The sequence below is a fragment of the uncultured Rothia sp. genome, from assembly GCF_963507905.1.
GTDB lineage: Bacteria > Actinomycetota > Actinomycetes > Actinomycetales > Micrococcaceae > Rothia.
The window spans coordinates 1-57,671 of sequence record NZ_CAUOUU010000008.1 but is presented as its reverse complement, the minus strand read 5'-3'; the positions used below and the strand labels follow the sequence as shown (position 1 = coordinate 57,671).

At 59.0% G+C, this 57,671-nt stretch carries 46 protein-coding genes and 1 pseudogene (1 of these 47 running past the window's edge); 29 read left to right on the top strand and 18 right to left on the bottom strand.

The annotated features are described in order from the left end of the window. Positions 1-372, bottom strand: the start of a protein-coding gene (locus RQ593_RS06330) for a PRD domain-containing protein (protein ID WP_311450125.1). Its footprint begins 501 nt before the window's first position; the window shows 372 of its 873 coding nt (coding positions 1-372); it begins with the start codon at positions 370-372; its stop codon lies beyond the left edge, outside the window. 259 nt (positions 373-631) lie between these two features. Here RQ593_RS06330 and RQ593_RS06325 point away from each other — a divergent pair, with 259 nt between their 5' ends. From RQ593_RS06325 to RQ593_RS06285, 9 genes are all read left to right on the top strand, one after another. Beyond that, positions 632-1,375: a response regulator transcription factor gene (locus RQ593_RS06325; RefSeq protein ID WP_311450124.1), complete on the top strand. Its 744-nt coding sequence runs from the start codon at positions 632-634 to the stop codon at positions 1,373-1,375. A 93-nt stretch (positions 1,376-1,468) separates the two neighbouring features. Next, the gene (locus RQ593_RS06320) at positions 1,469-3,133 is read left to right on the top strand and encodes a HAMP domain-containing sensor histidine kinase (protein ID WP_311450123.1); all 1,665 of its coding nucleotides are present in this window, start codon (positions 1,469-1,471) and stop codon (positions 3,131-3,133) included. Positions 3,134-3,414: 281 nt separating this feature from the next. Further along, entirely contained in the window at positions 3,415-4,116 is a 702-nt protein-coding gene (locus tag RQ593_RS06315; protein ID WP_311450122.1) for a TetR/AcrR family transcriptional regulator, read from the top strand. 178 nt (positions 4,117-4,294) lie between these two features. Beyond that, positions 4,295-7,081, top strand: a complete 2,787-nt coding sequence (locus RQ593_RS06310) for an MMPL family transporter (RefSeq protein WP_311450121.1) — start codon at positions 4,295-4,297, stop codon at positions 7,079-7,081. Between the two features lie 145 nt (positions 7,082-7,226). After that, positions 7,227-7,631: a CrcB family protein gene (locus RQ593_RS06305; protein ID WP_246827040.1), complete on the top strand. Its 405-nt coding sequence runs from the start codon at positions 7,227-7,229 to the stop codon at positions 7,629-7,631. Then, entirely contained in the window at positions 7,631-8,083 is a 453-nt protein-coding gene (locus RQ593_RS06300; RefSeq protein WP_070678835.1) for a CrcB family protein, read from the top strand. The genes RQ593_RS06305 and RQ593_RS06300 overlap by 1 nt, the downstream gene beginning before the upstream one ends. Before the next feature lie 225 nt (positions 8,084-8,308). Continuing rightward, positions 8,309-8,950, top strand: a complete 642-nt coding sequence (locus tag RQ593_RS06295; RefSeq protein WP_070684739.1) for a VanZ family protein — start codon at positions 8,309-8,311, stop codon at positions 8,948-8,950. A gap of 115 nt (positions 8,951-9,065) precedes the next feature. Further along, a complete protein-coding gene (locus RQ593_RS06290; RefSeq protein ID WP_311450120.1) occupies positions 9,066-9,611 on the top strand; it encodes an ArsR family transcriptional regulator in 546 nt (181 codons plus the stop codon). A gap of 40 nt (positions 9,612-9,651) precedes the next feature. Continuing rightward, a complete protein-coding gene (locus tag RQ593_RS06285) occupies positions 9,652-10,086 on the top strand; it encodes a HEPN domain-containing protein (RefSeq protein WP_070684817.1) in 435 nt (144 codons plus the stop codon). A gap of 161 nt (positions 10,087-10,247) precedes the next feature. Here RQ593_RS06285 and RQ593_RS06280 read toward each other — a convergent pair whose 3' ends face one another. The 3 genes from RQ593_RS06280 to RQ593_RS06270 all read right to left on the bottom strand — a co-directional run bounded on the left by RQ593_RS06280 (position 10,248) and on the right by RQ593_RS06270 (position 13,622). Beyond that, positions 10,248-11,255 (bottom strand): MIP/aquaporin family protein, encoded by a 1,008-nt coding sequence (locus RQ593_RS06280; protein ID WP_049345964.1) that lies wholly within the window; start codon positions 11,253-11,255, stop codon positions 10,248-10,250. A gap of 482 nt (positions 11,256-11,737) precedes the next feature. After that, the gene (gene argE, locus RQ593_RS06275) at positions 11,738-12,967 is read right to left on the bottom strand and encodes an acetylornithine deacetylase (protein WP_311450119.1); all 1,230 of its coding nucleotides are present in this window, start codon (positions 12,965-12,967) and stop codon (positions 11,738-11,740) included. 112 nt (positions 12,968-13,079) lie between these two features. Beyond that, the gene (locus RQ593_RS06270) at positions 13,080-13,622 is read right to left on the bottom strand and encodes a flavin reductase family protein (RefSeq protein ID WP_070819214.1); all 543 of its coding nucleotides are present in this window, start codon (positions 13,620-13,622) and stop codon (positions 13,080-13,082) included. 383 nt (positions 13,623-14,005) lie between these two features. On the opposite strand from RQ593_RS06270, the gene RQ593_RS06265 reads away from it, so the two are divergent. From RQ593_RS06265 to RQ593_RS06245, 5 genes are all read left to right on the top strand, one after another. Beyond that, a complete protein-coding gene (locus RQ593_RS06265; protein ID WP_070819215.1) occupies positions 14,006-16,009 on the top strand; it encodes a DUF6541 family protein in 2,004 nt (667 codons plus the stop codon). A gap of 171 nt (positions 16,010-16,180) precedes the next feature. Beyond that, a complete protein-coding gene (locus RQ593_RS06260) occupies positions 16,181-16,918 on the top strand; it encodes a glycosyltransferase family 2 protein (protein ID WP_005507977.1) in 738 nt (245 codons plus the stop codon). Beyond that, positions 16,919-17,296, top strand: coding sequence for a DUF2304 domain-containing protein (locus RQ593_RS06255; RefSeq protein ID WP_049354108.1), 378 nt, complete (start codon positions 16,919-16,921; stop codon positions 17,294-17,296). It begins immediately after the preceding gene. 51 nt (positions 17,297-17,347) lie between these two features. Then, positions 17,348-18,223 carry a glycosyltransferase family 2 protein gene (locus tag RQ593_RS06250; RefSeq protein WP_311450118.1) on the top strand — a complete coding sequence of 292 codons (876 nt, stop codon included), beginning with the start codon at positions 17,348-17,350 and terminating at the stop codon, positions 18,221-18,223. A 116-nt stretch (positions 18,224-18,339) separates the two neighbouring features. Further along, the gene (locus RQ593_RS06245) at positions 18,340-19,725 is read left to right on the top strand and encodes a hypothetical protein (RefSeq protein WP_311450117.1); all 1,386 of its coding nucleotides are present in this window, start codon (positions 18,340-18,342) and stop codon (positions 19,723-19,725) included. Between the two features lie 60 nt (positions 19,726-19,785). On the opposite strand, the gene RQ593_RS06240 is transcribed toward RQ593_RS06245, so the two are convergent. From RQ593_RS06240 to RQ593_RS06215, 6 genes are all read right to left on the bottom strand, one after another. Beyond that, complete coding sequence (locus tag RQ593_RS06240) at positions 19,786-20,928, bottom strand: acyltransferase (RefSeq protein WP_298700493.1); 1,143 nt, start codon at positions 20,926-20,928, stop codon at positions 19,786-19,788. 139 nt (positions 20,929-21,067) lie between these two features. Further along, positions 21,068-22,060, bottom strand: a complete 993-nt coding sequence (locus RQ593_RS06235) for a glycosyltransferase family 2 protein (RefSeq protein ID WP_311450116.1) — start codon at positions 22,058-22,060, stop codon at positions 21,068-21,070. A 60-nt stretch (positions 22,061-22,120) separates the two neighbouring features. Continuing rightward, positions 22,121-23,107 carry a glycosyltransferase family 2 protein gene (locus tag RQ593_RS06230; protein ID WP_311450115.1) on the bottom strand — a complete coding sequence of 329 codons (987 nt, stop codon included), beginning with the start codon at positions 23,105-23,107 and terminating at the stop codon, positions 22,121-22,123. Between the two features lie 311 nt (positions 23,108-23,418). Next, positions 23,419-23,643, bottom strand: coding sequence for a hypothetical protein (locus RQ593_RS06225; RefSeq protein WP_070846643.1), 225 nt, complete (start codon positions 23,641-23,643; stop codon positions 23,419-23,421). 196 nt (positions 23,644-23,839) lie between these two features. After that, a complete protein-coding gene (locus RQ593_RS06220; protein ID WP_311450114.1) occupies positions 23,840-24,439 on the bottom strand; it encodes a hypothetical protein in 600 nt (199 codons plus the stop codon). Between the two features lie 1,033 nt (positions 24,440-25,472). Beyond that, positions 25,473-26,123 (bottom strand): peptidoglycan amidohydrolase family protein, encoded by a 651-nt coding sequence (locus RQ593_RS06215; RefSeq protein ID WP_049354102.1) that lies wholly within the window; start codon positions 26,121-26,123, stop codon positions 25,473-25,475. A gap of 436 nt (positions 26,124-26,559) precedes the next feature. Between RQ593_RS06215 and RQ593_RS06210 the strand changes: the two genes are divergently transcribed. Next, a complete protein-coding gene (locus tag RQ593_RS06210) occupies positions 26,560-27,852 on the top strand; it encodes an MFS transporter (RefSeq protein WP_311450113.1) in 1,293 nt (430 codons plus the stop codon). Positions 27,853-27,936: 84 nt separating this feature from the next. On the opposite strand, the gene RQ593_RS06205 is transcribed toward RQ593_RS06210, so the two are convergent. Beyond that, positions 27,937-28,851 carry a shikimate dehydrogenase gene (locus RQ593_RS06205; protein ID WP_070846645.1) on the bottom strand — a complete coding sequence of 305 codons (915 nt, stop codon included), beginning with the start codon at positions 28,849-28,851 and terminating at the stop codon, positions 27,937-27,939. A 240-nt stretch (positions 28,852-29,091) separates the two neighbouring features. Between RQ593_RS06205 and RQ593_RS06200 the strand changes: the two genes are divergently transcribed. The 4 genes from RQ593_RS06200 to RQ593_RS06185 all read left to right on the top strand — a co-directional run bounded on the left by RQ593_RS06200 (position 29,092) and on the right by RQ593_RS06185 (position 38,736). Further along, a complete protein-coding gene (locus RQ593_RS06200; protein ID WP_311450112.1) occupies positions 29,092-33,981 on the top strand; it encodes an NAD-glutamate dehydrogenase in 4,890 nt (1,629 codons plus the stop codon). A 464-nt stretch (positions 33,982-34,445) separates the two neighbouring features. Beyond that, positions 34,446-35,801, top strand: coding sequence for a hypothetical protein (locus tag RQ593_RS06195; protein ID WP_311450111.1), 1,356 nt, complete (start codon positions 34,446-34,448; stop codon positions 35,799-35,801). A 33-nt stretch (positions 35,802-35,834) separates the two neighbouring features. Continuing rightward, complete coding sequence (pelF, locus tag RQ593_RS06190; RefSeq protein ID WP_311450110.1) at positions 35,835-37,550, top strand: GT4 family glycosyltransferase PelF; 1,716 nt, start codon at positions 35,835-35,837, stop codon at positions 37,548-37,550. After that, positions 37,540-38,736, top strand: coding sequence for a putative glycoside hydrolase family 15 protein (locus RQ593_RS06185; RefSeq protein ID WP_311450109.1), 1,197 nt, complete (start codon positions 37,540-37,542; stop codon positions 38,734-38,736). Before pelF ends, RQ593_RS06185 begins: the two co-directional genes overlap by 11 nt. A gap of 112 nt (positions 38,737-38,848) precedes the next feature. Here the strand turns inward: RQ593_RS06185 and RQ593_RS06180 are convergent, their stop codons facing one another. Further along, positions 38,849-40,285, bottom strand: a complete 1,437-nt coding sequence (locus RQ593_RS06180) for a glyceraldehyde-3-phosphate dehydrogenase (protein WP_070819220.1) — start codon at positions 40,283-40,285, stop codon at positions 38,849-38,851. Between the two features lie 289 nt (positions 40,286-40,574). Between RQ593_RS06180 and RQ593_RS06175 the strand changes: the two genes are divergently transcribed. The 4 genes from RQ593_RS06175 to RQ593_RS06160 all read left to right on the top strand — a co-directional run bounded on the left by RQ593_RS06175 (position 40,575) and on the right by RQ593_RS06160 (position 44,763). Next, entirely contained in the window at positions 40,575-41,510 is a 936-nt protein-coding gene (locus RQ593_RS06175) for a carbohydrate kinase (RefSeq protein ID WP_311450108.1), read from the top strand. 83 nt (positions 41,511-41,593) lie between these two features. Further along, on the top strand, positions 41,594-42,139 hold the full coding sequence (locus RQ593_RS06170) for a YbhB/YbcL family Raf kinase inhibitor-like protein (protein WP_070605219.1): 546 nt from the start codon (positions 41,594-41,596) through the stop codon (positions 42,137-42,139). 84 nt (positions 42,140-42,223) lie between these two features. Then, complete coding sequence (locus RQ593_RS06165) at positions 42,224-43,036, top strand: HAD family hydrolase (protein WP_005507952.1); 813 nt, start codon at positions 42,224-42,226, stop codon at positions 43,034-43,036. 209 nt (positions 43,037-43,245) lie between these two features. Next, entirely contained in the window at positions 43,246-44,763 is a 1,518-nt protein-coding gene (locus RQ593_RS06160; RefSeq protein ID WP_311450107.1) for an ATP-binding protein, read from the top strand. A 111-nt stretch (positions 44,764-44,874) separates the two neighbouring features. Here the strand turns inward: RQ593_RS06160 and RQ593_RS06155 are convergent, their stop codons facing one another. The 5 genes from RQ593_RS06155 to RQ593_RS06135 form a co-directional block, all read right to left on the bottom strand. Further along, positions 44,875-46,209: a uracil-xanthine permease family protein gene (locus RQ593_RS06155; protein ID WP_294629845.1), complete on the bottom strand. Its 1,335-nt coding sequence runs from the start codon at positions 46,207-46,209 to the stop codon at positions 44,875-44,877. Between the two features lie 255 nt (positions 46,210-46,464). Then, positions 46,465-47,550, bottom strand: a complete 1,086-nt coding sequence (locus RQ593_RS06150) for an acyl-CoA dehydrogenase family protein (protein ID WP_311450106.1) — start codon at positions 47,548-47,550, stop codon at positions 46,465-46,467. A 30-nt stretch (positions 47,551-47,580) separates the two neighbouring features. Continuing rightward, the gene (locus tag RQ593_RS06145; protein ID WP_012902691.1) at positions 47,581-48,105 is read right to left on the bottom strand and encodes a DUF4242 domain-containing protein; all 525 of its coding nucleotides are present in this window, start codon (positions 48,103-48,105) and stop codon (positions 47,581-47,583) included. 247 nt (positions 48,106-48,352) lie between these two features. After that, positions 48,353-49,543 (bottom strand): Fic family protein, encoded by a 1,191-nt coding sequence (locus RQ593_RS06140; protein ID WP_311450105.1) that lies wholly within the window; start codon positions 49,541-49,543, stop codon positions 48,353-48,355. 379 nt (positions 49,544-49,922) lie between these two features. Continuing rightward, positions 49,923-51,383, bottom strand: a complete 1,461-nt coding sequence (locus RQ593_RS06135) for an oligopeptide:H+ symporter (RefSeq protein ID WP_311450104.1) — start codon at positions 51,381-51,383, stop codon at positions 49,923-49,925. A gap of 327 nt (positions 51,384-51,710) precedes the next feature. On the opposite strand from RQ593_RS06135, the gene RQ593_RS06130 reads away from it, so the two are divergent. The 6 genes from RQ593_RS06130 to RQ593_RS06105 all read left to right on the top strand — a co-directional run bounded on the left by RQ593_RS06130 (position 51,711) and on the right by RQ593_RS06105 (position 57,224). Then, the gene (locus RQ593_RS06130) at positions 51,711-52,043 is read left to right on the top strand and encodes a rhodanese-like domain-containing protein (protein ID WP_049350220.1); all 333 of its coding nucleotides are present in this window, start codon (positions 51,711-51,713) and stop codon (positions 52,041-52,043) included. 27 nt (positions 52,044-52,070) lie between these two features. After that, a complete protein-coding gene (locus RQ593_RS06125) occupies positions 52,071-53,639 on the top strand; it encodes an anthranilate synthase component I family protein (protein ID WP_311450103.1) in 1,569 nt (522 codons plus the stop codon). Positions 53,640-53,704: 65 nt separating this feature from the next. Then, on the top strand, positions 53,705-54,286 hold the full coding sequence (gene pyrE / locus RQ593_RS06120; protein WP_005507935.1) for an orotate phosphoribosyltransferase: 582 nt from the start codon (positions 53,705-53,707) through the stop codon (positions 54,284-54,286). Between the two features lie 122 nt (positions 54,287-54,408). After that, positions 54,409-55,170, top strand: coding sequence for an RNA methyltransferase (locus RQ593_RS06115; RefSeq protein ID WP_012902696.1), 762 nt, complete (start codon positions 54,409-54,411; stop codon positions 55,168-55,170). 299 nt (positions 55,171-55,469) lie between these two features. Beyond that, complete coding sequence (locus RQ593_RS06110) at positions 55,470-56,297, top strand: hypothetical protein (RefSeq protein ID WP_311450102.1); 828 nt, start codon at positions 55,470-55,472, stop codon at positions 56,295-56,297. 102 nt (positions 56,298-56,399) lie between these two features. Further along, complete coding sequence (locus RQ593_RS06105; protein ID WP_311450101.1) at positions 56,400-57,224, top strand: hypothetical protein; 825 nt, start codon at positions 56,400-56,402, stop codon at positions 57,222-57,224. A gap of 190 nt (positions 57,225-57,414) precedes the next feature. Here the strand turns inward: RQ593_RS06105 and RQ593_RS06100 are convergent. Continuing rightward, a pseudogene (locus RQ593_RS06100) lies at positions 57,415-57,671 on the bottom strand (ornithine cyclodeaminase); the annotation flags it as partial.

The window sequence follows — 57,671 nt, the reverse complement described above, 5'->3', positions numbered from 1 at the left end:
AACAGTCACCTCCGGCGCCAGCGGGTACTCCACCCGCACCCCATCACGCGCACGAACCACCGCATAATGCAGGTGATCAGCCAACGGAAGAATAAAAGAATTCGACAGCTCCAGCGCACCCTCGGCGCGAACCTTAGACTCCAAAAGCGTGGCAATCGACAGAATATCCGCCGGAATCTCAGAAAGAGTCATGCTCAAACGCTCACCGGACATGCCCTTCTCAGGCACAAAGGTCTGCTCCACCGCAGACGGGTCAACCAGCTGACCCTTACGCTTACCAAAAGCAATGCCGCGACCAATCATCACGGACTCCTTGCCCACATGATCCACCGTGAGGACAACATTATTGTTATAAATACGGCTAATGCGCATGTGTCCTCCTCTGCGGGTGTCGGGGCGCCTGTGTCGGGGTGGCACACTGAAACGATAAAAGGCGATTGAGTATCACCTAAGCTACTACAAATTTTACCGAAAGAACGAACCCGTATTAAAGGGGTAACGCGCGTGAGCGAGATAATGGGCGGCACGAAACTGTGCCCCAGCTGTGACGCGGGCAAGCATTCCATAAGTTTGCGGCTGAAAACCGGATCCCGCCCCACCGTGAACCCTAAATCGCGATACTCTTAACCACATGAGCAGTAAAGCAACCGAAATCGCCAAGAACCTTCCCGCACTCGAGCACCCGGACGGCAGCCCCATCCGCGCCCTCGTCGTTGACGACGAGGAAATGCTCAAGGAACTCGTCAGCATGGGCCTGAAAATGATCGGCTGGGATGTGCAGTCCGCCGGTGACGGCCCTTCCGCGCTCGCGATTGCCCGCGAATGGCGACCCGACGTGCTCGTGCTGGACATCATGATGCCCGGCTTCGATGGCCTGGAACTGCTCACCCGTATCCGTAAGTTCTACCCCGAGGTTCCCTGCCTCTTCCTGACCGCTAAGGACTCGGTGGACAACCGTATTGAGGGTCTTGCCGCCGGTGCGGATGACTACGTGACCAAGCCCTTCTCTATGGAAGAGGTTATGATCCGACTGCACCGCCTGGTGCAGCGCTCCGGTGTCGCCGCCATTGATGATGCCGAGCTCGTTGTAGGCGACCTGGTGCTGAACCAGGACACCCGTGAGGTCACCCGCGGTGGCGAGCAGATCAACCTCACCGCAACCCAGTTCGACCTGCTGCGCTACCTCATGGAAAACGCTAAGCGCGTGGTTTCTAAGAGCCAGATTCTCGACAATGTCTGGAACTATGATTTTGGTGGCCAGGCAAATATTGTGGAGCTGTACATCTCGTACCTGCGTAAGAAGATTGACGTGGGTCGCGAACCGATGATTCACACCGTGCGCGGCGCTGGTTACGTGCTGCGTCCCGCCGTCTAAGTTTATTCTCTGCTCTTCATATGGCGCGGTATAACACCCGGTTATACCGCGCCATATCAGTTATATTCCGTATTTCGAATATAGAAAGAAAGGATGCTTGTGGGCTCCTACTCACCCGGTGAACCCGCCTCCCCGGATAACGAAGCAACCCGCCCCCTACGCGCGGGTACTTCTGCGCGAGACGGCTCCGTACCCTCCCGGGGGAACTTCTTCGTGCGCCTCCGCGCCGCCTGGAAGAGCATGAGGAACCCCGAGGCATCTCCCGAAGAGCTGGGCTACGTACCCCACCTGCGTTCGCGCCTCATCGCAATCCTCGTGGCAGCTCTCGGCATCGCCTGCCTCATTATCGGCCTGTCCACCTACGTGACCCTGCAGAACTCCCTCTACCAGCAGGCGCAAAGCGACCTCAAGGAAACCAGCCACCGCGTGGTGCAGCCCTCATCTCGAACCGGCAAAAAAGAAGAGGTGGACTGTGATGATCTGCAGAAGGGCAGCTCCCTCTTCGCACCCGGTCAGGCATCCGGAACCATCATCACCTGTGTGGAATCCGAAGGCGCCGTAGAAATCGCCAGCAAGCTCGCCAGCGACGGCACTATACAAAGCCTCTCCGCCAACGACCAGGTAACCCTCGGAACCATGGCGCTGAACGCCACCAAAGAAGAAGTCCGAGAGATCAAGCTGGAATCCGGCCTGTACCTCGTGAAAATCACCCCGAAGGCTAGTAATACCGCCGACGCGCAGGTGGTTGGTATCCCGCTCGCCAACGTGCAGCAGACCCTCACCATCTTCGTGATTGTGGTGTCCCTCGGATCCATCGCCGTAATGGTCGGCGCCGGTGTGGCTGGATCCTACATTATTCGCGGTACCATGAAGCCGCTGGAGCGAGTCTCCGCGGTGGCGACCGATGTGGCGCACTTGGACCTGGAAGAACACACCATCTCCTCGGCGGTGCGAGTGGAGCCACGTGACTCCGACCCGCGTACCGAAGTGGGTGCGGTGGGCTATGCCCTCAATCAGCTGCTTGATAACGTGAATTCCGCCCTTGAAGTGCGCGAACGCACCGAGCATCAGATTCGCGCTTTCATCGCGGACGCATCCCACGAGCTGCGCACGCCCCTCGCCGCCATTAAGGGCTACTCCGATATGCTCCGCTGGACCGAACCGCTCAGCGAGTCCGGCCAGTCCTCCCTGGCGCGCATCGACTCGCAGACTGAGCGTATGTCCCGCCTCGTGGAAGACCTGCTGACCCTCGCCCGCCTCGACGAGGGACGTGAACCCAAGCTAGAGCAGGTTGACCTGACAGAGCTGGTGCTTGAGTGCACCTCCGACATGCAGGCGGCAGCCCGCACCCACGAATGGCACCTGAACCTGCCCGATGAGCCCGTCGAAGTGGTGGCGGATCGCTCCCAGATTCAGCGCGTGATTCTGAACCTGCTCTCGAACGCCCGCAAACACACCGATGAGGGCACGCGCGTGACCGCGGGCCTGTCGGTGGACGCGGCACGCCGCGAGGCCGTGGTTACCGTGACCGATAACGGCCCGGGCATTGCACCCGAATTCCTGCCGAAGATTTTTGACCGCTTCACCCGCGCGGATAAGGCGCGCTCCGGCTCGGATGGAACCACCGGCCTGGGCTTGGCGATTGTGCAGGCAATCGTTCAGGCGCATGGTGGTTCGATTCAGGTGCAGAGCCAGCCGGGTCATACGGTCTTTACGGTGCGCCTGCCGCTGGATGCGCGTCTTCAGCCGGCTGCCTAGTCCGGCGTCTGATCAGCCGGTCTGGTTTGCTACCTGGTCCGCGTGCGTCCACTCTGTGAATGGCTGCTTGAGGGGGAGTGGAGTGTGCTGTGTGTGCACCCTGCTCCCCTTTTGTTGTGCTTTTGCGATTTTATATTGGTTTGACATGCCAAAACGCTAAATTACTTGTTGAGTAAACATTAAATCTGCACTTCAAGTTTATTACCTGGAGTGCAAATATGTGGTCAATCTAACCCCAAAATAGTTACCCTCGGTGAAACAATGCGCGTATTGTAAAAAACATGGCTAATCTTGTTGAATCCCCCGCAAACATCACGGACAAGCGTTCCGCCCGCAAGGCAGAGAACCGCATCGCAATCGTTGAGGCAGCAGAATCCCTCATCCTCGAGGGCGGCTACGGCGCCCTCAACGCAGAAGCACTCGCAGAACGCGCCGGCGTCTCCCGCCGCACCATCTTCAACCACTTCGCCTCCGTGGACGACGTGCTGGTCACCCGCATGAACCAGTACTTCAACCGCATCTTCGAAGAATGCGACTTCACCATCTCCGGCGAAAACGCAAGCATGGAAGCCGAAATGCTCTCCATCGCCCGCAACGTCTTCATGAGCAACACCCTCGAAGAGTACATCGCACCCTTCGCGCACCTGCTCTACGCCCTCGAAATGGACAGCCCCGCAAAGTTCGAAGAATACTCGCACGTCATCCTCGAGCGCACCTACGACATCTTCCTCGAACAGTACCTCGAGGCATACCCCGACCTGCCCTACCTGCGCGTGGCAGTCTTCGCCTCCAACCTCTCCGAAACCATCGGTGAAGGCGTCTACTACTACCTCACCCGCGCCGAAGAAGTAACCGCCAAGGTCGCAGCGGAAGCCCCCGAAGGCACCCACCCCGAAGCACTCGCCATCGAAGCGATGCGCCAGTGCGTACTCGAGGCACTCGACTACCTGGGCCGTCTGGTCCAGGGCGAATTCGCAAGCTAAGCCCCAAAGCGTTCACGCTCAAAAACTCTCGCTTCGGGCACCTCACCTGCAGGTGCCCGAAGCGGGGTGTTTTTTGCCCAAAAACAGGGCACAGCAATCGCAGTACAGGGCAACCACCGTATTCACACGCACCCAACGCACCAAACTCTTCACTCACTCAACTTCAAAGGAATAATTCATGGCTACATGGCTCTACCGCATCGGTGAAGCCGCCGCCCGCCGTGCCTGGGCTGTCATCCTTGCCTGGGTACTCATCATTGCCGGTGTAGCGGGTGCCTACACCGCGTTCCACGGCAAGCTCAGCAACACCTTCACCATGCCCGGAACGCAGACCCAGCAGCTCTCCGACGAGCTCGCACAGCGCTTCCCGAGCGCCAACCGCGGCTCCGGCCAGATCATTATCACCACCGGCGACGGCACCGCCCTCACCGAAGAACAGAAGCAGGCATTCTCTACCGCGCTGAACAAGCTCACCACCGAGGTGCCCGCCGTGGACGCGGTCACCGACCCGTTCACCACCACCTCCAAGCTTGCCGAAGCGAAAACCCAGCTCGACGAGGCACACACCAAGCTTGGTGCTGCACCCGCCCAGATTGAGGACGGCAAAAAGCAGCTGAACGCCGCCGCCTCTCAGATTGAAGACGGCACCAAGCAGATTGCTGACAGTGAGAAGAAGCTCGACGACTCCCAGGCGCAGATTACCGCGGGCCGAAAGCAACTGGATGAGGCGCAGAATCAGCTCGATGACGCCCAGGTACAGCTGAAGGAGGGCTATGCCCAGGCGGAGGCGGCAGGCTCACCCGCCGAGATGATGGATCAGCTCAACGCCCAGCAGACGCAGCTGACCGAACAGCAGAACGCCCTCAACCAGCAGCGCGACACCCTCGCCGAGAGCCAGAAGCAGGTCGATGCGGGCCGCGCAGAGATTGCTTCCAAGAAGGACGAACTGGCTGAAGGCAAGAAGAAGCTGGACGAGCAGCGCAACCAGCTGCAGAAGACCGAAAGTGAGCTGCCCGCACAGCGTGAGCAGCTGGAGCGTCAGCAGAAGCTGTACGACTTCACCGCAGGCTACCGTATGGTCTCTGAGGATCAGTCCACGGCGATTGCGACCGTGTCGTTCAAGAAGAAGATTTTTGAGGTTCCCTCCGCCGACCTGCAGAAGGTCATGTCCGATATCGAGTTGGCGAACCTGCACGGGGCGACCGTCCAGTTCGACGCGAACCTGAGCGAATCTGCGCTCGGCGGCGGCTCGCACACCGGTGAGGTTGCAGGTATGGTCATCGCCTTCATCGTGCTGATGGTCATGCTCGGCACCCTCGTAGCTGCCGGCCTGCCGATTCTCATGTCCCTGGTGGGCGTGGTGGTGGGTGTGCTCGGCACGCTCTCGCTGTCTTCCATCATTCAGATGAGCTCCACCGCCTACACCTTGGGCCTGATGCTCGGCTTGGCGGTCGGTATCGACTATTCGCTGTTCATCCTGAACCGCTACCGCACGAACCTGCTTGACGGCATGCCGAAGATCCAGGCGATTGCCCTGGCGAACGGTACGAGTGGTAATGCCGTGATTTTTGCGGCAAGCACCGTGATTATTGCGCTGGTTGCGCTGAACGTGACCGGTATTCCCTTCCTGGGTGTGATGGGTAACGCCGCCGCGTTCTGCGTGGTTGTTGCCGCTCTGATTGCGGTGACTCTCACCCCGGCGGTGCTGTCCCTGGCGGGCACCAAGATTATGTCGAAGAAGCTGTGGGCTTCCATCGATACTCCGAAGAAGATTGAGGAACGCCGCGCGCAGGATGCCGCCCGCACCGAGAAGCCGAATGGCTGGTTGCGCCTCGTGCTGGCTCGCCCGCTACTGACCCTGGTGATGGGTACGCTGGCGCTGCTGGCGGTTGCCGCTCCCATGTCTCAGATGCGCCTGGGCCTGCCCGACGCCTCGAACTACCCCTCCGATAGCGCCGCGTACAAGTCGTACGCGCTGGTCAAGGAGAAGTTCGGTGAGGGCATGAGTGCCCCGCTGGTTGCGGTTGCGCACACCCCCGCGAATATGAGTGAGGAGCAGGCTCAGCAGGCGCAGATTGATATCGCATCTGCGGTGAAGGAGCGCGGCGGCTCGAACGTGCAGGCTGTGGTTCCCGGCGGCATGACCGATGACCGTACCCTCATGATTTTCCAGGTGATTCCTGCCCATAGTGCAAGCTCCGTGGAGACCGAAGAGCTCGTCCACGAGCTGCGCGCCGTAACCGTTCCGGTTCAGGGCTCTGAGGTGTCTCTGGGCATCGCGGGTCAGACCAGCGGCAATATTGACGTCTCTGAGGTGCTCGCGCAGAAGCTGCCCCTGTACCTGGGCGTAGTGATGGGCCTGTCCTTCCTGGTGCTGATCCTGGTGTTCCGCTCAATCATGGTTCCGCTGGTTGCCTCGGTGGGCTTCCTCTTCTCGGTGCTGGCGAGCTTCGGTGCCGTGGTGTCCATCTACCAGCTGGGCTTCATGAGCTTCCTCTTCGGTGTGGACCACCCGGGTCCGGTGCTGTCGTTCCTGCCGACCCTGCTCATCGGTATTCTTTTTGGTCTTGCCATGGATTACCAGATGTTCCTGGTGACTGGCATGCGTGAAGCGTATGTGCACGGCAAGGACGCGGCGACCGCCATCGTAACCGGCTATAACCATGCGGTGCGTGTGGTGGTGGCTGCCGCGATCATCATGATTTCGGTGTTTGGTGGCTTCATCTTCGCTGATTCGACCATGATCCGCCCGATGGGCTTTGGTCTGGCATTCGGCGTGCTCGTGGATGCATTCATCGTGCGCATGACGCTGACCCCTGCGGTTATGGCTCTGCTGGGTGATAAGGCGTGGTGGATACCGAAGTGGCTGGACCGCCTCACCCCGAATATGGATGTTGAGGGCGCCGCACTGAGCGAGAAGATTCAGCACGAGCGTGAGTCTGCCGCCGGTTCGGGTAACAGCTAAAGCCTGGGTAACCGCTAAAGTATTAGTGTGTGTTTGTGCGCTGTTGTAGCGCACTTTGAAGACTAATACGAGACGAAAGGGCAGGTGCACGGTGATGAGGAACCGCGCGAGTATCCGGCAGAGGATAGGAGGCGTTCTAACCCGTGTGCCTGCCCCTTTTCTTGTCTTTTTGGGCGGCGGCACGGGTGCGCTGTGCCGCGTGTACACCCCCGGTGGCGTGCTGGTGGCGAACCTGCTGGGTTCGTTCACGCTGGGCCTGCTGACGATGGTGTGGAACGCCTACGCGCGCCGTGACGGCGAGGACCGGATTCACTCGTTCCGCCTGCTGTTCGGTGCGGGTATGATGGGCGGCTACACGACCTATTCGTCGATTGCTGCGGTGCTGGCGCAGACGATTTTTCTGCCGTACACGGTGCACGCTCAATATATGGTGCTGGCGGTGGCAGTGCTGCTCGTGGGTGGTTTGGTTGCCGCCGCGGCTGGCATGCTGACCGGCCGTTTTGTGGCGTCCCGCCTGGTACCCGTCCACGATGCTGAGGAGGGCCGCTAATGTTTTTCGCTCTGATGGTGTTCCTCTGCGGCGGTCTGGGTGCGATGACCCGCTTCTTCCTCGATAAGGCGATGTCGCCTCGCCTGCGCACGGAGTCGTCGATTATTAGCCCGGTGTTCGTCATTAACCTGGTGGGCTCGTTCCTGTACGGCCTGCTGATTATGCCGGTCTCTAATCCTCGCGCGCTGGGCGTGCACTATAACGCCACGGAACAGGTGGCGTTCTGGTGCACGGTGATTACGACCGGTCTGCTGGGTGGGTTTACGACCTTCTCGACCGCCATGGTGGAGGCGCTGACTGCCCGCGCTGAGGGCAAGATGGTGAAGTTCCTGATGCTGTGGCTGGTGCAGGTTGTGGGTGCGATGGCGGCTGCGATTGCGGGCGCGCTCTTGTTCGTGCTGCTGTTTGGTCGGTATATTGCGCCGGTGTTCCCGCCGGATGTTTTGTACTGACGGCACCGGCTGTGGTGGTTCTCATGGCATGTTTGGGTGCGTGTACAGCTTTTTCACAGTTTCGCCTAGGGTGAGCCATAGAGCGGTCTTTTACACTGGTGGTGAACGATATGCGGCGGGCATGAACGGTAACCCGCTATATACCATCGGAAATATATGTTAGAACAGGCATATATTCAGGTGGAAAGCATATTACTCACTCTCACGACCTAAGGAACACACGGCATGCAGGAACTGCTCAGTAAACACATGATTGGCACCTTCGCCATCGAGATTGCGGCGCTTACTGTCGCACTCTCTATCATCGGGTTCATTGGTATGCGCCTGCGTGCCAAGAGGACCGGTCGAGCGCACAGCACCCGCCAATACCTGCTGACTGCATCTTTCGCGTTGTTCCTTGCCTCGATTCTTTCGCTGACGCTGACTCCGATTGGTAGCGCGAATAGCGTCACGAACCCCGAACTGTACTACCCGCGCTTCTATGTGGGCTGGAGCTGGCAGCAGGCGTGGGACCTGACGGCCGGCATGGGTCTGCGCCGCTTCGCGACTACCGTGTACGCGCAGCTCTTCTTCAATATTGCGATGTTCATTCCCCTGGGCTTCTTTACGGCGGGCTGCCTGCGCTGGGGTCTGCGCGCTACGGCACTAAGTGGCTTCGCGCTCTCGAGCTTCATTGAGCTGAGCCAGCTGACCGGTAACTGGGGTCTGGCGGGCTTCACCTACCGTACTTTCGATGTGGATGACATTGTGAACAATACTGCCGGCGCGGTTCTGGGTGCGGTGTGCATCTGGGTGGTGCGCGCGATTCAGAAGCGCCGCCTCGCTAAGCATGATCGGGTGCTGGCAATGGCTTCCGCTGCAGCCTAATACCCCTCCAAAAAATAGCAGACGTTTTCATAACATGATTGATATAATTCATGTTATGAAAACGTCTGCTCCTAGTCTCCTTCCTATCTTGCGTAGTGACCTGCAGGGTGAAGTGATGGCATTGCTGTTCTCTCACCCTGAGCAGCAGTACACGGTGTCTCAGATTGCTGATGCGACACGTGCATCGTTGCCGACTGTCTCCCGAGAGGTGAATCGTCTGGAACAGTCCGGTCTGGTGACTGTCCAGAATGTTGGTAGGACCCGTATGGTGCAAGCCAAGGTTGATAATCCGGTGGGCCAGGCGATGCGTCAGTTGATCCTGGTAACTTATGGCCCCGTTCCGGTGCTCCGGGATACTTTGCAGGGCATTTCCAATATTGAGGGTGCCGCTATTTATGGCTCGTGGGCTAGCCGTCGTTCTGGGGTGGCTGGGCACGTGCCGAATGATATTGATGTGTTGGTTGTTGGTTCCCCTTCACGTCAGAAGCTGTATGAGGCTATTGATGATGCTGAGCAGAAGCTTGGCTATGAGGTGAACGTAAAGCGGCTATCTCATGAGGCATGGAACTCGCAGAATGGTTTCGTGCAGACTGTGCGCTCGCGCCCGATGGAGGTTCTCTTTGGGCAGCTGGAGGTGAATGATGTCGACGCTGAAGCCTAATGCCCCGACTCCTGGTCCTTGGACTGTTGGCCGGGAGCGCATGCTTGAGCTGATTAATGCCGGTGAGTTGGAACGGGTTACTGTAAATCGTGAGCATGCTCAAGGTCTGTTGTTGCGTGCTCATCGGCATCTAAAGACGGCGCATCGTCTGGTGGTTGATGATCCGGAAGGTGCCTATACGCTCCTCTATGATGCTTCGAGGTTGGCGATGACTGCTGCCTTGGCGGTGCAGGGTCTGCGGCCGACTACTCGGGGAGGTCATATTGTGGTGGGTGATGCGTTGCGTGCTCAGCGAGGCCCTCATGATGTGGTGGGTAAGCTGTATTCTCGCTTGCGTCGAACTCGCCATGAGGTTGAGTATCCCGGTTTGGATTATGAGCCTATAGCTGTGGAAGAAGCTGAAGAGGCTTTGGAAGATGCAGAGTATATCGTTCAGGAGATGACTCTTTTTATTCCTAAGCTAGGACCTTTCTAGACGATATTTCTTTTCGGCACCCCTGAATGAACCTCCTTCCGTGAGGTAGACGCAACGAACCCCTCATTTTCATAACCTGAACAACATAAGTCAGGTTATGAAAATGAGGGGTTCGCCGTTTTAGATGAAACCCTAGACAGGGAAGTTCCCAGGCGGGAAGACTACTCGTCGTCGGTCACGCGGTTCACGACGCGGGTGCTACGGTTACCCTTCACCTCTTCGGGTAGCAGAATCGGCATGGAACCGGTCGGGGTGTAGGTTGCTGCGCGTGCCGCCGCGGTAGCGTGGGTGTCCTCAAATTCGGGGACGACCTCGGAGCTGGGTGCGCGGTACAGGTGGCTATTAGCCCACCACGCGAAGAGCAGAACCACAACTGCCAGCGCGCTGGAAACGAACAGCCACGGGCTGACCTGACCCTCGTAGTAGAGCTTGAAGAACGCGCCACCCATGAAACCACCGGCAATCGGGCCGCAGATCGGAACCCACGCGTAGAACCAGCGCGAGGAGCCCTTATCGTGGATGGGCAGCAGGGCGTGCATGAGGCGCGGACCGAAGTCACGGGCGGGGTTCAACGCGTAGCCGGTCTGACCCCCCAGACCGATGACGAGCACGGCGACCATGAAGCCGAAGGCGAGGGGCTTGAGCACGTCGTTGAGGTTGAGGGAGAGTTCCACACCGCCGCTGATGGACGGCTTGAAGTTCACACCGGTGTACAGCGCCGAGAAGACCAGCATGAACGTGCCAATCATTTCGGAGAGGGCATTGGTGAAATAGTTGTGAATGGCAGGGACGGTACCGAAGATACCGAGCTTAATCTTCTTGTCGGCGGTTGCCTTCCAGTGCGGCAGGTAGTTGAGGTAGACCAGTCCGGCACCGACCATTGCGCCGAGGACCTGGGCGATGATGTAGCCGGGGACCTTCTCCCAGGGGAATTCGCCGTAGGCTGCCAGACCGATGGACACGGCGGGGTTTAGGTGGCCGCCGGAGTAGGCGTGGGAGGCGTAGACGCCGAAGGTGACGGCGAAGCCCCAGCCGAAGGCGATGGTGAAGAAGTTGTCGCCGTGGCCTTTGGATCGGCGAAGTTCGACGTTGGCGATGACGCCGCAGCCGATGGTGCACATAATGAGCGTGCCGAGGAATTCGGCGAGGTAGGGGCTGATGGTGTACACGGGGTGTCCTTCAGGTAGTGAACTGCGGGTGGTAAACCGGGGTTTGACCGGGTGTGCAGTGCCGAGCGTGAGGGAGGTGTGGTTTTGTGTGGGGTTATGCCGCCCGAGTGGCGTGTTTACCCTTTGGCATCTATGGAACCTTGAATACCCCTGGAAGACAATACTTTTGTGTTATTTCACCCTTAGACATAAGCGGTTTTTCGGGTTTTTCGTTTAAAAATAAATGTGGTGGATGAGGGGAAAAACAGGCATAGTCCACACCTTGGACTCATTCCATAAACCCATACTTAAACCCACAGTTCAACCGATCGTTAAATCCATGGCTCAACCAACACTTGAACCCCGCCAACACCACCCGCCATCAGCGCAAAAATGCCCGGGCACCTTCTTGAGGTACCCGGGCATTTTCTGTAATTTTCGTGCGGCTCTTATGAACCGCCGTGGTCTGGGTTCTACGCCGCTACACGGCTGCTATGTGGCTGCTACTTGGCGCTCGCCCAGCCGAGAATCGCCTCGAAGAAGCGCTCACATTCGCTCAGCTGTTCCAGCTCAATCCACTCGTTCGGCGTGTGCGCCTGCGCGATGTCGCCGGGGCCGCAGATGATGCTCTGCACGCCGGCGCGCTGGAACTGGCCCGCTTCGGTGCCGTAGGTGACCTTCTGCGGTGCGTCGTTGGTGCCGAGCCACTCGTGGGCGAGGCGCACGATGGGTGCGTCGTCTTCGGTACCCAAACCCGGCACGGCGGCGAGCAGTTCATGCTTCACACCCACGCGGGAGGTGAGGCTACCGGGCTCCGCGCCGGTCAGCTTCTCCGCGCGTGCGGCGCGTGCCTGCAGATCGGGCAGAATCACCTCGGAAATCTCGCGGTCAATGCGCTCCACGAAGGACTCGGTAGTCACCTGCGGCAGGGTGCGCACATCGTACTCCACGACCGCCTGCTCGGCGACGATGTTGTACTGCAGGCCGCCGTTTGCCAGGTTCACGCTACCGGTGGAGTGGGGGATGATGAACGACTCGTCGTAGGGGCCTTCTTCTTCCCACTGGTCCGCCATATCGGTGAAGAAGGTGATGAACTCGCCAGCGGCAGCAACCGCGTTCACGCCGTGGGTGGCGAGGGAACCGTGCTTGGGCACGCCGGTGAAGGTGACGCGGCCGCGGTGCGCGCCCTTGTGCGCGTCGATGATGCGCATGCTGGAGGGCTCACCCACAATCGCGTAGTCGGGGGCGAGGTCGCGCGCCACGAACTCCTCGATGAGGGAGGGTGCACCGACGCAGCCGATTTCCTCGTCGTAGGAGAACGCGAAGTGCAGGGGAGTGCGCAGCTTCGCCTCGGCAACGCGCGGCAGCAGCCAGAGGGCGACTGCGAGGAAGCCCTTCATATCGCACACGCCGCGGCCGTAGGCGCGGGTACCCTCCACGCGCAAGGTGAAGGGGTCGGCGTCCCAGTCCTGACCGGCGACGGGAACGACGTCCGTGTGGCCGGAGAGGATGAGGCCGCCGCGGGTGGTGCCGTCCGCTGCGGGGACGGTGATGAAGAGGTTGGCGCGGGTGCCGTCCTCGTTGTAGGTGCGCACGCCGCTGTAGCCGTAGCGGGCGAACTCGGCTTCGATGAGCTCAATGAGTTCGAGGTTGGAGCTACCGGAGATGGTGGGAATCGCGATGAGCTTTTCGAGCCAGGGGAGGGATGCGGGCTGGGTGGTCTGAGCCGTCATAACTATTCCTTCTGCGTTGTGGTGCTGTGCGCTGTTATGTTCAGGGTACGCCGCGGGGCGGTATTCGTCGCCTCATGGTCGTCGAATACCGCCCCGTGACCCCTGCGCGGGGTTAGATGATGTAGTTGTTCACGTTGGAGTGGTCGCCCAGCGCGTGGAAGTTGCGCGAGTGGTAGACCAGCGGGGTGCCTTCGCAGTCGTTGCGGATGAACTCTTCAACCTGCGCGGTGAAGACGAGTGCGGGGCCTGCCTCAACGCGGCTGAGCGGGGTTGCGCGCAGTACGCGGCGCACGCCGTGGACGAGGGGCTCGCCGGTGTGGACGAATTCCCAGGTGCTGGGGTCCTCAAAGCGAGGGTAGTCGTGGGTTGCGAAGTTCTTCGCGAGGGTGACATTCTCAGCGTCGAGCATGTGCACGAGGAAGGAGGAAGCAGCCGCGATCTTTGCTGCGGAGCCGCTGTTTGCCTTGAGGGAGAAGGCGATGATGGGCGGTTCTGCGGCGACGGAGGTCAGCGAGGAGGCGGTGAAGCCTGCGGGTTCGCCGTTTTCGTCGGTGGCGGTGATGATGGCAACGCCGGCGGGCTGGTGGCCGAAGGCGAGCTTGAACTGCTCGGAGGTGTCGGCGATGGGTGCCTGTGCTGCAATGGTTTCGGTCATGATCGACCCTTTCTTCTGCGGCTGCGTTTGAGGGGTCGTCCAGATGTGTATGCGTTGGGCGACCCTTTGTTAAGGGGAGATATGTTTCAGAGTAAAGCTAATGGGTGCTGAACACCTTATTTATTGCCCTATGTTTCTTAGGTGCACCTTTCATGACGTAGGGCGTGAAATATTACGTCATATTCTTCGTCATATGGGAGCTTCACACAGACAGCCCAACCAGCGCCCTGCAACACATGATTGAGGTGCTATCCCTCTCTCTTCCGCGGGGTTTCGCGGGGGTGAAGAGGGCTCTAGGGTATCCTTGCTTGGTACGCGAAAGCGCACCGACCCCCGTATTTGAGGGGTTTTCCGGTGCGTGAACTGTGGGGAGAAGAAGGTTAATGAGCTGGTTGGCAACTATTCCGCTGCTACTTTTTGCGGTCGTGTTGGCTTTTGGCCCCGGCTATGCAATGGGCTGGGCGCTGCGTGTTCCCGCACGTCTGCGCGTCTTCCTCTCTCCGCTCCTGTCCTTTGCCCTGATTGCCGTCTCGGCAATTGTGCTGGGTAAGATCGGGATTGCGTGGAACCTGATTTCCTTCGTAGTGGTCGCGGTCGTGTTGGTGGCTACGGCAGCGGGCCTGATGTGGCTAGTGGGTCGCCGTTGGCCTGCCCTGGCGTCTGCCTCGTGGCCGGGTAATGATGTTCCGGTGGCCTGGCCCGTGGTAGGTGCTGTTTTAGGCGGGTTCCTGGTGCTGCACATGACCGAGGACATGGTCTACGGGCCTGAGGCGTTCTCGCAGAGCCTGGATAACTCATTCCATATGAATGCAATCCGCTGGATTCAGGAGCACGGCGACGCCTCCAGCCTGACCCTGGGCGCGGTATCTGCGGCAGACCAGCAGCCGGCATTTTACCCGGCGGGTTGGCATGATTTTGTGTCCCTGATTTATAGCACTACGGGTACGAGCATTGCGACTGCCACCATCGTGACCGTGTTACTGGCTGCCAGCATTTTGTGGCCCTGCTCGCTGGTAGCGTTCAGCTTGAGCATTCCGAAGCTTCGCCCCCTCCAGGCGCTTGCCATCCCTGCAATAATTGGTGGTTTTGCAGCGTTTCCCGGTCTCCTCCTGCGTTGGGGTGTGCTCTTCCCGAATCTGCTGGGTTACGCTCTGGTGCCGTCATTTGTGGCACTCATGGTATGCCTGGTGCAGGTGATGATGCGCGGCGAGTACGCAGCGCTGCTTTCCCTGTGTCTTTCCGCCCTGGTGGGTGTCGCGGGTCTAGCGCTTGTGCATCCGAACGCGGTGGTGTCTGCTGTGGTCTTTGCTCTGCCGCTGGTGCTGGCTGGGGTGGCGTGGGTAGTGCGCTCGCGCGAGCTGACCTCTCGCCAGAAGTGGGTGGGATCCGCTCTGCTCGGGCTGGTAATTCTTGGGTGTGTGGGTGCCTGGTGGTTCCTGCGTCCCGGCGCATCTGCCAGCAACACGTGGGAGCCTATGCTCACCGAGGGTGAGGCGCTCTACCAGTTCCTCTTCTTGGGCCTGGAGAACGCCAATCAGTTGAGAGATACGTTCAATCCCTCGTATCTGGCCGGTTTCCTGGCTCTGTGGGGCGCGGGGTACCTGCTGTACAAGCACCGCAACCTGTGGCTGATTGCCAGCTGGGTGCTGATTGGTTACCTATGGATTGTGTCCGCCTCGGTGCCGCGCGGCGAGTTCCGCTTGTTGATGGTTGCTCCCTGGTACACGGATCATTTCCGCTTGGCGGCGCTGGTGGTATTCCCCTCGGTGATTCTGGCTGGTATCGGCTTGGGCGGCTTCGTGGAAGGTCTGCTTACCTGGGTTGCGCGCCGCGCGCCGCGCCCGGCACGATTGAAGGTTGCGACCGTCGGCATGGGCGTTGCGATGGTTCTGGTACTGGTAGTTGCTGGTCTTTCTTCGCGTGTTCCTTCGGTACAGGAGACAACTCTGGCGGTATCGCAGGAATACCGAGTGACCCCGACCTCTGTGGTGCTGAATCAGGACGAGATGAACGTCATTAACGAGATCCCGAAGATCGTGCCGAAGGGTGATGTGATCGTGAACAACCCCTGGGACGGTAGCGCCTATATTTACGCGCTGGCAGATCGTCACCTGACGGGATACCACTTCGAGTTTGAGACCTCACCCAAGTACTCGGCAATTATGCACAACCTCAAGGACGCTCGTACAAATCCGGAGGTGTGCCGCGAGGTGAACAAGTACAAGGCCCACTGGTACGTTCACCTGGAGAACCAGTTGAACTTCGGCCCAGACGCACAGAAAAACTACGACGGCCTCGTGGCTGCCATTGGCACGGACGTTCTGACCCCGGTGTACTCCTCGGGTCCGATGACTCTGTATCGCATTAGCGCTTGCGATAATAACTAGTATCTGGCACTTTTGGGCTGCCTGAAGTATTGCGGGGGTGGCATGGAGACTAGGCCACCCCCGCGGTGCTACTTCGAGCGTCGTTAAGAGAGTGCTGATAAGATGTAAAACCGGTATGCCTTTGTGCGCATACTAACTTCCGTATGCCATACACACAAGAGATAGCACCGCATGGAATCAGAGACTTTTACGCAGACCCCTCGGCCCCTCATCATTATGCCCGCGTGGAATGAAGAGGAAGTTATTGGGGGCACAATTGAAGAACTTTTCCGCATGATGCCTGAGGTCGACCTGGTAGTCGTCAATGACGGGTCCACCGACCGCACCTCTGAGATTGCGCGCGCTACCGGCGCTTTCGTGATTGATCTTCCCTACAACATGGGTATCGGTGGCGCTTTGCGCACCGGTTACAAGTATGCTCGCCAAGCCGGATATGATTGCGCGATTCAGGTTGATGCTGATGGGCAGCATGACCCGAAGGGTATCCGCACTGTGCTTGCTGGCCTGGAGGATGTCAACATCTCGATCGGTTCCCGCTTTGCTGAGGCGACGAACTATAAGGTGTCTGGTCCGCGTAAGTGGGCGATGGTGGTTCTGGCCCGTATGTTTACGATGATTTCAGGCGAGAAGTTCACCGACGCCACCTCCGGCTTCCGTGCGGCAGACCGCAAGGCGATTGAGCAGTATTGCGAGCATCTACCTGCTGAGTATCTGGGTGACTGTATCGATGCCTGCGTGATGGCGATTCGTTCTGGCTTGACTGTTAAGCAGGTGCCGGTTGAGATGCGTGAGCGTCAGGGTGGTACTCCTTCTTCAAGCCCGTGGAAGTCTGCGGTGTACCTGGTTCGTTCTTTCTTCTCGTTTGGCATGTCGATGACTCGCCAGAAAACGAATGTGGGGTCTAAGTAAATGAGTGCAAATATTTTCTTCCTTCTCATCGTGGTGGTGATGGAGGTTCTCGTTCTGGCGCAGGTACGCAACCAGAAGATGAAGGAAAAGTACGCCGCACTGTGGCTTATCGTTGGTGTCATCATGATTGTGTTGGCGCTTTTCCCGAAGCTTTTGGATTCCCTCTCGCGTCTGGTGGGTATTGAGACCCCGGTCAACCTGCTGTTCCTACTGGCGATTATTATGCTGATGGGTATTAGCTTGCACTTGACCCTGGCTATCTCGAAGATTACGGATGATATGCGTACCCTCGCTGAAGAAGTTGCGATTATGAAGGCTCTTCAGCGTCAGCCGCAGGGTGCTTCTCGTGCTGCGGAGCGAGAGCAGAAGAAGCCCTAAAGCCCCTGATTTTTATACGTTTCTACACGTTTGAGCTTGGAGTAATACCTCATGACCGTTGATATTCTGTTCCCCTACTACGGCGACGTTGCCATGATGAAGCAGGCTGTGCTGTCTGTGGTCGGTCAGACCAACCCGGACTGGCGCATGATTGTTATTGATGACGGCTACCCGGACGACTCGATTCCCGGATGGTTCGAGTCGCTGAAGGATGAGCGCATCACCTACATGCGTAATGAGAAGAACTTGGGCGCGAACGGTAATTACCGCAAGTGCCTGACCTTCGTAGAGAATGACCTGGTCACCGTCATGGGTGCTGATGATGTCATGCTCCCCAACTATGTGCAGTGGCTGGTGGATTCGGCAGCGAAGCACCCTGAGGCATCCATTTTCCAGCCCGGCGTGGTCGTGATTGATGAGCATAATGCCCTGTCGAACACTTTGGTGGAGCAGACTAAGGCGTTCTACCGCCCTAAGGGTGAGGCTGTGCTGAAGGGTGAGGAGCTGGCTACCTCCCTGCTGCGCGGCGCGTGGTTCTACTTCCCGTCCCTGGGCTGGCGTAAGGACGCTATTGTGGGCACCGGCTTCCGTGAGGGCCTGAACGTTGTGCAGGATATGGCGCTGATTCTGGACATTACGATGCGTGGCGGCTCCCTGTACTACGATCCGCAGGTTGCGTTCATGTACCGTCGTCACGGTGGTTCTGACTCGTCCTGGCGTGCCCTGGAGGGTACCCGCTTTGATGAGGAGCGCCGCTACATGAACACCATTGCTGATGAGATGATTGCCCTGGGTTGGACGAAGGCTGCCCGCGTGGCCCGTATCCGTTTCTCCTCGCGTGCTCACGCTCTGACTCTGCTGCCGAAGGCAGCCCTGGCGAAGAAGTGGCAGGGTGTTAAGAACCTTGCCGAGCATGTGGTGAAGTAAACCTATATTTGTGTGCGGTGCGTCGTACATCCTGCGGTGGATGTGCGGCGCATCTGCGTATGTAATGATGGTTTGTGTTGGCGGCTATATTGGCGGCTAGGAATGAGGAGGACGCGGTGAGCGAGTCGGTACAGCACCCCGATAAGAGCGGGGTGGAGGAACACCCCTCTCGGGAGGCCCAGTCTTCGGGTACGGTCACCCGCTACCAGTCCCTGGCGCTTTTGGGTTCGTCCCTGTTGGCGGCGGTCTCCACGCTGTTGGTGACCATGATTGCTCAGCGTGCCCTGAACGGTTCGGAGCTGACGGAGTTCCTGCTGTTCTGGGCGGCGCTTTTCACTGTGACGGGTATTATCACGGGTATTCAGCCGGAGATTACGCGCGCGGTGGGTACGGCACGCACCCGTGCTGTAGCTGACAGGGCTTTAGCTAACAGGGCTGCATCCGGCGGGGCTGCATCTGCTGAGGGTTCCGCGCCGCAGGGCGCCCGCGTGGTTACGGTGACCGCGGCTCTGGGTGCTATCGCTGGTGCGCTGGTGTTGGTGAGCTCCCCTCTGTGGGCGGGCCAGCAGATTCCGCATTCGGCGGCGGTGGGCGTGACCGTTATGGCGGTGGGCGTGTTCCTCTACGCCCTGCAGGCGACTATGAGCGGTGTGACCGCCGGTGAGGACCGCTGGTACCTTTTCGCGGCGGTGGGCGGTCTGGAATCTGCCGGGCGCCTCATCCTCATGCTTGCGGCTGCGCTCATGATTCCTTCCCTTGCCGGCCTTGAGGTGGCAACCGTCGTGCCGATGGGTCTGTGGCTCATCCTGGCGCTCGTGACCGTTTCGGGTCGCCGCCTGTGGGTTGCCCGCGCCGATGTGCCCGCGCGCCGACTGACGACCAATATTCTCTGGTCGTTCCTGTCCTCTGCCGCTGCGGCGGTGCTGATGATGGGCTTCCCCAACGTGCTGAAAGCGAGCGGCGCCGCGGAGAGCGAACCGGTCGTGCTGGGTACCCTGATCCTGGCGATTTCCATTACCCGTTCGCCGATTATGATTCCCCTGCAGGCGTTCCAGGGTGTGGCGGTTTCTGCCTTCTTGAAGCAGCGTCACCGCCCCGTAGCGGCGTTCATTAAGCCTGCCGCCGCAGTGGTGGCTGTGGGCGCTGTAGGCGCGTTGGCGGCGTACCTGGTGGGTCCGCTGCTGTTCCGCCTGATTTACCCGCCTGCCGCAGGTGCAGAGTCCGCGTACGAGGCGGCAGCTTCCGGCATTACCCTGGGGGCGCTGGTTTTCGCCTCGGCACTGCTGGCGCTCATGACCCTCTCGGGCAATATGGCGCTCGCGGTGAACCAGCACCGCATCTACCTTGCCGGTTGGGTGGTTGCCGCGGCGGTGACGCTGAGCCTGGCGTTCCTGGTCCCCGCCCCGCTGGTGCCGCGCGCTATCGTGGCGCTGGCGGTCGGCCCGGTCTGCGGCTTTGTGGTGCATATGGTGGGTGTATCTGTCACCGCCCCCAAAGGATAATCCTGCATTAAGAATGCCCCTCGGCTGACATTCAGCGGAGGGGCATTCTCTGCGTAGCGGCTAGGTTGCAGACTGGACTGTAGGCTTCTTACCCGAAACCAAAGGGTTACGGCCGAGAGCCATGGCCCGCTTCTCAACAAAGGTCCAAGAAAGCCATGCTAGGCCGAAGGTGATGATGGCGTCGAGGATGATATTAACTGAGATTCCGAGGGAAACGCTTCCCAGGAGTACAAGAATCTGTTGTACCGGCCAGGCGTAGATATACACGCCGTAAGAGATATCGTTGGTTTGCCCCAGAGGAACGTTAAGACAGGTGCCCAGGGCAATAATTCCGAAGGCCAAAACAATCTGAGTCCACTGCATAATGTTGGCGTGAGGAACGAGCCAGGTGAAGTAGAACCCGGCGAGAGTACAAATTGTAGCCAGGAGCGGAGTGATTACCGGACGGAGCGTGATACGGCGGCTCACGAGGTAGAGTAGAGCCCCGGCAAAAAAGAAGGGGTAGAGGCGTGCTGAAGCCTTGAGGTTTCTAGGGTCGAGGCCCAGCGCCCAGGTCATCCAATCGTAGCCAAGTACCTGAATGAGTACGTAGTAGCTGAGGCTCACAAGGTAAGCGAGAGGAATAAAAACCTTTAGGTGCCGGCGAATGAACGGAAGATAGAAGATGGGGAGAAGTAAAAGGTAGCAGAAGAACTCGTATTCTAGCGTCCATGCTGAACCGTTCCATGAAGGGGAGGTAAACGGCACGTCGGCCGGTCCGTTAAAGAGTCCGTACTGCAATTGGGAGAGATCCCAGTTGTTGCGGAAATATAAGATGGCGTTGGGGATGTCCCAACCCATGGGGGCGTGGCCTGTGAGGACGGAGAGCGTTCCACCAATGAAAATTACGAAAAGGATGGAGACCCAGTAACCGGGGAAAATACGCAAGATACGCTTCACCAGATATGATCCCGCGGAACTCCGGTAGGCGCTGTGCGCAATTAAAAATCCCGAGATGGCGAAGAATGCATTGACTGCAAAATCGCCAAAGACATAGAACTCTTTCCACAGGGGGTTTTCATCAACCTTTACACCCGCCACAATGTAGGGCGTGTGGGAGAAAATCACAAAGGTCGCGAGGACTAGGCGAATGAAGTTAAGAGAATTTGGCCGCTCAAAAACGGCGGAATAGAGGGACGGATACTCCGGTGCTGTATGTGCCATAAGTTTCTAGGGGATATGTGGATGAATATGCAATGTGAGTGCAGCGTTGGGTTAGCGCAGAGATAAAACCGAGAGTGAGAATCCCCGTGCTTTGTTCCAGCAGATATATGACTAACGCTTAACGTCAAAGTGTCTGGGATTAGAGGTTGTAAACCCGTTTAATGTAAGCGCCGTAGAGCCTGCGGTAGAGCGCCGGGCTGACCTTGAGGAGCAGGCCCGCAGCGCCAAAGACGGGGCGGCGGCGCAGGGCGAGGAGCGTATCGCCGAAGCTGAAACCGGCACGGCAACCCGCCAGCACAGCCGGCGCGCTTTCACCGCCCACAATCAGCGCCTGCTGCGCGTTATTCAGGTACGCAATAACCCGGGCAATCGTCAGCGCCTCCTGACCGGCAGACAGATGATACGTGCTCGTGCGTTGAAGGGATTTCGCGAAGTAGTCAAGAAGGCGACGGGTCTCAGACAAAGGAGTAATACGGCTCCAGGTCAGGCTTCCCGCACTCACAGCGTAAGCGTACAGCGGCTCATTGATGACGGTCACGCTCTGCGCTCGCAGGTAGCAGTCCAACAGCGCGCACTCATCCTCTGCTCGTTCAATCTGGGGGTATCGGACGTCCTCAAATAGTTCACGGCGAATGATCTTATCCCAGGCGTAAGGAGACAGCTGGTCCTTAAGCAGGGCGAACGCCGCTTCCTGGCCGGTCAGCGTGCCGGGGGTGCCCTTGAGGCGCTGGGTGGTTGAACCGTCGGTCGCCACCATGTTGTGGGCGCAATTGACCACCTGCGCACCAGTACGCTCGGCGTGGTAGTGCAGGCGCTCCAGGAAGGTCGGGTAGAGAGCATCGTCAGAATCGGGGAAAGTCACCCACTCGCCGCGTGCCTCATCCAGGCCCTGGTTACGCATCGCGGACAGGCCCTGATTCTTGGGGTTATTGAACACGCGCACGCGCTCATCCGGGTTCTGCTGCAGATACTCGGCAATCAGTTGCGCCGAATTATCCGGGGAGCCGTCAATCATGACCAGAAGCTCAAAATTGGGGTCGGTCTGCGCCAGCACCGACTTAATCGCCGCAATGACGGTGGAGGCGGTGTTGTAGACCGGCATAATGATGCTTGTGCGAGGGGTGGCAGACATAGGGTGGGAACCTTTGAGAACGGGGCTGATAAGAGCGGGACTGATGAGAACGTTGAGGGGTTACATGCCGTAGGCGCGGCGAACGTATGCGCCGTACAGGGTGCGGTACAGGGCGGGGGAGAGCTTCAACAGCAGGCTCGCCGCACCCACCACCGGGCTAGAACGCAGCGCCGGCACAACCCAACCCCACTCGATTTGGCGGCGGCACTCGCGGATTACCGCGTCCGAGTCGGCGCTATCGCTCATGAGCGCCTGCTGCGCATTATTCAGGTAAGTCACCGCAGAAGAAATCGCCAGAGCCTGCTGACCCTCCTTCGAGGAGAGCAGGGGTGCACCCGCTTCACGCATGTAGCGGGTGTGGCGGATGCTTTCCTCCACCGGGGTCACGCGGCCCCACGTCAGACCCTCAGAGCCCATGTGGTACAGGTACAGGCAGTCCGGGATAACCTCAAGCTTCTGCGCCTGCATGAGGCACTCAAAGACCGCGAGGGCATCCTCGGCGCGGTGAATATCGGTTGCGAAACGTACCGAAGAGAAGAGCGAAGCGCAGAAAATCTTATCGTGCACAAAACCCGTAAAACGGTTTAGCAGATAGTTGATGGCAATATCGCGACCCGTGTACGTACCGGGCGCATCCTGCGGGCGGTCCATCGTGGAGCCGTCGGCGCGGGCAATGGTGTGACCGCAGGTTGCCACATCCGCGCCGTTACGTGCCGCCGCGGCGTGTAGGCGCTCCAGGAACTCGGGGCGGTACGTGTCATCAGAGTCAATGAACGTAATCCACTCGCCGCGCGCCTCATCCAGACCCTGGTTGCGTGCCGCAGACACGCCGGCGTTCTGCTCATTGTCGAACAGGCGGATGCGGGGGTCGGGGGTGTTCTTCAGGAACTCGCGAATCACCTTCGAGGAACAATCCGGGGAACCGTCAACCACTACCAGCAGCTCAAAGTTGGGGTCGGTCTGTGCCAGAACGGACTCCATCGCGGCGACGACAGTGTCAGCGGTGTTATAGACCGGCATGATAATGCTGGTGCGGGGTGACGGCATGGGACCTCTTCGGAATGCGGCGGCTGGAACTTATACAGGTACATCATACGGTGGGGGCGGTAGGGAATCGAAATATGTTCCACCGCCCCCACGATATGTGACGGACCTACTGATGAGGAGGGATATGCGTAGTATTGCGGGGCTTGCGAGTATGGTCGGTGTTAGCCCAAGCCATCCACAAACCCCAGAGGGCTATCGCGAGACCAGCCCACACACTTGCCTGCTCCTGCGTGAGGATTCCGTAGGTCTGCAGGACAGCAGTGGTAGCTGGAATGACCGCGTACAGCTGCTTACGCCATCCTGGGCGATGTCTAAGCATGGCGCTTTGACTTTGCGAGCTTCTCGATATCTTCAATACGCTTAGCAATAAGAATCACCTGATGATCGAACCATTCCACAACGGTTCGAGTGTTGACAGTAGCGTTGCCAAATTTAGCAACCGCAAGATTACCTTCTCGAACAAAAGGCGCATCATACACATCAGTCAGAGCTCGATGCGCTGCGCGGTAGGCGGATGCTTCAGAAATAGGTGCCATGATAATCTCCTTGGCGGTTGGGCGGCTATTATAGCCGCGGTTTAACAGAAAACCCCGCCGGGATAAACCCGACGGGGTGAACTACAGCAGTGAAATAACAGCTTCATGCGGTAGTTTTATCTGCCCGGGAAAATGGTGTAATCCTACTTGGATTGGATACCTATGTTCACAGGCAGAAGCTTAATAGTGGACGATATTAGTCCTGGCTATGAAGTAGCAGGGCTAAGGCCTTCATGCCTTCTAACCCTTCCCACACAGCAGAGCATGAACGACAAGATGCTCGTTCAGCGGTGTAATATAGTGCAGATTTGCGTATTGATGTTGAGCCGTCGCAGCTTGTCTTCGTGACTTCCTGCTCCCCGCAGTTAGGGCAAAATCCCTGCAAGTCATGGCTGGGATGGCGCAACGCAACAATGGCCCGAATCCAACTAGTCGTTATTGCCAACGCCTCATCATGAAGTTCCTGATGTAAGTGATTGCGAATCCATGCAGAAACCTGATTTTTCAGCGATGCACCTGGGAATGAGCCCATCACAACGGAACGAATAGACTCCTGAACTTGTAGCGCATTAGCAGAAATGGGCATACGACATCCAAAGCGGCTGGTGCTGGATGCTCCTCCGGTACGTGAACCGCCGGCTACATAATCTGCCAACTCGTCCAATAATGCCTGGTGGCGTGGAATACGGAACTTTGTGCGATGCAGACATTGACGGTCTGCGTCCTTCACTGGCGTGCCCACGGTTAGAGCGATCAGATGCTGTTGTAGCTGATCGCTAGACGAAATGGTAGCCATAATGATGTAGCCTCTCTGCTAAATGAGTGAATTATTGATATCCGCTACAGTGCGGAAGGTGTGTGGACCATAGTGTTGGTCATACATGGATTTGCCCTGCTTCTGCTTCGTGGCAGCGAAGTTGAAGCATGCGACAGACGCTTTCTCCGTGCGTGTAGGAATGATGCTAGACCGGCATCATGGACGACCAATTCATCCTGTTCGCTCTTCTTACCGATTGGAGCTACTCCAGTGTCCTGGTGCTCGTTCTGTCGCTTCAATTGCCGGTAGTGCTTGCGGCACAAAGGATACCCAGCATGTCGAGAATCCTCATCTATTGGCTTCTCACAACGCGTGCAATGAGAAAGCGGAAGAAAAAGAACCGGATTTGCTCGCGAAGGGTAAATTCGCTGCTTTGAAGTTCGTCGAGCTCTAGGATTGACAGGAAGATAGACCCGCGGTGAATCAAGAGGGACAGTGCCTCGTGGAGCGTGAATACATGCACGACAGATGGAATAGATAGGATTCCACTGATTCTCTATTACGAGCGGTTGCCCGTAGCTCTCCGGGCGTACACTACTGGCCGGTAGGGAGAGACCTGCCGTACGCCAACACCGAGGGCATATTGAATGCCCCTGCATTAGATAGGGACTATCGTGCGTCTGTATAGCACGGCGCCGCGCCTGGCAGGTGCGGCAATCCTCTCTATAGGAACTGGTTGGCTCCCTGCATCCTGCGCAGGGGCGGGGTAGGTGTTTCATGGTTTCTCCTGAATATTATGCCTAGTCAAAAGAGTAAACAGATACTTTTCAATGTTCTAAATCGCCCTTTAATATTTGGTTCAGAGGGGGGGTGTATTTGAAGGTAGATGAGGCTATTTAATTCGTAAATCAACTTATACTGGTTTATTTATCGATAAATATTCATTAGGTGAAATTTTGTAATTTATTGAATGCGTTATATTTAAAGTTTTATGGGTGTTTGGGGTAGGGCCTAGGGACCCTCCCCCAAACACCCTGATGGTTATCTTTTTGGTTTCAGTAGATAAATCTAACTAGAGCGCACGCACGGCTTTTTCTGCATCATCGAGACGCTGCTGAAGGTACAACATGGAGTTGTCGAACCAGTGGATTACGCCGCGCAGGCCGACAGTGGCATTGCCATAGCGAGCCTTAGCGAGGTCGCCCTGGCGAACAAAAGGCTCATTAAAAATTGCATTCATCGCATTCTTAGCTGCGCGATAGATAACCTCTTCTTCGTTTACTTCTGCAGGGGGACGATAAATCGTGATTGCAGGAGAACCGTTATACACCCAAATCGTGTCGTGCGGATTGATGGAAATACCATTGTGGCCAGCATTGCAATGGATAATCGTGTCGTGGTCATCGTAGAAAATGCCGGTGTGACCAGCTGCGCCGCTGGTGTATCCACGGCGACCCCAAATAAACACGTCGCCACGTCGTGCCGGGTAATTACCCGATGCATCCGGTCGAACCTGAGTCCAGCCGTTACTCTCCAAATCGTGGAAGAGCGTTTCGGTATTACCAATAGCAATATTCTGCGGGAGCAGGCCAGCATCTCGCAGTGCAAAGTAAACCGCAGATGAGCAGTCATAAGAATGCGGGCCAGTTCGATAATTCATCGAATAGGTCACCTTGCCCTTACGCTGCTCCATCCATGCAATCGCCTGATCAATCTTGGACATAATAAAATCCTTTCGGAAAGGCTGTAGCCCTACACTTTGACATTCCCGGGAAGTCAAAGTGCAGGGCTACAGCAAATGAATTGGACACTAAAAATGCCGACCAGCTTTATCCTGATCGGCATGATTCCTCAGCAGGCACACTCCTGCCGAGGTGATATTCACTTTACGAGGGTTGGGGTGCGAAAGTCCTGTCGCGCATTTTTGAAATTACAAATTTCTTGATCGCTTATGAACTGGCTGGGGTTGGAGGTGTTAGCCCGCCATCCCTGCTTCGCGCTCTCTTCATGCTTTGTCTTCATACTCTGGGAACTTAGGTAACCCTATGGAAAACGTGCGGTACGCTCCCTACACTGGAAGGGCACATTGACAGACCGCGCGGGCCGCCCACACCGCGGCCCCGCCCCTCCCAACGGGTACACCACCGAAGGAGCCACCCATGAGCCGACGCACCGACGCGCCCGCCCGATCACCACGACGAGCCGCCCTCGCCAGCTGGATAGGCTCCGCCCTCGAATACTACGACTTCGCCGTCTACGGCACCGCCGCGGCAATCGTACTCAACCGCATCTTCTTCCCCGAAGACACCGCCGCCATCGGCATCCTCAAGTCCATGGTGGTTGTGGGCGTCGCCTACGTTGTGCGACCCTTTGGCGCCATGATTGTTGGGCCCCTCGGTGACCGTTACGGCCGCCGATTCGTCCTGATGCTCACCCTCTTCCTGATGGGCTTTGCAACCTTCGCAATCGGTTGCCTGCCGACCTATAGCGAGGCGGGTATTATCGCGCCGATTCTGCTGGTCGCCTGCCGTATGCTTCAGGGCCTCTCCGCCGCCGGTGAGCAGGCAAGCTCCATCTCCATCTCCCTGGAGCACGCCCACGAACACCAGCGCGCCTTCACGACCAGCTGGACCCTGCAGGGCACCCAGTTCGGCTCGCTACTGGCGACCGCCGTGTTCATTCCCTTCGCTGCCCTGCCGGACGAGCACCTGCTCACCTGGGGCTGGCGCGTACCCTTCTGGCTCTCCGCCTTCGTGGTGGTGACCGCCTGGCTGATTCGCCGCGCCCTCTCTGAACCGCCCGCCTACCTGCAGCGCGAAAAGCTCACCGAGTCCCCGCTCATGCTGGTCTTCAAGCACCACAAGCGTGCCGTACTCACCATCGCCGTGTGTGCCATGGTCAACACCGTGAACATGGTCTTCACGACCTTCGCGCTGTCCTTCGCCACGAAGGGTTACGGGCTCGACCGCAGCACTATGCTGCTGGTGCCGGTCGCCTCGAATACTCTCGGCCTGATTGCGATTCCGCTTGCCGCCATGCTCGCCGATAAGATTGGCCGCAAGCCCGTTTTCATTACCGGTGCGGTGGCTTCTTCCCTAGTGATGTTCCCGTACCTCGGTGCGATTGCCGAGGGTAACTGGGTTGGTATCTTCGCCTACGGCGTGCTCATGCACGGTGCGCTCTACTCCATGGCGAACGGCGTGTGGCCCGCCTTCTACGCGGAGATGTTCCCGACCCGCGTGCGCGTGACCGGCCTGGCGCTCGGTACCCAGATTGGCTTCGCGATTTCTGGAGGCGTCGCCCCCGCCGTGGCGACGAGCCTCGCCGGTGCTGACCTGCATAATGCAGTGCTGCCCGCCGTGTTCACGGTTGCCATGTGCGTGCTCGTGGCGTTGGGTGCGCTGACGGCTCGTGAGGGTTACAAAAAGACCCTGGATGAGCTGGATGCATAGCCCACAGAATATATTCCGTATATAGAATAAAAGCAGGTGGGGCTGGATAGTTAGCTATCCAGCCCCACCTCCGTGTTTAATTTTCTAAACCCCTTGCTGTGCCGCAATCAGCGCCTCAAAATGAGCTGCCATGCGCTCTGCATTTGGTTCTAACTCGGTGAAGAGGCGGAAGGCATCCACCGCCTGACCGACCGCCATGTAGCCGCCCGTTAGCACCTCGCACCCGGCGGCACGCGCTACCTGTACCAGCTGTGTTTCCTGCGGCAGGTAGATGACGTCCGCAACCCACAGGCCCTCGCGCAGCACCCCGGCATCCAGTGCCGAATCGCTCAACGGCATACCCGGATGCACGTGCATACCCACCGGGGTCGCATTCACCAAACCCTGAGCTTCCAGTAGAGCTTCAATGAGGCGCTCATCCTCGGTTAGTACCTCGATTCGGGTCTGGGGGAAGAGCCCACCCAGCTGCTCCGCCAGCCCCTGCGCCTTCGCCGCGTCACGCTCGAAGAGGCTCAGGTGGTGCACCCCCAGGCGGCACAGCGCGTACGCCGTGGCGCTACCGGCACCGCCGGCACCTAGCTGCACCACGTGCTCCATGCGAGCCGGATCCTCCGCCACCTGCGGCAGGCCGCGCTTCAGCCCCGCGATGAACCCCGAATAGTCCGTGTTGTCGCCGTAGAAGCTGCCGTCCTCGCGAATCACCACGCAATTGACCGCGCCCAGGGCGCGTGCCGCATCCGAGAGCTCGTGCAGGTGCTCCATGACGGACTGCTTGCACGGGTGCGTGATGTTGAAAGCGTTAAAACCGAGCAGTGCCGCCGCATCCAGAAGCGCTGGGGCGGAGGCGCCGTCCAGGTTCAGGGCGTCCAGGTCGACGGGGCGGTACAGGTAGCGCACCCCGTGCGCGTCCGCCTCCGCCTCGTGCATGGGAGGGGTCAGTGAGGAGGTGATGCCGTCACCAATGAGACCCACCAGGAAAGATTCAGTACGCAAACTCATAGTTTCACTGTACGTGTCCACCCCTCAAGATGCACCTACTTTCTTGAACCCGTACCAAATGCGCGCTGGATTTGGGAAGAAGATAAAAATAATTTCTACGCCCACAAGAGCGATATGTCTGACAGAAACACCTCAAAGGTATAAGCTTGGTATAAGTGCTCGCGCGCCACGGCGCGCACATGAGACCACACAGACACCGTCACAGTGAAGTGATACCGATATTCGGAGGATAGATTGTCAATGACTGACAAGGCTATGGCACACTTCGCTGGCGCCGATGCATGGGTCGAGCAGTATTTCCTGAACAGCCCCGAAGATGAGCGTGAAGAGTTCACCCCGGCAGAGTTAGAGGATTTGGCTCGCACCCACCGTGCGCTGGCTCAAATCCGCCTGCCCAAGACCCCTGTCGTTGTCGCACGCAATGACGAGTACAACACCACCCTGTACGTCGCGACTGACGACATGCCGCACATTGTCAGCTCCCTGACCGCATGCCTCGCCGCGCACTTTGGTGGTTTCGTCACGATTCTTCACCCCACTTTCCTCGCCGAACGCGGCCCGGACGGTAACCTCCTGAGCCTGCGCGGCACCGGCATGCGCGGCAACCTTGCCAGCGGCGATACCGCCACTCTTGGCGTGCCCTCCCTCAAGCTCAGCGATAACGCCCCCGAGGGCACCACGGTCGCTATTGAGTCCTGGATTGCGGTCCGCCTGACCCGCTACCTCACTGAGGAAGATCAGCGCCGCTGCGAGAAGGAAGTGGAGCGCGTCCTCGCTGACGTTCGCGCCTGCCACACCGACCTGGACGCCATGGTCACCCGCGTTTTCGACCTGGCGCAGTCCATGTACGACCTGCGTGGCGCAACCCTGGGCCACGGCGAGGAATCCTACGCCGCCAACCCGCGCGGCGTGGAGCCCGCCTCCCGCGTGGAGGTGGCACAGGACTTCCTGCGCTGGCTCACCCGCGGCAACTTTGTGTTCATGGGCGTGAAGGAGCGCGTACTGGACGGCTCCTCCGGCGCTATTTCTCTGGTGGACCGCCCCGGTTCGGCGCTCGGTATTCTGCGCACCACGGAGGGTAAGAGCCGCATTCCGCTCTCGGGTGAGACCCTGGAGCGCGCTCTGTTCCCGCGCCCGCTGTACATCACGAAGGCGAACTCCCGCTCCACCGTCGCACGCAACGACTACCTGGACTACGTTGGTGTGCGCCGCTTCGACCTGAATGGCCGCGTGATTGGCGAGTACGTCATCCTGGGCCTGTTCACTCGCCAGGCGTATGCGCTGCCCGCTATTGAGACTCCGCTGGTGCGTGAGCGTATTGCGATGGTGCGCCGCCGCCTTGGCTACCACCCCGGTTCTTACTCTGACAAGGCGCTTCTGGGTGCCTTGGAGGATTACCCCCGCCTGGAACTGCTGCACGCTTCCGCTAATGATCTGACCGATACTTTCGGCGGCATTATGGGTCTGGAGGAGCGTCGCAAGACCCGCCTGTTCCTGCGCGCTGACCGGTTCAACCGGTTTATTTCCGCCGTGGTGTACCTGCCTCGGGATCGCTACAACACGAACGTGTGCTCCCGCATTCAGCAGGTGTTCCGACAGGAATTTGATTTGAGTGCCATCGACCATGAGGTGTACCTGTCTTCCTCATCGTTGGCGCGTCTATTTTTCCGCATTCGGCTCACGAACCCCAACGATGTGCCGAAGACGGATCATCAAGCTCTCGAAAAGCGACTGCAAGAAGCCGCCCGCTCCTGGGTGGAAGCAACCGCAGCTGCTATTGAGGCATGGAAACCCGGAGCGGAAGGCCGCCGACTCGCATCAGCCTGGGCAGATGCGACTAGTGCAGCCTACCGAGCCGATTACACAGTAGAACAAGCAATCGAGGATATCGTGATTCTTGAATCTCTCTCGGGCCAGAAGCCCGCCGCAATCAAGGTTGAAGCCGGCGAAGCCAACACCACCCGACTGAAGACCTACCTGTCCGCACCTCACACCCTCACCGAGCTTCTGCCGGTTATGCAGAATATGGGCCTGGTCGTTGTTGATCAGAAGCCCTACGAGTTCAAGCCTGAGGATGGCGAAGACTACGGTTACCTCTACGACTTCGGAGTTGAATTCCCCGAGGGCGTGGACGCAAACGCTGTGGCTTCCCTGTACGAGGATGCCCTGAACGCCTACCTGCTCGGTGAGCGCGAGTCCGATACCCTGGACCGCCTGATCCTGGCTGAGGGCCTGACCTGGCAGGAAGTACGTCTGTTCCGTGCCCTGAACCACTACCTGATTCAGCTGGGCCTGGGCTACACCCCGTCCTTCATGTCGAACACCCTGCTCGCAAACCCGGCCATCACCAAGCACCTGGTCGAGTTCTTCGAGGTCAGCTTCGACCCGAACAACGGCCTCAACGATGAGCAGCGCAACGCACGCCGTGAGGAAATCGAAGCAGCCCTGGTTGAGGAACTGAACCAGATCCCCACCCTGGACGCTGACCGCTACCTGCGTTCCCTCGGCAAGGTCATCCGCGCTATCCTGCGCACCAACGCATACCTGGCTGACCGCCCCGCACTCGCATTCAAGGTGGCACCGCAGGAGATCGACTTCGCACCCCTGCCCCGCCCCAAGTTCGAGATTTTCGTCTACTCCCCGCGCGTTGAGGGTGTTCACCTGCGCTTCGGTAGCGTCGCACGTGGTGGCCTGCGCTGGTCGGACCGCCGTGACGACTTCCGCACCGAGGTTCTGGGCCTGGTCAAGGCACAGATGGTGAAGAACGCTGTCATTATCCCCACCGGTGCGAAGGGTGGTTTCTACCCCAAGCAGCTGCCCGACCCCGCAGTGGATCGCGACGCATGGATCACCGAGGGTCGCGAGTCCTACAAGGTCTTCATCGGCTCCCTGCTGGACGTCACCGACAACCTCTCCGTTGGTGCTGACGGCTCCGAGACTGTTGTCCGCCCCGAGGGCGTTATCGCACGCGACGCTGACGACTACTACCTGGTGGTTGCAGCGGACAAGGGCACCGCAGCATTCTCTGACACCGCAAACGCAATCAGCCTGGAGCGCGGCTTCTGGCTGGGCGACGCGTTCGCATCCGGCGGCTCCGTCGGCTACGACCACAAGGCAATGGGCATCACCGCACGCGGTGCTTGGGAGTCCGTCAAGCGTCACTTCGCTGAGCTCGGCCACGACGCTCAGACCGAAGAGTTCACCGCAGTCGGCATCGGCGACATGTCCGGTGACGTGTTCGGTAACGGTCTGCTCCGCTCCAAGGCAACCCGCCTGGTCGCAGCATTCGACCACCGCGACATCTTCCTGGACCCGAACCCCGACGCAGCCGTCTCCTTCGACGAGCGTCAGCGCCTGTACGATCTGCCCCGTTCCTCGTGGCAGGACTACAACCGCGACCTGATTTCCGCCGGTGGTGGCGTGTACTCTCGCGGTCTGAAGTCCATCGAGATCACCCCCGAGGTGCGCGAGGTTCTGGGCCTGGACGAGTCCGTCACCGAGCTGGCACCGACCGAGCTGATTTCCGCAATCCTGAAGGCGCCGGTTGACCTGATTTACAACGGTGGTATCGGTACCTACGTGAAGGCCTCCACCGAGACCAACGCACAGGTTGGCGACAAGGCTAACGACGCACTGCGCGTCAACGGCAAGGACCTGCGCGCCAAGATTGTTGGCGAGGGTGGTAACCTCGGCTTCACCCAGCTGGGTCGTATTGAGGCTGCGCTCAACGGCGTCATCCTCAACACCGACGCAATCGACAACTCCGCAGGTGTGGAAACCAGTGACCGCGAGGTCAACATCAAGATTCTGGTGGACCGCCTCGTTGCACACGGCGAACTGCCCGTTGAAGAGCGTGCTTCCTTCATCGAGTCCCTGCAGGACGAGGTCGGCGGCAAGGTGCTCGAGACCAATGTCGAGCAGAACGTCCTGCTGCAGGGTGAGTTCCACGGTTCCGTCCTGGGTACCAACCTGTACAAGCGCCTCATGCACGACCTGGAAGAGCACGCCGGTCTGAACCGCGCCGTCGAGTTCCTGCCCACTGACGAGGAGCTGGACGAGCGCCTGGAGACCACCGGCGACCGCCTGACCCGCCCCGAGCTGTCCGTCCTGGCTGCGTACGTGAAGATTTACCTCACCCACGCACTGGAGCAGACCGACTTCGCGGACGACCCCTACCTGGAAGGTGTTCTGCGCAGCTACTTCCCGGCAGCACTGGTCGAGCGCTTCGGTCAGCACCTGGACTCGCACCCGCTGCGTAAGGAAATCATCTGCACCCGCGTCGCTAACGAGCTGGTCAACATCGGCGGTATCACCTTCGCATACCGCGTGATGGAGGAGTTCAACGTCGGTATCGATTCCGTCGCACGCGCCTTCATCGTGGCTCGTGAGCTCTTCGAGCTGGGCACCGCAGCTAAGCTGCACCGCGAACTGCCCCCGAAGACCTCGCTGGATGCATGGTTCACCGTCCTGCGCGACAACCAGCGTGTTCTGGATCGTGCTGTCCGCTGGTTCATCACCGAGCGTGGCGTGGTTGCTGGCACCAGCATCTCTGAGCTGCTGGAGATCTTCGGCTCCGTCGTCGAGATGCGTCACAACCTGCCCGAGTACCTCTCCGGCACCTCCCGCGAGCGTGTTCGTGCAAAGCGCGACGCAGGCGAGGCATGGGGCCTGCCCGAGGAACTCATCGTCATCTGGATTCGCGGCTTCGAGGGCTACGCCCTGCTGGACGTTATCCGTTCGGCACGCGACCACGACTTCGAGGCAACCTCGCTGGCACCGGTCTACTTCGCAACCTACGACCGCTTCAAGGTGGACGAGCTGCTCGGCCTCATCACTGAGCTTCCCCGTAGTGACCGCTGGGAGATCCTGGCACGTCAGGCACTGCGCGGCAGCCTCTACGAGACCGCTGCAGGTCTGGCACTGTCCGTGGCGGAGGGCGCGAAGGGCGACTTCTCCACTGTTGACGGCGCACAGAAGGCACTGGCTGAGTGGATTGAGAGCCACCCGACCCGCGTGGGCAACATTGACCGCATCCTGAAGGAGATTGGCGAGGCCGCTCCGGACGTCACCGGTCACCCGCGCCTGGCTGTGGTGTCCGTGGCACTGCGTACTCTCTCGAGCGCATCCTAAAAATTAGGATCCGTTAGGGTCGCTTAGAGCATCCCGGTTCCCTCCCCGAATGGGAGGGGCCGGGATGCTTTTGTGCAGGGACACTCTGCACAGGGGCGCTCTGTGCAGGGATACTCTGCGCAGGGACATTTTGTGTTGGGGCGCGTTGCTTGGTGGCACCCTTCTCAAGGTTGTTGCACCCTACGCACATTGCGCAGAATATTACCCCCACTAGGTGTTTTATGTTTATGTGTGATGCACATTATGTGGGTGTGTCCTAAATCCCTCCAAATATCAAGTAGAGGGTTAAGGAAACCAAAGGTTTTAGTTGATATATGCCGTATATTGATTCTCGGCGGCATCAGCGCAAGCCATGGGGACCCGGCACTTCTCGGCATGGCGAGTCTTCCCTATGGAACGTCACACGGTGCTGTTCAAACACACTGCCCCTAATCTTTACGATTATCGACTGAAAGTCTGCAAGATTGTCTACCAACCACGGTACTGAGGAAAAAAGCAACAGCGCATGGCGCCTCCTCATTAACTTTCTGCTTTACGTCTCTCCGGTCGCACTGCTGACCACCGTCTTCCCCATCGTCACCCCGACCATTAACCGGTACAACCTCGATGGTGTACCCCTGATTCAGGTCATCCTTGCGGCATCCATTACCGTTCCTTGGCTCAGCCAGGCGGCCTGCCTGCCCCTGTACCGTGCTATCCAGATGGAGCACAAGAAGATTGCGGACGCCCGCGAAGGCCTGCGTATTCACGCTGAAACCCTTGAGCATCAGCTCAAGCGCGCCGAAGCACGCGCCGTACGCGCACGCATGTCCGAACCGCAGTTCCAGGACATTACCGACCTGACCGCGTTCACCCGCAACTGGCTCTACCTCTTCTTCATGACCATGCCGCTGGTACTGATCTTCGCCGTACCGGTCGCCCTCGTCCTGCACTGGACCCCGACTGCATTCGGTGCGTTCTTTGTCCTGGGTGTTCTCAACATCGCGTTCGCACAGCTGCTGGTCATCCCGAACCTCGCGAAGAACCGCATCATCTGGTTTATCGCGTGGCTTGGTTACACTCTTGCCCTGTACTTCTTCCCCGTCATCTGGTTCCTGCCGCCGCTGGTTGGTTCGCTCATCCTGCTGGTGAGCCTCGGCAAGGACCTGGTGCACCTGCTGCACTTCGCGCGCATCCCGCTCAAGGACATTGCGCTCGACGCCCTGCGTGGCTTCTTCACCGGCTCCATCATCTGGGCTGATAAGTACATGCTCTTCCTGGTTACCGGCGGCGAAATCAACGTCGTGGTAATCTACCTGAGCCTGATTCCCTGCGTTATCGCCTACAACTACTTCTTCGTGGTGGAGGCAGACCGCGTCAACGCAAGCATCCAGCACCTGTGGACCATCTTCGACCGCCTGCCCTACAAGGGCGTTCAGGCGGAGTCCTCCAAGGCTCTGCGCACCTCCAACCGCGCAATCCGCAACTCCCTGCTGATTTACATCGCCAGCGCCATTGTCACCGGCATCCTGATGTACATCTTCCTGCCGCAGTCCTACCCGCTGGCGCTCTCCGGCCTGGTCGTCGCGTTCCTCTTCGTTGCAGTGGCACTGCTGATCTACCAGATCGAGTACATGACCATGTACGTCACCGTGCAGCTGCTCTCCGCAGCACACCTGGTGCTGCTCTTCATCTCCTTCATGATCCTGCCCAACGAGACCGGCTACCTGCCCATCATCGTGGGCGAGGCAGTGCTCACCTTCGCGTGCTACCGCGTCTACCGTCAGGCGTGGGCAGCACCCGAGTACTCCCTCTTCTGGCGTCGAGCCCTCGCCTGGTAAGAACCGCACGGTCCGCGAAAGATACATACGACAATGACTGAACAGATGTACCGAAACCACTACGCGCCGCTGCAGCTTCCGGCTCCCGGCCCCCACTACAGCGACCCCGAATACCCGGACGTTGACGTCGCCATCATCATGGAATCCACCTACCCCTACCTCAAGGGTGGTGTGTCTGCGGTGGTGCACGATATCGTCTGCGAAAACCCGGATCTGACCTACGGCATTATTCACATCGCCTGGGATAAGAACTCCCCCCACGAAGACCTCTACGGCATGCCCGAGAACGTCAAGTGGGTCAAGGTGCTGTACCTGAGCCTGGACGTCAACCGCGACGCCTTCGCGGAAGCCTGCGACCCCTCCGCACTGCATATGAAGTTTGCGGAGCGTCAGGCACTCACCCAGCGCCTCATGGACGGCTTCAGCGCCCTCATCGCCGGCGACGTGAACCCCCTCTGGAAGCTCTACGACGAGGGCATCAACCCCGCAACCCGCAGCTACAACCTCTTCGGCCTCTTCGGAACCCGCGAGTTCATGCAGGCAATTGCGGGTCTGGGCTTCTTCTCCGAGGTGCCCTTCGGTGAGCTCTTCTGGAAGGTACGCGACTTCGTCTCCATCCTCTTTGCGCTTCTGCACGAGCGGATGCCGCACGCCCGCGTCTACCACGCCCACACCACCGGCTACGCGGCACTCATCGCCGCCGCAGCCGCACGTGACCACGGCACCAGCTTCCTGCTGACCGAGCACAACCTTTACATTCGCGACACCGTGAACACCAAGCTCGAACGCAACATGGCGAAGCCCGTCACCACCGACTACGCCTTCCTCAACGAAGAGCGTGAGCACCCCGGCCTGGGCCCGGTCACCCTCGACGAGCGTGCCTGGTCCGTCTGGTTCGTCGAAATGGGACGCTTCTGCTACCCCAGCGCCGACATGGCAACCTACCTGTACCCCAAGGCTCTGGAAGAGGCACGCGGTATTGGCGCGCCCATCGACCAGATGAACGAGGGTGAGAAGGATCGCGCGATCATCCTGCCCAACGGTATGCTCATCGAGTCCGTGGCGGAAGCCTACTACGCCCGCCAGGCGGCACGTGCCCGCATCCTCGCTGAGGGTCGCGGCCACGTGTGGCGCTTCGTGTTCATCGCCCGCGTGGTGCCCATTAAGGGCCTGACCGACCTGATTCGCTCCCTCGCGGTGCTGCGCGATCAGGGTCTGGTGAACTTCCACCTGGACGTGCTCGGCCCCAAGGACCACCTGCCCGAGTACTACGAGCTGTGCCTGCGCACCATCGAAGAGCTCAACATGGGCGAGTACATCACCTTCCACGGCACCGTGAACGTGCGTGCGATGCTCGACCGCTTCGACCTGCTGCTCATGCCCAGCTACAATGAGGGTCAGCCGATTGTGGCGCTCGAGGCGATGGCTGCGTCCATCCCGCTGGTCAGCACCGACGTGGGCGGTATGTCCCAGCTCATCGACGATGTGCTGGTCGCCCCCGACGGCCACGAAATCGGTAACTGCGGTATCTTGACCATCCCCGGCGATATTCACGGCTTCGCGGCGGCGCTGCGCACCCTCATGGAGGAGCCCAGCATCTACGAACGCTACTGTGTGAACGCCTACGACCGTATCGTCAGCTTCTTCCAGCTGCGATTGGTCATGGATCGCTACAACACGATTTACCGCGAGCTGGGCAAGTTGCCCCCTCGCGCCCCCGAATTCGACCCGGAGTACGATGGCGAATAAACTCAACCGCTTGGGCGGACCCGGCAAGTTTGGTGCCTGGGTCCGCTACGGCGGCAAGCCCATTACCCAGCAGCAGCTCGATTTTGCGGTCAAGAACTACTCTGTCGCAATCCTGCAGCCCTGGGAACTGGACGCAGCACGCTACCTGAAGAAGCGTGCACCTCAAATGGTGGTGCTGGCGTATAAGTGCCTGTCTTCCACCCGCTCTTACGAGCCCGGCCCGATTTATTCCTCGGGCGTTTCTTACCCGTTGGCGCAGTCCATGGCGAACTCCGGTAAGGATTTCTTTGCGCACCGCCTCAATGGTGACCGTATTGAGTGGAAGGGCTACCCCAAGCACTTCCAGATGCAGGTGTGGAACGCCGATTACCGTTGGCACTGGGTGGACGCTGTGGTGCGCGAAATGCGCAACTCACCCTTTGACGGGGTCATGGCGGATAACGATATCGAGAACGACTACTACGGTCTGGACCTGCCCATTCAGGGCGTGGAGTCCATGACGAAGATCCGTGAACACCTGGATTTTCTGGTTGCTTACGCCGGTATTGAGCTGAATAAGATCGGCAAGATTCTGGTGCCCAATATTGCTGAAGCGCGTCTGCGCTGGGGCAAGTGGGAGCGTCACAGCGCCTACGGTGGTGGCTTTGAGGAGGTGTGGCTCGGCTGGGGTCCGAACGATTACCTGACCTCGCCGTATGCCGTGATGCAGGGCCGCGAGATTGCGAACGGCTCGGCGGGTGAGGTGAAGCTGGGTGCTACTTTTGCGGGCCTGGGTGGCCGTAGTGCTGCCTCGCAGAAGAAGGTGACGATTCTGCGCACCCCGCTCAGCGACCGCAAGGCGGCTATCACCGGCACGGATGAGAACTTCCTCTACGGTCTGGCGGGCTTCTGGGTGTTCGGCGGAGGCGCCTTCACCGGCATCAGTGCAACCCACCACGACGCCTACGACGAGATCCCGCACGCCCCGGAGCTTTCCTACGACCTGGGGGATCCGGTCGGCGGCATTATTGCTCAGAAGACCGCTCAGACTCGTGCCTTTACGCACGGTTGGGCTGCCCTGAACACCGGCTCGAAGGATGTGACCGTGAAGGTTCCTTCCGGCCTGGTGGATGCGGCAAACCGCCCGGTGCCCTTGAGCTTCACGCTGCGGGCGCATCAGGGTGTGGTGTACCGCCGTAAGACGTAATTTACCCCTTATTTGCGCATATAACCTCATAAACAAACCCACCGGCAATATAGCCAAATGGCTATATATACCGGTGGGTTTGTTATATGTGTGCTAGATGAGCTGGGGTAGCTTACTTAGCGGGGTAGGAGGGGACGTCGTAGCCGCCCATACGCTCCAGAACGCGAATCACCTGGCAGGAGTAACCGAACTCGTTGTCGTACCAGACGTAGACAATTGCGGAGTCATCGGTCACCACGGTAGCCAGCGAGTCCACAACACCTGCGGTGCGGGAACCCACGAAGTCGGTGGAAACAGCCTCGGGGGAATCCGAGTAGCCCACCTGGCGGCGCAGCTCGCCGTCGATGGACTCGCGGCGGAACAGCTCGTTCAGCTCCTCAGCGGAACCTGCGGGCTTGGTCAGCTTCACGTTCAGGATTGCCATGGAGACATCCGGGGTGGGAACGCGGATAGCGTTACCGGTCAGCTTGCCTTCCAGCTGCGGGAGAGCCTTCGAAACAGCCTTTGCAGCACCGGTCTCGGTGATGACCATGTTCAGCACAGCGGAGCGACCGCGGCGGTCACCCTTGTGGAAGTTGTCGATTAGGTTCTGATCGTTGGTGAACGCGTGAACGGTCTCAACGTGGCCGCGCTCAACACCGTATGCGTCATCCAGAACCTTCAGTGCCGGAGTAATCGCGTTGGTGGTGCAGGATGCTGCGGAGAGGATCTTGTCCTCATCGGTGATGACGTTATCGTTCACGCCGAACACGATGTTCTTCATGTCGCCCTTACCGGGAGCGGTCAGCAGAACACGAGAAATACCGGGGCGGTTCAGGTGCTGCTCAAGGCCCGGAACGTCGCGCCAGCGGCCGGTGTTGTCCACCAGCAGAGCGTCCTTAATGCCGTACTCGGTGTAGTCAACGGTGGTCGGGTCAGAGGAGTAGATGAAGCGAACCGGAACACCGTTAGCGATGATGGTGCTGTTCTCTTCGTCCACCTCAATAACGCCCTTGAAGGGGCCGTGAACAGAGTCGCGCTCCAGCAGGGATGCACGCTTGACCAGGTCCTTATCGCCGTTCTTACGCACCACAACAGCGCGCAGGTTCAGGCCGGAACCCAGCGGCGAGGAGGAGCGCTCCAGCAGAATACGAGCCAGCAGGCGACCGATACGACCGAAGCCGTACAGCACAACGTCCTGCTCCTTGGGCTGGTCGCCCTGGTGGTTCACGGAAGAACCCAGCTGCTCGGGCAGCCACATGGACAGCTCGGGGGAGCCAGCCTCGTGGTGTGCCTTGTGCAGAGCAGCAATGTTAATCGAGCACGCGCCCAGGTTCAGCTCAACCAGGGCGCGAACCAGCTCGAGGGAGTGCGCGGGGTTCAGGGGCGCACCATCGATGTGGGATACGAAATCGTGCAGCTTCAGCAGCTCAATGACAGACTTGTTGACCAGGCTGCGGCCGTGAATGCTCAGCACCACGCCGTTCTCGCGGTGCAGCTTACCGATGAGGGGGATCAGCTCCTCTGCGGTAGCCTCACGGTTAACCCAGGTAGCGGTTGCAGTCGTCACGTATGACCTTCTTCCTAACTTCGTCGTTGGAGGGTAGGCGCGACGATGCTGTCGCGTCAATACCGTGCCGGGCGTTCAAAGACCCGGCGTCGGTTTAAGTCTAACCTGTGTGAACCCCTCCAGACCCTCAAAATTAGCGATATTGAGGCTAAAAGTCAGAAGAGACAGAAGGCAGTTTGTGAACCCACACGGCAAGCCAACACAAGCCATCAAAAGGGAAAGCAAAACCACTTTAAATACCCACAAAAACACACGTCACGACCCGGAAAACATGAGTAGAATTGAAACCATGTTGACTGTAATCGGTGAAGCACTCGTAGACGTCGTCCACCAGCACGACGGAGAAACCCGCGCCTACCCCGGCGGATCGCCCATGAACGTAGCCGTCGGCGCACGCCGCCTCGGCCACCCCACCAACTTCGTCGGCCACTACGGCCCCGACTCCTACGGCAAGAGCATTGACGCGCACCTGGAAGCATCCCAGGTGACCCTGCCCTTCGAACACAGTGCTGAACGCACCTCCGTCGCCCAGGCAACCATCGGTGCCGACGGCGCGGCAGAGTACGAGTTCGACATCACCTGGTCCCTCGACTCCGTCGCCGAGAAGCTCACCGAACTGGCACGCACCTCCGACGCAGTGCACACCGGCTCCATCGCCGCCATGCTCGAACCCGGCGCGCACGTGGTCGCAGCAGCCTTCGAAGCCGCTCGCGACAGCGCCCTGCTCAGCTACGACCCGAACTGCCGCCCCACCCTCATCCACAACGTTGATGAGGGCCGCGCATGGGCTGAAAAGTTCGTGTCCCTCTCCACCGTCGTGAAGGCATCCGACGAGGACCTGCAGTGGCTCTACCCCGACCGCTCCCTCGACGACACCGCACGCGCATGGCTTGACCTCGGCGCCGAGCTGATGGTCATCACTCGCGGCGAGGACGGCCCCATCGCCTTCACCAAGAAGTACCCCGAGGGCGTCAGCCAGCCCGCACACCGCGTTGAGGTTGCGGACACCGTCGGTGCCGGCGACTCCCTCATGGCGGCACTCATCGCGGGCCTGCTCGACCGCGGTATCGCCGGTGCTGAGGCGCGCGCCAAGGTCGCCGCACTGACCGCCGAAGACATCGCCGACCTGCTGCGTTTCTCCGCAACCGCAGCCGGCATCACCGTCTCCCGCGCGGGCGCTAACCCGCCCACCCGAGAAGAACTTGACGCCGTACTCAACGGCTAAATAATCTACGCCTCGCCGGCGGATAGCTCACTCTGTCCGCCGGCGTCGCCATATCCACCCGCACCCCAACGCTGAGGAGCACCATGACCAACATCGGCACCGCACCCCTGCCCCGCGAACCCTACGCGGGCCTGCCCGAACTGCCCGAATTCACCCTGACCTCCACCGACATTCAGGACGGCGGCGCCGCCCCCGAATGGATGCGCTCCGCCCTCTTCGGCGTGGCGGGCGGTCAGGACCGCTCCCCGCAACTGTCCTGGAGCGGCTTCCCCGAGGGCACCAAGTCTTTCGTGCTGACCTGCTTCGACCCGGATGCGCCGGTCCCCAGCGGCTTCTGGCACTGGACTGTCTCCAATATTCCTGCCAACGTGACCAGCATTGACACCGGCGCTGATGCACCCGCCGGCGCCCTGACGCACCGCAACGACGCCGGTGTGGCAGGCTTCCTGGGTGCTGCCCCTCCGGCTGGTCATGGCCCGCACCGCTACATCTTCTGCGTCACCGCCGTGGATGTGGAGAAGCTCGACATTGACGAGAACGCCAGCCCCGCCGTCGTGAACTTTAACCTGCTCGGCCACGGCCTGGGTCGCGCGTTCCTGACCGTCACCTACGCGGAACCGGCGGCATAGCGGCATAGCGGCACGCCGGCACAGTCTCACCAGCTCTGCATTCTGACCAGCACCGATACACCCCACCACTGAAGGCATATCTGCATGATTAAACTCATCGCCAGCGACCTGGACGGCACCCTCATCGGGCACGACTTCCGGTTCCGTCCGCGTACCTTGCGCGCCCTTGAGGCCGCCCGTGCCGCCGGGATTGATATCGTCTTCGTCACCGGCCGCCCGAGCCGCTGGCTCACGCCCCTGCGCGAGCAGACCGACTTCGACTCCTACGCCATCTGTTCCAACGGTGCCGTGGTGTACCACCTGGGCGCGAACGAGGTGGAAGAAGTCAACGGCGCTGATCCCGCGGTGATTGCCCGTACTCACGAGCTGCTGGAGCCCATGTTCCCCGACGCCACCTACACCCTCGAAACCGTGGATACCGTCTACATTCAGGGCCCGCACGAGGGCGGTGAGGTGCTTGAGGGCGCCCGCGTGGTGGAGGCGAAAATCGCCGAGGCGCTCGAACGTATTGGTTCAACCCCGGTCATTAAGTACCTGATTCGTGTGCCCGGCATGGACCCGGATATTCTGCAGGCACGCGTGCATCAGGCGGTGGGTTCGCTGGTGTCGGTGACCCGCGGCGTGGTCGGTGAGCCGCTCGTCGAGATGGGCTCTAAGACCGTGAATAAGGGGCGGATTCTGGAGAAGTTCGCGGCACGCCACGGCATTGAGGCGCACGAGGTGATGGCGTTTGGTGACATGCCGAATGACGCGGAGATGCTCTGCTGGGCGGGGGAGGGCTTCGCCATGGCGTCGGGTCAGCCGGCGCTCATTGCGAAGGTGGGGCGCACCTGCCCGCCCTTCCACGAGGACGGTGTGGCGCAGACGATTGAGGCGATGCTCGCCGAACGGTCCTAGCCGCCTAGCACTAGCTATCCAGCACGAGCTATCCAGCACGAGCTATCCGGTGCTAGCTATCCAGCGCTAGCGGCTAGGTGAGCCTGTGCAGGCATAACTCAGACATAAACTTTTATGTCTACACATAAAAAATTTGAGTCTAGACATAAAAATTTATGTCTAGACTCAAATTTTTGTGTCTGATTTGTGTCTAGACTAAAATTTTTTGTATGAACAACGTGGAATGGACCCCCGAATGGCTTGCTGAAACCATCAAACTACTGCGCACCCACGGTAGCGATACGCAGTTTATTGAGGTTAAAAAAGCCCACGGAGGCTACCCGGGAAGCCTAGACGCAACCCTGAGTAGCTTCTCCAATAGTTCCACGGGCGGAATCATTATCTGCGGCCTCGACGAGAATAATGACTTTGCACCTGTAGGCGTATACGACCCTGCAGACCTAGAAAAAACCCTCGGCAACAAGCTCCGCAGGGGCCTCAAGCCGCCGAACACCATGGAATCCGGCACCATCCTCTACGAAGACGCCAAAATCTTTGTTGCCGCAGTCCCTCCGCTGCCTCCCTACGAACGCCCCGCCTACATTGGCGGTAAAGCGTACGTGCGTTCTGGCGACGGTGACCACGAAATGAGCCGCCACGAAACCGACCTGATGGTGGCTCAGCGGACACGCACCGGATTCGATGAGGAGCCGGTGGAATACACCTCCCTGGCTGACCTAGATGAAGGCCTCAAAACTGCTTATCTGCGAGACGTACGCGCTAAATCACGCCGCCTTGCTACAAGCTCCGATGAAGAAGTGCTCCGCCGCAAGGGAATTATTGCCCTCGGAACCGACAACCTTTCCCTTGCGGGCTTGTACGCCTTGGGTTCTTACCCCCAAGAGTTTAGGCCCTCGCTCAAAGTCACCGGAGCCGTCATCGACCCAAGCGGTAAAGCCCGTAACCTCGACAAATTCGAAGCGGACGGCCCCATCCCCGCCATGCTCGAAGAGACTCTGGCGTGGGTCAAGCGGAACCTGGCGCATCCGGTCGTCGAGCTGCCCAATGGGCACCTCGTCAACGGGCAGGAAGTACCCGATATTGCCCTTCGCGAGATCCTGTCGAATGCGCTCGTGCACCGCAGCCTCAACCCCAAAGCAGACACCGAAGAGGTGCGCGTCAGGATTTTCCCCGACCGAATCTCTGTAGAAAACCCCGGTGGTCTATACGGAATCACTCTCCAGCGCCTGCAAGAGTACGGGGAACGTTCCCGCGTGAACGACCGCCTGTATGACGTGTGCACGCACGTAACAACCCCCGACGACGGATACCGAGTCATCGAGGGTGAGGGTAGCGGCATCTACACGGCACAGGAGGCGGTGCGTCAGGCAGGGCTGAAACCCATCCAGTTCATTGACGGGGTCATTCGTTTTACCGCGATTATTAGCCGGGAGCCCCTGGATGGTGCTCGTACCGCTGACGTCGGCTCACCGCAGCAGAAGTCGGACGTAGACCCGCACCAATCGTCACCTACGGTTCCCAGTAGCCGTCAGGAGGCGGTGCTCCTCGCTCTGCGCTCGCTACGCCACCCCGCCGGTATCGACGACATCATGGGTGCTCTTCCAGAGCCTTTTGCTGAGCTACAGAAACCCCAGGTCCGGTACGTCCTCACGAAGCTTCTTCAAGAAGGAGTTATTGCCCGTGAAGGCGGTCGAGGCAACCGCAACACCGTGTACCGCCTGGCCTAATCGAACATCGGGCTAACGTGCAAAAGCGGCCCGGATGGAAACCAATCCATCCGGGCCACTTTTCTTACAGCCTACGCCTCAGGAGAATCGCTCCAATGGGCGGTCGGGCGCCTAGTGCACCTCAGTGCTCTTCTCAGGGTCGAAGGGCTCCAGCGGGTCGCCAGCAGCCTTCGTATACTTCGCGATGAAGGTCATCAGGTGGAAGATAATCAGGGTCGCAGCGGTACCCAGAGCAATACCGGCGAAGGACAGCTCACCGAAGGTCCAGGTGTAGTCCGCAATACCCACAATCAGCGCCACAGCGGCGGTGGTCAGGTTGATCTGGTTCGAGAAGTTCACTCGGTTCTCGCTCCAAATACGGGCACCGAGCATACCAATCATGCCGTACAGCACGGTTGCGGCACCGCCCAGAACACCCGCGGGAACGGTCGCAATTGCAGCACCGAATGCGGGGAACATGGACAGTGCAATCGCGAAGATAGCAGCCACCCAGTATGCCGCGGTGGAGTACACCTTGGTTGCAGCCATCACGCCGATGTTCTCAGCGTAGGTGGTGGTACCGGAACCGCCACCCATACCGGCGATGGTGGTTGCCAGGCCGTCCGCCATGAGGGCGCGGCCCGAGTAGTCGTCAAGGTTCTTGCCGCTCATCAGAGCAACAGACTTCACGTGGCCGATGTTCTCAGCCACGAGCACCAGAATCACGGGGATGAACAGGCCGGCGAGCTCCCAGTGGAACTCGGGGGTCTGGAAGTGCGGCAGGCCAATAATGCCCTGAGTCTGCACAGCCGTATCAATTTTAGAGAAGTCCACCTCGCCGCGAATGACAGCGGTAATGTAGCCGATACCCACACCCAGCAGGATGGACAGGCGACCAATAATGCCCTTGAAGAGCACCGAAATCAGGATGATGGAGCACAGGGTCACCAGTGCGGTCACCGGTGCCACCATGAAGTTGTCCTTAGCGCTCTTTGCCAGGTTGAAACCAATCAGCGCCACAATCGAACCGGTGACGACCGGGGGCATGAGCTTGGTGAGCCAGCCGGTGCCAGCGAACTGAACAATCAGACCGACCAGGAACAGCGCGATACCCGCCATGACGATGCCGCCGAGGGCACCAGCGGGGCCGTGCGAGTTCATGGCAGCCGCCAGGGGCGCAATGAACGCAAACGAAGAACCCAGGTAGGAGGGGACGCGGCCGCGGGTAATCAGCAGGAACAGGACCGTGCCGATACCCGAGAAGAACAGGGTGGTTGCAGGAGGGAAGCCGGTAATAATCGGCACGAGGAAGGTTGCACCGAACATTGCGACCACGTGCTGCGCGCCGATGCCGATGGTAATCGGCCAGGCGAGGCGCTCGTTCGGGGCGACGAAGGAACCGGGCTTAATGCTTCGGCCGTCGCCGTGAACCGACCAGTCAAAGCCGAGAAGTTTAGAGATGCTCAAAGGGAGCTCCTGAGGTGAATGTGGTGGTGTATAAAATTCCACATAATTCTACGCGTATACAGGCGTAGGTCACAGCTAAACGACTGTAAATATGAGCAGGGATACGTTAATTAGGGCGTATATTCCTTTATTGTGGGCGCGGTATCCCGTATATAGCCCAAAATGCATCAATACCCCGTATATGCGGTTTAAGGCATATACGGGGTATTGATGCAAAGAGCGAATAAAAACACTCGCTACACACAGCTCATGAGCTTAGAGAGCGTCACGCAGGTTATCCAGGTGATCGTAACGTGCCAGCTCGTAACGCAGATGACCCTCGGTCGGCGACTGAACCGGCAGGAACGACGCCTCACGCAGGCGACGAGCAGTCGGGGACTCAGCCACGTAACCAGCACCTCCAACAACCTGCAGCTCGAAGTGAGTAGCAATGGTCGCAAAGTGAGACACACCCAGACGCAGGCTCAGTAGGTCACGACGCTCAGCACGCTCCGGCTCAGACGCCAGGCGAACCAGTTCCTCACGCAGGCTCTGGTACTCCTCCAGAATCAGCGGGAACTCAGGACGGAACACACCCTGGGAGACGTCCAGGTGCTTTGCAGCCTCCTGCAGGGCACCAGCGGCAAGACCCAGGCAGAACGAGGACTGAACCAGCAGGAACGGTGCGGTCACATCGCGCAGGAACGCCTCAATGTTGTCGCTCAGAATGTCCTCGCTCGGAACGAAAACATCCTCAAACTTCAGGGTGCCGGACTCGGTACCGTTCAGCGCCAGCAGGTTGCGGTGGTAGTCAATGCTCAGGCCCTCAACGTCCTGGCGGACCGTCACGATGTAGCGGTTCGGGTGACCCTCGGGGGCGTTCTGTACAGCCACCGGAAGAACAATCACGCCACCCGGGTACAGGTTTGACGCCCACGACACGGAGCCGTTCAGCTTCAGGCCGCCCTCAACGAGGGTGCCCTCCACCTTGATTGGTGCCAGGCCCGAAGCTTCCTTGTACGCTGCCGCCATGGCGGTGGTGCCGCTGACGGTTGCGTCCGCCAGGCCGGCGGGCAACTCGCGGCCCACGGCGTCAAAGAACGCGATGGTCGAGCGGTGAGCCCACAGGGAGAACGCCGTGGAGGCGTCCTCGGTGGCGAGGTCGAAAGCCACCGAAACCTGGGGGACCAGGGAACCGCCGTCGCGACCCAGAGTGATCAGGCCGTCCTTAGCGATTTCGCGCAGGTTTTCGAAGGGGGAACGCTCGCCACGGTCAACAGCATCTGCGTGGGTTCGGGCGAGGGCGAGCACCTGCTCGCGCTGGGGGTAGTCGTAGAGGGGTTCGAGGGTGAACTCGGACATGGGGTTTCTCCTAAGCGGGGAGCATCGCGTCTATGCGTGCAGCTTGAACAGTCGGTCGATGGGGGTGCTGACGGCCTTACGGGCGCGAACAACAGCTTCTTCGTCGGGTGCGTCGTAGAAGCAGAGGCACTTTGCGGTGTCTTCGCGAACGTAGGTGCGCAGGAAGGAAACCTCGGGTACTTCAGCGTACTTGGGTGCGTTTGCCTTCTTGCGGGTCAGGTACTGTTCCATGGTGATCTCTGCGGGGATGTCCCACTCAACCAGGTAGTCTGCGTCCTTCTTGAGCTTCTTGATGTCTTCGAGCTCTGCGCCGACCAGGCGGACTGCGTCGGGGCCTGCGACGGATGCGCGCTCACCGATTGCTGCGGCGAGGTCGGGGCCGAATGCGGTGTTCTCGGATTCGACGATGACGAAGACAATCTTGTGGTCTGCGGAGACCTGGGTTTCGATGAGCTCGGCGCCGTTGGTCAGGGACGAGTTGACGGTCTCGATGAGTGCGGTTGCTTCGTCCTTGGACGGCTGTGCGGGGGTCAGTTCTACCAGATAAAGTGCCATGATTTTCTCCTCGGCTAAGGGTTGGTGGGTCGTGTCGGAAGGGGTTTTCCGGCTCGTTCTGAATTCACCTTAGACCTGTGGTTGAAGACTGTCTAATAGATTTCTGTTCGTGGCTTAATGCGTCCTTTTTGACCCCGTGTTTCGTCATGTGTGTTCACGCGGAGACATAAATCGTCACAGTTCCGTGCAATGGAACCCGCCTGCGGCCGCGGAATTTTCGTGCGGGTTATCGAGCCCGCAGGTGCTTCTATCCGCGTCGTCCTGCTCGTGCCGCAAAGTCGTCGAGGGCACGGTTGAGGGCGGGGACAGTCCACACTTTTTGCCCCTGAATTTTGACGTGTTCTTCACGCAAGATCTGCAACTCCACCATGCGGTTGAGGAGGCGATACACACTAGCTCGGGATCCCTGCGTGTGCTCCTCCACCATGTGTGCGGTGAAGGCGGGCTCGGTGCAGCACAGGTCGGTGAGGGAACGCAGAAGAGGGGTTTTACGCTGGGCAATGGACAGCACCTCATCGCGCAGGATTTCAATGTCTTGCGCCAGGATTTCTGCGTTGGTGATTGCCTTCTGTACGGCGTCAATGAAGAGCTCGATGATGGGCTCGGCATCGCCTGCACGGTAGTCGGTGAGCGCCTGAATGTACCCTTCGGTATCGTGCAACAGCCCGGAGGAGACGGGCAGAATCACGTGGCGGGTGACGCCGCGGGCGAGCAGGAGCGCGGAGATGAGGGCGCGCCCGGTTCGGCCGTTGCCGTCGGTGAAGGGGTGGATCGTTTCAAATTGGGCGTGCGCGATAGCCGCCTGCGCGAGGGGGTCAATATCGCGGCGGTTCATAAAGGCTACAAGGTCTTCGAGGGCGGCGGGAACCCTCTCGTGATGCGGCGCCACATAGTCGGCGGTTACCGGCGAATCGCCCTTAATCCACACCCACTGGGTGCGGAGTACGCCGGAGTCCTGCTGTAGGCCGCGGGTCAGTTCGCGGTGCATCGCGAGGATGTTATCGACGCTAATGTTTTCTGCGGTGTTCAAGGCTGCACGCATGGCGTGAACGTTGCGTGCCACCAGCTCGGCGTTAACGCCAACTTTCGACCCGCTTGCACCCAGGACAGCCAGTGAGAGCTTGCGGGCACTAACGGTGAGGTTTTCGATCTGCGAGCTGGAGGCGGATTCGCCACGCAGAAGAACCGCAGAGAAGGGGATGCCGCCGATGTGGTGGAGCCGCTCATCGAAGCGGGTCATTGCGGTGGCGTTCTCCTGGAGGCGCGCTCGCAGTGCGGGGCTGAGTTCGACGTTGAGTTCGGCAATGGAGGCGGGTACGGCGCTGGAGAAGGTGCCGGAGTTGCGGCGCGTTGCGCGTCGGGAGGCGAGGGCGTCCCGGTGAACCCAGGGGTCTTGCGGCTCCCATTCAAGGGCGGGCCAGGTGATGGCTGAGGGCATGCTTCCTCCTCCTGAGTGTCGTCTTGCTGGTCGTGAGGGGGGGTCTTAAGCAGGGTCTTAATAAGACAATACACTTCAATTTTCTTATTAAGGCGCTTAATAAGAAAATCCGCGCGGATTGTCTTATTAAGGAAAACGCCCCGAACGCCCCTTAAACCCGCCCTCCTGAACTTCCCCTCAACATTCCGAGACTCCAGCGCTCCAGTTGCCGGGGCGTACACCGGAGCATGCGCCGGGAACTTACGCCAGGGCATACAGCAAGGGCCCCGAACCCTTGGTAATTCAAGGATTCGGGGCCCTATTTACGCTAGGCCTATATGCGTTCGCCTACACGCTGCCCGAAGCAGCGAGTCAGCAGTGTAGACAGGCAACTTTGCGGTTACTTCACGCCGCGCATGAGCTTCTGGACCGGCTTGTGTACCAGGAACAGCAGCACACCGGTCGCGATGGTGATAATACCCATCCAGGTGAAGTAGGGAACCTCAGTTTCCATGCTGTAGAACTGAGCCAGCCAGCCAGAAAGCACGGTACCCATTGCCACGGAGGTGAAGTACAGCGCCATCATGTTCACGCGGTGCGCCTTCGGTGCGAGCTTGGTCGCCAGCGAAATACCCACCGGGGAAATAATCAGCTCAGCGATGGTGCAGACGAACAGAATCAGCACGATCCAGCCGACGTTCACGCTCTGAACGCCCGCCTGAGCGAGGAAGATCCAGAATGCCAGGCCGATGATAATCAGCGCTGCGGAGAACTTCACGGTGGTCACCGGCTGACGCTCACCCCACTTGGTCCACAAGGCGGAGAACATCATGCCGAAGATAATGATGAAAATCGGGTTGATGGAGTTGACCAGGTTCGGGCTCAGCTCCATGCCCAGAATATTCCAGTTAAGGCGCTCATCCGAGTACACCGCCATGACGGTGAACTGCTGCTGGTACAGCGCCCAGAACACGGCGTTTGCGATCCACAGCGGAATGAATGCGGTGACGCGGGAACGCTCATCAGCGGTGACGTCCTTAGCGCTCAGCAACTGAGCGAACAGGGCGATAGCACCGATGAAGATGAAGCCCATGACCCAGTTCTTGAGGTTGTCTGCGGTCATCAGGCCGGTCGCCAGCAGAATACCGAGAATAACCACGATACCGACCAATGCCAGGAAGAAGTTACGCTTCTGAGCGGCGGTGAAGGGGGTGCCCACGTGGTGTACGGAGGCGGGCAGGTTCTTGCGGGTCAGGGCGTACTGAATCAGGCCTGCAGCCATACCAACAGCAGCCAGACCGAAGCCGAGGTGGAAACCGCCGGTGCTCCAGCCCCAACCGGTCAGGATCGGGCCAAGCAGTGCGCCGGTGTTCACGCCGATGTAGAAGATGGTGAAGCCTGCGTCGCGGCGGTGGTCGTTATCTGCGTAGAGGGAGCCGACGAGCACGGAGGCGTTGCTCTTCAAACCACCGGAACCGATAGCGACCAGCAGCAGACCAATCACTACACCCGGAATGCCGGGGATGAGGGAGAGGGAGATGTGACCCGCCATGATGCCGATGGCGGAGTAGAAGAGGGTACGCTCGGGACCGAGGATGCGGTCACCGAGGATACCGCCGAGGATTGCCATGAGGTACACGACTGCACCGTACGCACCGATAACGCCGGTGGCGAGGTCCTTGTCGAGGCCCAGGCCGCCCTTGTTGGCGGTGTAGTACAGGTAGTAAATCATGATGCCCTGCATACCGTAGAAGGAGAAGCGCTCCCACATTTCTACGGTGAACAGGTTCGCGAGCATGCGCGGGTGGCCGAAGAAGGTCTTGGTGTCCTTGGGTTCGGCACCTGTGATGGTGTGAGACATGGTGGTAATTCTTTTCTGTGCAAGCCCGGGGTTCTATGTGACCCGGGCAATATGTGTTTAAGTCTATACCCTTATAGGTGCATATGTATACATGGTGTGTGCCTGTATTTCAAAGATTGAACTATCAATCAGTGCATGAAAAACCATTTCGATTTTTTCGTATGCATCATTTCCGAATCTCACAAACCCCCAAATACCGGGCTAGATGCGCCACACACCCCCAAAGCGATAGAGTGGAACCACAACTATGCCCACCCGGCACCCCGCCGTGCCGACCGGCCCGTCCTAGTTCATTTCAAAGGCTAGTTCAATTCAAAGGAGAAACCCATGACCGCTGTACCCCAGGTTGACCCCCGCGACGTTCCCGCAGGCGCAACCATCATCGACGTGCGTGAAGACTACGAGTGGGAGGGTGGCCACGCCACCGGCGCCAAGCACATCACCCTCGGCACCATCGCTGAGCGTCTGGCTGAACTGCCCGCACCCGGCGAAGACTTCTACGTCATCTGCCACGGCGGCGGCCGTTCGAACCGCGCGGCAACCTTCCTGCGCGAGCACGGCTACGCCGCACACAACATTGCGGGCGGCACCAGCGCATGGTTCGCTGCCGGCCTGCCGATGACCAGCGAAAACGGCGAGGCACCCGCAGTCGTTCACTAAACCGCCAGTTCGCCTGCACACCATACAATGGAGTCCGTGACTGAAACTTCCGCGGACCGTATTTCTTCTACCTCGAACGCTCCCGCTTCTGCGTCCCCTCATGCCCTGCTGAGTATTCTGCAGAGCATCCCGTGGGATGCGCAGACGCGGGAGCTTATCGTGCGCCCGCTTCCTTTCGCGGTGAACTGCGAGGAAGCGTACCCGTTACTGAGCGGTGGTGCCGAATATTCCTTCTGGCTGGATTCGGCGCGCGAGGAGTCGCCCATGTCGGTTGCCTCGTATGTGGGTGTGGTCCCGGCGCAGCTGTCGCCCCTGCGCGTGGACTCGGCGCGTGCAGCGGCTGAATCCGGTGCGGAAGACCCCTTCGTCCAGCTGGAGGCGGCGCTTGCCTGCGCACCGCGCGTGCACCCGGATGCCGCGGCGGCAACCGGTCTGCCCGCGGGTTTGCGTGGCGGTTACGTGGGCTATTTCGGCTATGAGGCGCGTGCCGCCATGGGCATGGAGCACGGCCACCCGGTGCCCGGCTACCTGCCGGCGCATGAGGCGCCGACCCCGGATTCTCTGTGGTTGCCGGCGGTCCGCTACCTGGTGCATGAGCATGCCCGCCCGGGGGCTGCGGCGCGTAGCTGGCTGGTGGGCGATGAGTCGTGGTGTGAGGCAGCGGAGCGGCTGCTGAGTGCGGCGGGGGAGTGCGCCTCCGAAAATACTCCCGTCAACGCCCCTGACAATGCCCCTGAGCTTGCCGAGCTCCTGCTCTTCCCGGCACCTGCCGCGGAAGCCTACATGGACGCCGTTCGCGCTAGTCAGCACGAAATCTACGAGGGCAATAGCTACGAGGTGTGCCTGACCGCGCAGACGAATGCGCGCATCCCCAATCCGAGCCTGGAGCTTTTCTTTGAGCTGTACCGCCGCCAGCGCGCCCACAATTCGGCACCGTATGCGGCGTATTTGCGGTGCGGTGATTTTTCGGTGCTTTCTTCTTCGCCGGAGCGTTTTTTGAGTGTGGATGAGCAGCGTAACGCCCAGACGAAGCCGATTAAGGGCACGATTGCTCGCGGTGCCACCCCGGAAGAAGATGCCGCGGCGGCGGCATGGTTGCGTACCGATGAGAAGACCCGCGCTGAGAACCTCATGATCGTGGATTTGCTGCGTAATGACCTGTCTACGGTGTCTGACCCGGCGTCCGTGCGCGTGCCCGTGCTTATGGGCGTGGAGAGCTATTCGACGGTGCATCAGCTGGTGTCTACGGTCAGTTCGCGTCTGCGTGAGGGAATTTCCGCGGTGGCCGCCGCGCGGGCGTGCTTCCCGGGTGGTTCGATGACGGGTGCCCCGAAGCCTTCGACCATGCAGATTATTGAGGGTCTGGAGGGTCGCGCTCGCGGTGTGTATTCGGGTGCTCTGGGCTTTGTGTCGGCGGATGGTTCGGCGAACCTGTCGATTGTGATTCGCACGCTCGTGGCGCACGATGAGGGCACGGTGACTCTTGCCGCGGGTGGCGCTATCGTGGCTGATTCCGACCCGACCGCCGAGTATGAGGAGATGCTGACGAAGCTGCGCGCCGCGTTGCCGCCGTCGGTGGGCCGCGTGGTGGAATAGCCTAGAGCTGGAATAGCACAGGGAATAGCCTGCGCCGCCTGCACGTGAGCCGCTACACTTGAACTATGACTAAGCTTTCTGAAAACCTCCCCATTGAAGAAGCCCGTGAACGCCTGCGCCAGCTGATTTCTGAGCTGGCTGTGGTGCGCGGGCACGTGGTCCTCGCCTCCGGCAAGGAAGCCGACTACTACGTTGACCTGCGCCGCATCACCCTGCACCACGAGGCTTCTCGCCTGGTCGGTCAGGTCATGCTGGACCTGCTGGATAAGAACGGCATCGAGTTTGAGGCTGCTGGCGGCCTGACTATGGGTGCTGACCCGGTGGGTACCGCGATTATGCGTGCCGCCGGTGATCAGGACCGTGCGATTGACGCGTTTGTGGTGCGTAAGGCTCAGAAGTCTTACGGCATGGGCCGTCAGGTGGAGGGCCCCAGCGTTGAGGGTCGCCGCGTGGTTGCTGTTGAGGACACCTCCACGACCGGTGGTTCTGCGCTGACTGCTGTTGAGGCGCTGCGTAAGGCTGGCGCTGAGGTTGTGGCGGTTGCTGTGATTGTTGACCGTGCGACCGGCGCTAAGGAGCATGTGGAAGAGGTTGCGGGCGTTCCGTGCCTGTACGCGTACTCGAAGGATGAGCTGGGCCTGGACTAGTCTCTACTGGTTTGGACTAGGACCTCGTGAATTTTTAAGACGTTCCGCTGCGGCGGGTGAACCCGTGCCGCTGGCTACTGTGTGTGGCTGGTGGTGCGGGTTTTTGTCTGTAAGATGGCTCTGTGGGCGCCGGAGTGGCGCTGGTTGTTGGCGTGAAGGTGGTTGTGATGGTTGAGAATCGTGAGGCGGCTGAGGCTGTACCTGCTGAGGCTGTGCCTGCGGAAGCGGCTGTAGCTGAGGCTGTTGAGGGTACTGAGCAGGGTACTGCCCGTTTTGAGGTGGGTGTGGGCCCGTGGGAGGGCCCGTGGCCTGAGGGTGACCATTGGGATGAGGAGCTGCTGCGTGAGGGCGACCGCCGTAACGTGGTGGATAAGTACCGTTACTGGTCGATGGACGCGATTATTGCTGACCTGGATACGCGCCGCCATGATTTTCATGTGGCGATTGAGAATTGGCAGCATGATTTGAATATTGGCACGGTGGTGCGTACTGCGAATGCGATGTTGGCGAAGGAGGTCCATATTATTGGGCGTCGCCGCTGGAATCGTCGTGGTGCGATGGTGACGGATCGTTATCAGCATGTGCGTCATCATCCGACGATTGAGGATTTTGTGGCGTGGGCGCAGGGTGAGGGTCTGGAGATTATTGGTATTGATATTTTTCCGGATTCGGTGCCGCTGGAGACGTATGATCTGCCGAAGAAGTGTGTGCTGGTTTTTGGTCAGGAGGGCCCGGGCTTGTCGGAGGAGTTGCATGCGGCGGCTAGGGATACTCTGTCGATTGAGCAGTTTGGGTCGACGCGTTCGATGAATGCGGCGACGGCTGCGGGTATTGCGATGCATGCGTGGGTTCGCCGCCATGTGTTTGGTCAGATTCCGTCGTAGTCTGACGGCTGTTTATGAGGTGTTTAAAGGTTCCGATGCGTTGTGTGCGCGTCGGAACCTTTCTGTTGGGGGTTGGGGTGGCTTAAACCACGCATGGAATTACCTAGGCGTGTTAGTGTTAACGCAAATCACAGGAGATGTGAGAATCGCACTCTCAACTTCAGTTTGGGACATGCGATGGATTTCCTGGCTTCGGCTCGCCAATGGTTGCGGGTTGTGGATATGAATGACCGCGACGTCATTCCCTTGAAAAGAGATTCTGATGAGGGTCTCTTCCACCCTGAAAGGAGGGTGTGCTCTTGCATAAGAATAGTGCATTCACAATTACCGCCCTGGCAGGCGCGCTTTTACTGTCTTCGTGCGCTCAGGGAGGTGCCTCAAATCCTGAATATAAAGCCAAAATCGATTACGCGAATAATTTGATTACTCTTCCCATGGATGAGTATGACTATGACGATGCGTCAAGGGTTGTAATTAATGAGGCGTCCGCCCGTATCATGCAAATATGTTACGTATCTAAGGGATACTCTGATGCTGTCCCTGTGTTCTATGATGATCCGCACAATAATATATATGGTGCCTGGAATGTTGAATATGCCAAGAAGTATGGATATGCCAATGAAGAAAAGGCTCGAGAGGCCGAGCAGACGATAGAGAAAATACCGAAAGATATTAGGCGGCAATGTCGCAAGGAAAAAGCCAATCAATTGAAAGAAATTGAGTACGAGAATGACAATGACTCTTTCGCTTACCGGCTTAGACAGGAAGCCTATGCGAGTGCCAAAAGTAATCCGGAATGGAATAAAGTTCGCTCTGAATGGTGGAGCTGCCTAGAGAGCAATGGGCTAACACCACGCAAGGATGACCAGGCGTGGAGTAGTCAAGAGGCGTTCAATATTGGCGTAAGTTCTAAGAGTGAGGAGGAAAAAACTCAAGAATCGATTCGCCTCGCAACCATCGAAGCCGAATGTAACCAGAAGGTTGGTATGGCCCAGCGTTTGGGGGATATTGAAGCCTCCTACCAGGGGCCTCTCATCGAAAAGAATCAGGCGAAGCTCAACCAGCTGAAAGAGGAAAAAGAAAAGCATGTGGCGAAGGCGCGTGAAATTATCGCAACTAGTCAATAACACATTATGTTTGAACTGAATAGTACAACTAATAATTGTGATGGAGGGGCTCAATGTTCGTGAGTTCTTCCTGACTTTCCCGATTGAAAGGAGTCGGTAACAATGAAGAAATCTGCTGCTCTGTTCGCCTGCTTTGCTTTAGCTTTAAGTTCCTGTGCCGCTGCGCCTAAAGATACTAGCCTCAAAGCCCAGCTGGATTTTGAAAATAACTATATTACTCTTCCGCTCGACGAATATGACATGAGTGACCAGGCCGAAGATATAACGGGTAGGGCGTATTTGTTGATTCTTAAAGAGTGCTATGCGAAAAAGGGATACGATTTTGAAATTCTAGAAAACGGCTGGGTTTCTGGCAACGCCTCCCAGTACGGCTCCTGGAACGTGAAGCATGCGGCGAATCATTTTACGTCCAGCAAAGTCAGAGATGAGCAGGAAAGGATTTATGAGAGCATCCCTGAAGACGTCAGGGCCAGCTGCCGCGAAGAGCATCGGGAAGAACTGGATATGCTCTATTTTGATGAGGATGATGAGAAAAAGTACCGCCCTGTCGGTCGTATCCGTGGCGAAGCGTACCAGCGTGCGCAGGGTGACCCTGAATGGAAGAAAGCCCGCTCAGAATGGTGGACCTGCCTGCGTGAACGTGGGCTAACCCCCAGAGAAGGAGAAAGCGACTGGATGTCCGAAGAAAGCGCACATTTCATGGCCTCCTCCCAAGGCAACGAAGAAACTAAGCCGGAAGAAATTCGCCTCGCAACCATCGAAGCTGAATGCAACCAGAAGGTGGGTATGGCTCAGCGTTTGGGTGATCTTGAGGCATCCTATCAGGGGCCTCTCATTGAGAAGAACCAGGCGAAGCTCAACCAGTTGAAAGCAGAAAAAGAAAAGCGTGTGGCGAAGGCGCGCGAAATTATCGCCACCCACCAGTAGCCACACCCGCTGAAGGGCAGAACGGGGTGAACCACCCGCAGAATGCCCACAAGCAAATTTCACAAGAAGGAGCCGGGGAGTGTCACCACTCCCCGGCCCTCACTTTATTCACTCTCAACCTCGCAGCCTACGCCGGCGCACCTACATGCCCGCCAGCTCAAGGCCACTCAGCGTCAGGTTGCTTAGCTCTTTAGCCCACCGGAACGTTAACGTTCACCAGCGAGTACAGATCCTTCGGATCATCCGGGCTAGCAACCAGGTCAATGAACTGCTGCAGGTCGGTGTCCTGCGTAGCTGCACGGGCATAACGCAGACCCGAGAAGTCAGCAATCGCGAAGCCCACCGAATCAAACAGGGTAATCTGCTCATCCGAAACGCGGCCCGGCTCCTCACCGGTCAGAACCTTCCAGAACTCCACCACCGGGAAGTCCGGGTCCTTCTGCTGAA

Coding starts and splice junctions, on each gene's coding strand:
- RQ593_RS06325 (WP_311450124.1), top strand. CDS start 632: ATGAGCAGTAAAGCAACCGAAATCGCCAAGAACCTTCCCGCACTCGAG.
- RQ593_RS06320 (WP_311450123.1), top strand. CDS start 1,469: ATGCTTGTGGGCTCCTACTCACCCGGTGAACCCGCCTCCCCGGATAAC.
- RQ593_RS06315 (WP_311450122.1), top strand. CDS start 3,415: ATGGCTAATCTTGTTGAATCCCCCGCAAACATCACGGACAAGCGTTCC.
- RQ593_RS06310 (WP_311450121.1), top strand. CDS start 4,295: ATGGCTACATGGCTCTACCGCATCGGTGAAGCCGCCGCCCGCCGTGCC.
- RQ593_RS06300 (WP_070678835.1), top strand. CDS start 7,631: ATGTTTTTCGCTCTGATGGTGTTCCTCTGCGGCGGTCTGGGTGCGATG.
- RQ593_RS06295 (WP_070684739.1), top strand. CDS start 8,309: ATGCAGGAACTGCTCAGTAAACACATGATTGGCACCTTCGCCATCGAG.
- RQ593_RS06290 (WP_311450120.1), top strand. CDS start 9,066: ATGGCATTGCTGTTCTCTCACCCTGAGCAGCAGTACACGGTGTCTCAG.
- RQ593_RS06285 (WP_070684817.1), top strand. CDS start 9,652: ATGCTTGAGCTGATTAATGCCGGTGAGTTGGAACGGGTTACTGTAAAT.
- argE (WP_311450119.1), bottom strand. CDS start 12,967: ATGACGGCTCAGACCACCCAGCCCGCATCCCTCCCCTGGCTCGAAAAG.
- RQ593_RS06270 (WP_070819214.1), bottom strand. CDS start 13,622: ATGACCGAAACCATTGCAGCACAGGCACCCATCGCCGACACCTCCGAG.
- RQ593_RS06265 (WP_070819215.1), top strand. CDS start 14,006: ATGAGCTGGTTGGCAACTATTCCGCTGCTACTTTTTGCGGTCGTGTTG.
- RQ593_RS06260 (WP_005507977.1), top strand. CDS start 16,181: ATGGAATCAGAGACTTTTACGCAGACCCCTCGGCCCCTCATCATTATG.
- RQ593_RS06255 (WP_049354108.1), top strand. CDS start 16,919: ATGAGTGCAAATATTTTCTTCCTTCTCATCGTGGTGGTGATGGAGGTT.
- RQ593_RS06250 (WP_311450118.1), top strand. CDS start 17,348: ATGACCGTTGATATTCTGTTCCCCTACTACGGCGACGTTGCCATGATG.
- RQ593_RS06240 (WP_298700493.1), bottom strand. CDS start 20,928: ATGGCACATACAGCACCGGAGTATCCGTCCCTCTATTCCGCCGTTTTT.
- RQ593_RS06235 (WP_311450116.1), bottom strand. CDS start 22,060: ATGTCTGCCACCCCTCGCACAAGCATCATTATGCCGGTCTACAACACC.
- RQ593_RS06230 (WP_311450115.1), bottom strand. CDS start 23,107: ATGCCGTCACCCCGCACCAGCATTATCATGCCGGTCTATAACACCGCT.
- RQ593_RS06225 (WP_070846643.1), bottom strand. CDS start 23,643: ATGGCACCTATTTCTGAAGCATCCGCCTACCGCGCAGCGCATCGAGCT.
- RQ593_RS06220 (WP_311450114.1), bottom strand. CDS start 24,439: ATGGCTACCATTTCGTCTAGCGATCAGCTACAACAGCATCTGATCGCT.
- RQ593_RS06215 (WP_049354102.1), bottom strand. CDS start 26,123: ATGTCCAAGATTGATCAGGCGATTGCATGGATGGAGCAGCGTAAGGGC.
- RQ593_RS06210 (WP_311450113.1), top strand. CDS start 26,560: ATGAGCCGACGCACCGACGCGCCCGCCCGATCACCACGACGAGCCGCC.
- RQ593_RS06205 (WP_070846645.1), bottom strand. CDS start 28,851: ATGAGTTTGCGTACTGAATCTTTCCTGGTGGGTCTCATTGGTGACGGC.
- RQ593_RS06200 (WP_311450112.1), top strand. CDS start 29,092: ATGACTGACAAGGCTATGGCACACTTCGCTGGCGCCGATGCATGGGTC.
- pelF (WP_311450110.1), top strand. CDS start 35,835: ATGACTGAACAGATGTACCGAAACCACTACGCGCCGCTGCAGCTTCCG.
- RQ593_RS06185 (WP_311450109.1), top strand. CDS start 37,540: ATGGCGAATAAACTCAACCGCTTGGGCGGACCCGGCAAGTTTGGTGCC.
- RQ593_RS06175 (WP_311450108.1), top strand. CDS start 40,575: ATGTTGACTGTAATCGGTGAAGCACTCGTAGACGTCGTCCACCAGCAC.
- RQ593_RS06170 (WP_070605219.1), top strand. CDS start 41,594: ATGACCAACATCGGCACCGCACCCCTGCCCCGCGAACCCTACGCGGGC.
- RQ593_RS06165 (WP_005507952.1), top strand. CDS start 42,224: ATGATTAAACTCATCGCCAGCGACCTGGACGGCACCCTCATCGGGCAC.
- RQ593_RS06160 (WP_311450107.1), top strand. CDS start 43,246: ATGAACAACGTGGAATGGACCCCCGAATGGCTTGCTGAAACCATCAAA.
- RQ593_RS06150 (WP_311450106.1), bottom strand. CDS start 47,550: ATGTCCGAGTTCACCCTCGAACCCCTCTACGACTACCCCCAGCGCGAG.
- RQ593_RS06145 (WP_012902691.1), bottom strand. CDS start 48,105: ATGGCACTTTATCTGGTAGAACTGACCCCCGCACAGCCGTCCAAGGAC.
- RQ593_RS06140 (WP_311450105.1), bottom strand. CDS start 49,543: ATGCCCTCAGCCATCACCTGGCCCGCCCTTGAATGGGAGCCGCAAGAC.
- RQ593_RS06135 (WP_311450104.1), bottom strand. CDS start 51,383: ATGTCTCACACCATCACAGGTGCCGAACCCAAGGACACCAAGACCTTC.
- RQ593_RS06130 (WP_049350220.1), top strand. CDS start 51,711: ATGACCGCTGTACCCCAGGTTGACCCCCGCGACGTTCCCGCAGGCGCA.
- RQ593_RS06125 (WP_311450103.1), top strand. CDS start 52,071: ATGGAGTCCGTGACTGAAACTTCCGCGGACCGTATTTCTTCTACCTCG.
- pyrE (WP_005507935.1), top strand. CDS start 53,705: ATGACTAAGCTTTCTGAAAACCTCCCCATTGAAGAAGCCCGTGAACGC.
- RQ593_RS06105 (WP_311450101.1), top strand. CDS start 56,400: ATGAAGAAATCTGCTGCTCTGTTCGCCTGCTTTGCTTTAGCTTTAAGT.